We start from the raw sequence: 57,671 nt of genomic DNA, 5'->3' as shown, positions 1-57,671 counted from the left end.
CCGCAGAATTCCTTTGAGCATCAGTATGCCGGCAAGAGCGGCAAGGCAGCCCTGGTCATTCAGGGGAACACCGCAGATCAGGGCGACAGATATCAGAACAACGGCATTTCCTATCTAAATGGTCGTATGGTCCGTGGCATTTCCAATCCTGGCGACCTCTATAGGCAGCTCGTGGGACAGGTTGCAGTCCCGGTGGCGCCTTCGCCACAGCCGGTTACCCAAAATTTAGAAGCCAGTATTATCGATAGTAGTCTCACAGATCTCAGTCAATTGAGGGCAAAACTAGGGCGTAGTGACCAGCAGAGACTAGACGATTTTTTGGCAGGACTTCGGGAACTAGAGCTAAAGTACCGCGACCCTGGCTCATCAGGCGGCGGCGCGTCATCGGGAAATAGCAGCGCCACTTGTCGTCCACCGACGAATCAGGCCAATTTAGATTCCGGAGCCGCAGCGGGAGATGGCAGCCTATACCTGGCTCGCATGCGGATGTTTAACGATCTCATCACAATAGCATTCGCTTGTGATCTCGTGCGGTCAGTAAGCGTTATGTTGGATGTCGAAACTGGGTCTCGGTCATTGCCAGCAGCGCCGCGCGAGCTTGTATATCAGGGTGCTGATATTGCCGGATGGAACAATCACTTAGTGTCGCATTTTGGTCATTTCAGCGGTGGCGATTTCTCACATGCGACGCCCGATGGCATACCGCGTTGTATCACGCGTGATCGCTTTTACTTTTCAGTAGTGGCTGACCTCATACAAAAGCTGAAAGCTGCCAAGGATAGTAGTGGTAGCGTCATCCTCGACAACTCCATTGTTCTTGCCGGGTTTGGCGTACGCGACGGGATGCACTATATGCATCTTTCGCAGGGTGCGCCGATGATCGTGGGCGGCGGACGAAATTTCATGACGCCGGGACAAAGTCTCGATATGTCTCAATTTGATGTGGCCGACATGTTCTTTACGTTTAATAAACATCTCGACATGGGGCTAAGCGACTTCCAGGGCGCAAGCCGCTTCTTGAGTCTTTAACTAGACCCAAAACGCAAATGATTTCTCGAGTCTAAATCACTGGTTATAAGAGTCTAGCGAGTCACTCCGTTTACAAAGTAAACGTATCAGCAGGAAAAGGCTCAAAATAAATAAACAAAAATCCGATATGATGAGGGTGGGAGGCACAAAATGCAGAGACCTCAACTTCATCTTTTCGAATCAATTGGCGCCTATCTCACAGCTATGGCTGAGTATCGGCGATCGGTCGATCCCAGCTTCTCGGTGGCCAAGGCATGCCGTGGAGAGTATCGGTGTTCACCTGCTCTCGTGTCTTTGGTCCTAGCTGGCAAAAGGCCTCTTACTCTAGATCGTCTTAATAACTTCTGCCATATATTTGGATTGAATGTTCAGGAACGCTTACAGCTTAAATTGATGCTGGAGGACGGTAGTAAGCCAGTTGCGGAGCCTCATGAAGAGCCGCGCAAGACCCTCGGACGCCGCCGCCGGGTATCCTCAGCGATTCTAAAAGATTGGTTGAATCCGTATGTAAAGGATGCCATTCGACTTGAGTCTGTGCGCCGAAGCGGTGTGCGAGGTTTGTTTTCTGAGCTGGTTCATATTGCCAACGAACACCGCATCGAAAAAGCGGTTAAATTTCTGCGCCATCACGGATACATCAAAGTTAACGAAAGCGGCCAGCTCGTCGAATCCGAGCCGCTCGCTGTGGTGCCGGATGCTCAATTTGATGCTCATGTTCGCAAGTTTCATGCGAATGCGTTGAAAATAGCCCAGTTGGGACTAACTCATGCGAATGCGGATGAGCGCCTTGCTCAAGCGATGATTCTGCCATTAGATGCCAAACGCTACGTCGAGCTGGTGGGGATCATTCGGCGCTTTTCCGAGGAACTGCAGAGCTTCACGGAGCATCATGCTGATGCTGATAAGCGTCTCTATCAATTGATTTTGCATTTAACACCTACCGGTGGCTTCAACTTTAACGCAGCTCCGACTAACAAAAAGGACCATCGCAAATGAACCGGTGCATTTTGTCCCTGGCAATATTGCTATGGTCAGGTTCGGGCTATTCATCAACATTTATCGGCAATGGTGGCAATATGTTGGATCCATCGTTGCGCCTCACTTTATCGCGCATTGCCGCAGCGATTGCGCATGCAAAAGAGTATCCAGATGATGTCTGTACCTGTCGTGGAACTTCCGAGCAATGCGCGTTTATTTCTGAAAGTTCAGAGATCCAGGCACATTTCTGCGCCAAATTTATTGCTGATCATGCAGCCGAATTTCTTGAACTCGTTAAGCCAAATGGAGGAATTTCCTTTGTATGGTCGGATAAAACTATGACTGACCACAAAGAGCATCGATCCTCCGACGCGATCGCGCAGCGAGAGAAAAAGAGAGTTATTTTGAATGAACTGCGTTTTCGTGATCTGAGCGATGCTGGTCGTGTTCAGCTTGTGGCACATGAATTAGGGCATTTTCTGTCCCATGATGGGCAAGAGATCGGTGACAGGGGGGCACTTGGACCATACAAAGGGGCTGATGGTAGTCGCACATTCCTTGATACGATCGGTGCTGCTATTGCTATCGAGGCGAGGCGCGCCGAAGTACTCACACTCGATGACGATGGCTTTAGTGCGCCGTTCTATAAATGGCGCATCAGTTACTTCTCAGAGTCGTACAATTTAGATCCGACCTTTACAAAGGCCTCTTTTGTACCAAGTAGCGGTGCACGCGAGGCTCTGGCCTTGAGCTACTATAGGCGAGCGACGAGTAATATCGGATTTGCATATCGCTACACGAGTACTGAGCTAAGAGGCTCTAACGAGCGTCGTACCGGCGTTAATGGCGAACTAAGGCTAGTGACGAATTATCTGGGACTGGAGTGGCGCGGCATACTGCTCTCTGGTGCCAGCGGACCATGGGCGTCCTATTTGCACTACGCCGTCTTTATCGGTGGTGGTGTGGGTTCGGTGAGTCAACGAATTTATGACTCGTTCAATTCTGAGACTCAGTCAAAAAATCTGGTCGGAGCGAAAACGGATGTGAATCTCTACCTGCCGCTTTACTACGGTTTTCTTGCTAGTTTGGGCATGGGCTACGATTATGCCCCCTATAAGCTCGAACAGCTCAGCGTGACGCAAAAAGACGCAACATTCTCCTTCTCTGTTGGAGTCAGCTATGGAATTTAATCTTAGGCCTACCCTCGCAACCGGTATGATTTGTATTCTAGGTTTCGTCGCAGCTGCGTGTGGAGGCTCCGGGTCAGGTGGCGGCTCCTCAAGCAGTGGCGGTGTGGTTGGGGCCGTTATCAACACCACACCTAATTCCAGCGCATCAAATGCCTGGCGTTTCTTTACCGCTGGTGGCGAGCGGGTGTTTTACGGTTACGACTCTTACGTTAAGCGGATTAACCGCATTAGCTCTAACGCGACGACGGTGCAACAGTCCTCTCAACTATCGGTCCCAGCACAGACCGATTCCTGGTTCGCCGGACCGGAGGGGAAAGTCTTTTTCACGATCGACGACAAAGCCTTATCCACATTGAATACTGAATCAGGTGTCAGTACTCCGGTGAAAACCTTTGCCGGTCGCGTGATCTCGGTGGCAGCTGATGCGACGCAAGGCTACTACGCCTTTGTTGACCAGTATTTTGCGGTGACACTCCTCACTATGGGGCAGAATGGTAGCGTGGAAAGCCAGTGGACAGGTGGCCCCCTACTAGGAGACGGCGTCACCATTAGTGCGGGCGATATTTTGCCCGGTGGCAAACTGCTGATAGCTGGTCCTGGTGGCGCCTTGGCTTTGGTTGATATCAGGGAGTCAATCACCAAGAATTCCTGGCAATTCCAAAAAATTCAGCTCACTGATTCCACTGGTCTGAATTTCGTCGCTCCAGTAGTCGGTCGCTCCGATAGAGCCATCGTCGGCAGTACAAAGAGTATGAGCCTACTCAACGTCGACTCTGGTGCCGTGCTCGACAATGAGGTCATTGGACTTTATGCCTCTAGTCAGAAGACGGGGCGTGTCCATGTTAGGTACCTAGATTCTGCCACAGACAAGTGGAAGTTTATCACTGCAGGCGACGGTGATTCGTTTGCGCGATTTGAACTCCCAAACTCTGATAATCTTAAGTTAGCAACCTATGTCGAGCAAACATATCTTACGGATAAAAATCTAAACGCGGTTATGAAGGCACTTCCTGGCATCAGCCGCCGGGTATTTACAGTTAGACTCTCGGATGCGCTCGTTGAGCGTTCCATCGATATTGGCAACGAGACCACAATCGGTCTTGGTGACGATGAGTTTTCGGCGATGGAGCCAAGTGCCCTCGGAGTGCTATCGATTTATAATCTACGCACCGGTGTCGCTAAATCGTTTAAGGGTTACAATAGAAAATTACTACAACGTGATTGAATGGGGCGCACTCACGGAGCCGTTGTATTGTACGTGATTTCCGAAGTAGCGCTGACGGTCGTGCCCACAGAAGTTTTGCCGATTACCGTGAGGCTATTGATACTCGGCTTTCCGACCTCGCCCGCCAGTTCAAAAGGTTCGGTTGTCCAGTAGTAACGGTTGATCGCAGTTTTACTCGGCTCCAGTCTTTCGATGCCGACCTTGACCGTGCCAGTCGGCGTGGTCAGCTCTGCCGTCATATCTCCTTTCTTGATATCAACGGTTGGCTGGCCAAGTGCCGCCGCAGCCTGCACTAATTCTTGTGCATTGGCAGTGACACGTACGAGTTTAGGGTCACCAGTGATCTGCTCTAAGTAGCCCTGAGGATTGTTAGCCTTACTGCCGTTGTAGCCAACAAATAGTGCAAACAGAGTTACATCCGGAATTTGTCTGAGGGCCTGAGCTGCTTGCAGGCCGGCGCTGCGTGGATCGTTAGAACCTGCCGTAGGTGAACCGTCAGAAATGAAATACACTAGCTTTTTACCGGGGAGTTTGGAGAGCACTGACGATGCCTCAGAGAATGCGGCTTGGTAGTTAGTGGATCCCAAGAAGTCAGAACCGCAGAACACATTTGACGTTAACGGTAGCTGGGCGATCGGGGCCATACCAGCAGCGGTACGCGCCTGGGTCGCAAAGGTGACTACACCGGATTTTATTGTGGTATCAGTCATAGCCTTGAACTTCTCCGTCAAGACCTGAGCCGCGCGTAAACGGCCGCAGGATCCACCAGAGGTCTTGTCGTTTGGGCCTTCGTTACCCGCGCCCTCCATCGATCCGGAACGATCGATCACGAACAACACATTTAAATCACCGCTAAGTTTGACTTGGGGGCAGAGTTCTCCCGCGACACGAACCTTCGATCCTTCTTTAGCAAAAAACTCTGATTTCATTGGGTTCTGATTCTGATTTTGATCGACACAAGGGAGCCATAATACTCCCGATGCGTCGCTGAAGAGACTGCCGTTCGGGCCTGGGTTGGCTAGACTGCTATCGTTTCCACCGTTACCGCCAACACTCATGCCATCGGAGTTTGAGCCTCCTTGGTTTTTGCCGCCTAGAGGACTGCCGCCCAATGTTGGGTTGCCTCCTCCGGCGAATAAACTGTCGATGAGGGATTTTAAGGGCTGGCCTTCAACCCAACCTGGCTTTTTGGCGTCATTGGTGGCAGGGGTGCCGTAGGCGTTGGCATCGACGTTTGGAACGGCGCCATTAGAGCGAGCGCGATTGTCGGCGCCCTTAGTGCGGGGACTACTCCCCTGGGAGCTGGCGTCTTTCCCACCAAATTGGGCCTGACCACAGCCTAGTAATGACGTTCCAAGAACGGTAGTTGAGGTGATGAGCATTAGCCGAATCGTGCTATGGCGTAGCATCTTGTGCCCCTTCTCTTGGTTTCGACGACCCTTTGTGAGACCGCTTTGTGCAAGAAGCGTGCTACTTTTCGAGCTACCTAAATTCAGGAGGTTAGCTCGCTACAATGTTACGGCTGTCAACTCCCTGGGCAGTAGAGCCGAAAATGCTAGGCGATTTAATCGCTGCTTCGTCACCCATTACAGAGATTGTCGGCTAATGACTCAGGATTTTATCAAGAAATTCTCTGGCACGCGGAGATCTTTGGGCCGCGTTCTTGAAAAACTCGTCACTCCCGCAGTCCTCGATAATAGCACCTTGGTCCATAAAAATTACGCGGTTACTAACGCGGCGAGCAAATCCCATTTCATGGGTCACGCATAGCATTGTCATGCCCTCTGCTGCCAGCTTCGTCATGACATCAAGAACCTCGCCAACCATTTCAGGATCCAAAGCGGAGGTTGGTTCATCGAACAACATGACTACGGGGTCCATGCACAGAGCTCGTGCAATGGCGACTCTTTGCTGCTGACCGCCAGAGAGTTGTGCGGGGAATTTGTCGCGGTGCGCTTTCATCCCGACACGTTCCAGGTACCTATGGCCGCGTTCCGTGGCATCATCAAGCGTCCGACCCAAAACTTTCATTTGGGCGAGTGTGAGATTCTCGGTAACTGACAAATGCGGAAATAACTCAAAGTTTTGAAATACCATGCCCACATGCGAGCGTAATGCTCGCAGATCAGTTTTGGGATCGTGGACGGCTTTGTCGCCAATCCATATCTCTCCGCTGTGAATTGGTTCTAGAGCGTTGATAGTCTTGATGAGGGTTGATTTTCCAGACCCAGATGGCCCACAGATGACAACCACGTCACCTTTGTTGATTTGGGTGGTGCAGTCTTGCAGTACTTGAAAGCTGCCATACCATTTCGATACCTTGGTCATCTTGATCATGTAGCTTCTCCGTTCATAACTCACTGCTCACAGCCAACCGGGTCTTAAGGTTGAATACAAGCCGTGATAGCGCATAGCAGACAGCAAAATAGCATGCGGCAGCTAGTAAGTAAGTCTCGATCGGGCGTCCGAAGTTTTTTCCCGCGATCTCGAAACCTTTGAGCCAGTCGTAGGCACCAATTGCATAAACTAAGGATGTGTCCTGAAAGAGGACGATGACTTGAGTAAGTAGAATCGGCGTTGTGTGGCGGAAGGCCTGTGGCAGAATCACATAACGTAATGTTTGGCGGTAGCTCATACCTAGAGCTAGGCCGGCCATGGATTGTCCTCGGGGAAGCGCCTGAATTCCCGATCGAATAATTTCGGCAAAAAAGGCCGACTCAAACAGCGAAAAGGTGAAGTATGCTGCCATTTCAGCGCCGATGGGGCGACCTATAAAAAGCGGAACTAGTAGGTAGAACCAGAGAATCAGCATGACGAGAGGCACTGCCCGCATCGTATTGATATAGGCCGAAGCTAGGCGTCTTAGCGTGTCGATCTTGCTTATGCGCGCTATGGCTAAACAAACACCGAGTAAGGTACCTAATAATGTGGCACAAGCGGTGAGTTTCAGGCTGAATGCGAGCCCGCGCGCCAGATAATTGGTCACGAGTTGCCAGGAGTAAAAGCTGGTATCTAGATTCATTGGGGTCCTGCTTTCACAAGGGGAACCTCAGTGTGATTATGATTGGTGCCTGGTATTTTCGCTTTTGCCTCCATGTAGGTCATTACGCGATTGACCACGAGGGCACTGAGCACATAGATGAGCGTTACTGCGGCATAGATCTCAATGCCGCGGGCAGTCTCCTCCTGAGCTTGCATCGCAAACATGGTGAGCTCTGGGACAGATACGGCAAAGGCCACGGCAGAATTTTTGATTATGTTCATGGCCTCCGACGTGAGTGGGGGGATGATTGTACGTAGCGCGACCGGCAAAAGCACGTAACGGTAACTTTGGAGCGTTGTTAAACCCAGGGCTTTAGCGGCTTGAAACTGTCCTTTGGGAATAGCAAGTATCCCCGCCCGCACCTGCTCGGAGACCCGCGCGGCAGTGAAAAGGCCGAGGGCTAAGGACACGACTAAATAAGCTGGCAGTGATTTAAATGAAGCCAGGAGACTTGGGACGACAAAATACCAAATGAATACTTGCACCAAGATGGGGATATTGCGGAATACTTCGACAAAAGCGCTAAGGGCACCGGCTAGCCAGCGGTTCCTTACTATAGTCCTTAGGGCTCCCACGGGTAGACCGATGCTTAAAGCCACCAGGAAGCCAATGCCTGCGACGACCAAAGTCCATCTCCAGGCACTCAGTAGCCAGTGTAGGTACGTGGTGTCACCGCCAAAGTCGTCTTTGCTTAGACAGTTGGGTATCGATTGACCCGTGACAATGCCACGGCAGAAAATCCCCAAGTCGAGTCCCTGGTGCGTGGACGACGGAGTTTCTATATGGAAGCGCCGATATTCTTCGGCAGGTCTGTCATTAGGCGATTCCCAGGCCGCTTTTGTGGCCTCCGAAAGGGCCAAACCCATGACGCGACCGCTCGGAGGTATCGGTTTAAGAAACCATTTATCCCAAAGAGCAGGTAAAGCGCCCTGCGTCATAAGCTGGTCCAAACTGTGATCGACAAGTTCCTTAAATGTAGGATCGTCTCGTCTGAGCATGATAGCGATCGGCTCCAAACTGAGAGGCTCACCGACAATGACGAACGCCCGCGGATCACGAGCGTTGGCAATGTTTCCAGCGAGTATGGAGGCATCCATCACAAAGGCGTCGGCACGACCTGATTCTAATAGGAGAAAGCTATCAGCGTGATCCTTCCCGTAGATACCATTGAAGTTGATATTTTGTCTGCGGGCCTGCGCCCGCAGTATTTGTACTGGTTGGGATCCCGTGGTCGAGACTACTGTCTTACCGCGTAGGTCGGCGATGGAAGATATGCCTGAGCCGCGTTTGACAGCGATCCGGACTTCCTCGATAAACGCCGTATGGGCAAACGCCACATCGCGTTGGCGCGCCAAAGTATTTGTAGTGGAGCCGCACTCAAGGTCTATAGTGCCGTTTTGTACGAGGGAAATCCGGTTCTGTGAGGATACGGCGATATATTTGGTCGTTAGTTTGCGCAGTCCTAGCTTAACTTGGATATCCGAGGCAATGTGACGGCAGATCTCTACATGATATCCATCGTACTGACCGTACCCTTGAGTAAAAGAGAGTGCACCCGAGGAGTCACGCACACCTAGGGTTATCGTTCCTGTTTCCCTGATTTTATTTAGGGTCGGGGACTCTGTCTGAGCCGCGTAACTCAATTGTGCGAGGCAAAAAAATAGACTGACCATGATTATGGTGCGCATCTTTAATTGACCCCGTATGAACCATATTCGTCAAAAACGATAGGCGAAACTCAGAGAACCCGAGCCCCTATCAGATGGCGGCACGTAGCCAATATCGATGGTACTGCGGACGGGGCGCCTGCCAAATAAATGTTCTTTAAGCTCAGGATTCGGGGTAACCCAGGCATCCACCGTTTCCCAAACGCGGAAGCTGATGAAAGAAAGCTGACCGAGGATCAGTCCAGGTTTATTGCACTTGGCAAGACGCTGTGCAATGTCGATCCTCTCAACTTTGAATAAGTCGTCGCGACAGGGGGCGAGACTTGCTAATACAGCGCCAAAAGACACGACCTCGCCTGCAGTAAATATCCAGCCATCTTTCCAATAACGGCCTTGAACGACGTGGCCAGTGCCGAATCCCAGGACTGTCGACGTCAGGCCGCCTAGCAGATACTCGCGTCGCTCCATGCCAACAAGCGTGTAGGTATAGGTTCGCTGATCTGGTTCGCCCTGGGGCTTTGCTTGGTTAGAGGTTGATACTTCCGTATTAGTGGGAGATGCCGCCACAAATGTGGGAAAAAAACTCATGGCGTAGAGACATACAAGAGCAATACGAATCACGAACGCTTCTCCCTTTTGTTGGTTTGCTTTCCCTGCGGGTAGCTGACTATGAGTCCCATGGTGGCTTGTCTGACGATCACTTTGGTCTGGAGATGCTGAAAGGCACTGGCTTCAATAGCCAGTCTAGTTTTACCACCGAAATAGGCCCCGAGGGACCCTCCAAACATACTGTAGGTTCCACCGTCGGCAGTGGTGCGAAAGATACTCCGCGGCGTGAATCCTAGGTCCATATTCTTAAAAGCGTGGTAGGTCATATATACGGGAATGTTGAGGTCGATTAGTGCTAGATTAGTGTTTTGGTCCTCTAGCGGCACGGATAAACCCAAATAACTGATACCGATACCTGAGCTAAGTGCAAAGGTGCTCGATTTTAGGATTTGAAACTTGGCATCTGCCGTGTATGAGGGAGGACCAGGTTCGAGAATAATTTTGGCTCCGATGTCGGCATCTTCAGTGACACCGAGTCTGCCACCGAATTCGTAAAATATGATGCCATTAGCACCGACGCTGCTGGTCTCGGCGATGGGCGTGTCTTTGGTCGCAACGAGTGACTGACCGGAGATCGCCATATAGGCCGACGTTTGCCCTGGGCTTAAAGTCTCTGCGGACTGCATAGTGGAATAGGAGACGCATGCCGATAGAGGAAACAGCATCAGCATACTGGTTAAATAACACCGCATACCTGGCATCCAATCTGGCTATGGTTGCGATTGCAATGCCTACCATGATTACAAAGTCTATCTGGTCTGTCTAGCGATCACTTGGTGCTTTGTTGATACAAGTACTTGACGAGGTTTGATGCCAAAGATTTGACCGCATCACGTACTTTGGCGGCTTGGCCTTTATCGTCTGCAGTAATTTTCGCGATCACCAGCTGATAGCCGGTACCGTCGATATCAAACACAGCATTTAGCGTTTGATAGCCTTTGACTGTCTCAAGCGAGCTCTTTAGTTGAGATGTGTATAAGTAGCCAGCATCATCAAATTTAAAATGATCGATTTGATAGTTGTAGCGAAGCTTGACGGTAACGGATGGAAAGCCTGCGGTCTTTAGCGATGAGTTGGAGTCAACGGTCCAGCCACGTACCCAGTCTTTATCGTCCTTGCTGGATACAGGCACTACTTTGACGTCAGCACCAGGAGTGCCTCCTTGTGACTGGATTTTTCCTTTTTCTGTTGCGACATCTCCGTCTGCTGGAGCAATCCGCTGAAAGTGTTCAGCGGCAGTAACTGGCATTTTTACCGCAACGGCAAAAAAGGCACTTACTGTTTTGTTTGTGTTTTCGATGGGCTTGATCGCAAAAAGTTGAGGCTCTCCCGATCCCTTGTAAGCATTCGGGACTAGAGTATTGAGCATCAACTGCGTTGGCGATCCATCTTTGCAAATCGTCGCCAAATGCTCCGCCAGATCTTGGCCAGCAGTGCGCGTGGCAGCAGCTGAAGTACACCAGGAGGCCGGTTCCTCTGCAACAGGACCCGTGATAGGGCGGTTATCGATTGGAACTTGGCAGATGTCGTCTGGACATTTCTGTACTTGCTGTGCGTCAAGATCCCGCGGCGTGGTAGATCCATCGCGCGTGCTAGTCGCGTTGCCATAGCGGTTGGATTTCGTAGACGGCTCGCTGCTACAGCTGATGATTGTCGATAATCCGATCGCGGCAGTGAGGTAGGCAAGGTAATTACGGCAATTTAGGAATGTAAATATGTTAAGGATTCCTGGATTCATCTCTAAAGTTCCTATCTTTAGCTGCCACACCGACACCTAACTCATTGTGGATTCGGCTTGGGTCTAAAAAAACTTTAGAACTATGGCCCATATATCAATGAAGTTGGGGTGTTGCGGCATTTGGTTTTGTCCGACGTGGGACTCGGTTTTGACTTGCGAGTTTGTATTATGTCGCATTTTTACGTGGTCGCTTCCTGGTAGCTCTACTATGAGGCGGCTATAATAGAGTGTCACGTGTTCCCAAACAGAAGGAACCTCCTATGGATGTTAGTCCCGTACATGTTGCGCCACTTATGCTGCGGCTCATGATAGGCATGCTGTCGATAGGATTTTCAGCCTGCGGCGTGGTGGAGAAGGTCACAAAAAAAGGCGGCTCAAAGGCTGCTGAGATATCAGACTCATCGACTATGCCGCTACCGAACGATGGCATCTTAATCGATGCCATCGATCTTGCAGTAGCGCCTGGGTTCGTACTTGAGCCCTATACGCAGGCCCAACTGCTCTATGAATTGAATACCAGCAGTGAATTTTATAACGTGCAGCCCGAACCCGAGACCAAGAGTGACTTCATCAAGTGCATCGAAGATAAATTCAAGGATTCGGCTGCGGTAGCCAATAAAAAATCCGTGGTCATTAAACTAGAGAGCGATGTCTCTGAGTGTCTGAGGATCGTGCTGACGAGCCCGGACTATGTGTTAAAGAGTGTCCAGGGAAAAAACCGACACTATTATTATGCAGTCTGCGAGGGTGCTGATGTTTCAGCTATGAACGGATTCAAGTGGGCTAGCGGCGCCAAAAGCGACGTAAAATGTCCGAAGATAACGGAAATGACACAGACGATCACCGATTCGGTGGTCGAATACGAAGTCGATGGCGTGGTAATAAAAAAGACCCAACGTGCGATGACCCATGCAGGCAATAAAAACTTGGGTGGATGTACAGTGCTTGAGACCGGCGACATAAAAACTCTGGGTGATGATTGTCTAAAAATAATTAAAAATGAGACTATCACCACTACCTCACTGGACACTGCGCGCAGTCTGCCCGTGCGTAAGTATAAGTGGACAAAAATTAGTTATAAGGGCGTCACTGCTAACTCATCGTCAAAGGATCATGTTTGGTACAGTAGCGGATCTGTGACTCTCGATATGAGTGGGTGGGTAGGTACGATCAAGTACACCGACAGTAAAATACCTCCCACCTATTCGATGCTGAACGCCGTATCCGGTGGCGCCACTGACGGGTCATTGATCGCTATGCCATCCGAGTTATGACTGGCGCCATGCTTTCGGGAAAGTCATTTGACATCAATTGTGACTTTTTGCGACTGGCCGTTGCGACGCAGCTCGATATCAATGTGTTCCGTGCCTTTGAGTGATTTCAGTAGGCTGATCGAGGCGGAAACATTATTGAGCTCGGTACCGTTAATATTCGTGACTACGTCTCCGTCCTGGAGTCCCGCCTTGGCGTAAATACTGCCCTCGTCAATTTGCGACATTTTGAAGCCTGCGATGAGCCCGTTCTCCATGAAAGGCTCAGCTGTCGCTTGCATCAGGATTTTGGCCAGATCTTCCTTGACGAGCTTGTCGCGGTAAGATGCGCTGACGCTAATCGTACCGCCCCGCCTTTCGAATCCCTCTTCGCGGTAGCGGTCCTGCGTTTGCGTGCGAGCACCCTGGCTCGCTGTTTTGGTGCCATCGTCCATAAATTTGCCGTGGTAAATGAGATAGGTTTTTCCCTCTCGGTCTATGGCGTGGATGGAGTTTTGATAAACGGACAAAACTTTGTATTTATCTAGTATGATGAAATCCCGTTTAACGGCTTTAACCGCTCCGGAATCCTCTTTAATGAGTGCCACATTACTCTCACTGTTTTTTTGTACGATAGCGCCGACGATAGCGAATCCGAGCTCGGTATCCTCTTTTTTGACTAATTCCCCAGAGCTGGCAGACATTGCTGCCAAACCTGCTATCATTGGTGGGAAGAGACGACGCATGTAATAACCCATACTCGGTGGCAACGGCACCCTGCTCTCAGGTCATCGGCATGCTTTGACTCAAGTTTAGCTCTGATGTGAGGCTGTTGATTTAGCGTGGTTGTAGTAGGCAGCGTCATAAAGTTGCATATGTTTATAAAATTTGAAATATTATAAATAGTTATGAGTTTTTGTGGCATAGCCCGAAGTGAGCTCACTATGGTCCTCAAGCAAAAGCGCGTAAGAAAAGTTTTAACAAGTAAGATTAGGCAGTTATATGATATTGTGGCTGATATCGATGGCCTGCTAACAGAGATGGAGACGGAGTTCTACCGTGTCTGTATTTTTGGTTCGGCCCGCATCAGCTCGGATAGCGCCATATACCAGCAAGTAGAGAAGTTGGCGGAGGGTCTATCTCGTCTGGGCGTTGATATCGTGACTGGTGGTGGCCCCGGACTGATGGAGGCTGCCAATAAGGGGGCCAAGGCTGGAAGTAAAGGCGCATGGTCCATAGGGCTGCCGATTGAGCTGCCGTTTGAGTCGGATGCGAACTCCCATCTCGATGTGAAGAGCCAGCACCGCCGTTTCTCAAGTCGCTTGGATGAATTTATGCGGCTTTCGCACGCTGTGATCATGGTCCCCGGTGGAATTGGCACATTGCTCGAGCTGTTTTATACCTGGCAACTCATGCAAGTGAATCACATTAAGCCCCGGCCGCTGGTGCTACTTGCCGATGACGAATCGTGGCAGCAGTTGATGGAGTGGCTGAGGAAATTCCCCTTGGCCAATAAACTCATGTCGGAACGTGATTTCTCGATGCTAAAATTAGCCCATTCTGTCGACGAGGTGGTTAAAATACTCGAGGTTGATATCAATAGATTTCGGACCGAAAATAAAGATGGTAACAGAAAGAGAAAAAGTGCGGATCAGAGTAGTGATGAGTAATCTCGATTTTTCATGGTGATTTATGCCGTCAAAAATGCAGCGCAAGGTGTCAGTTTCGAAGATTTTCCAGACAATCATTCACTGTGCTTTGATCAGCGCGACCAGCATGGCTAAGCGGACGCGGATGTCGGAAATCCGCTTTTTTGTCGACCTCTACGCTGGATTCCTACTTATGGGTACGGCCAACGAGCAGGTTGTTATTCAGTCAGTCCAAATTATGCGGATTCTCGAGCAATTGGAATCGCAGGGCCTGGTGACCATCACTAAAGATGGAGCGCAAACTTACTACAGCGCCGACGTCAAATGTTTTAAATATCTGTTGTCTGAGTTATTGAATCATGGGCAGCGTAAGCCTATGGAAGAGGTGATCTTCATCAATTACTACACCTCGACGTACCGGGGATTCTTTCTGAAGCAGGCCTCAGCGTTGACGGCTGAAGAGCATGCAGCGATGCTGGAATTATTGACTCCGGGCAAGCTGCTCTTACGTCAGATTGCCATCATGGACGAGCTGATTGCGCGCATCGAGGCGCGTATCGCCGATTACGGTAAGATTCGGACCTTTATGGAGAAGGCTGAGACGAGTAAGTTGTCGGTTGAGGAGAAGATTAAGCAACTACCACTCGGCCCCAACATTCCGCAAACCTATAAGAAATCGCTCCGCGATGTGCTCCTGGACTTGCCCAAGGCACTCAGGGAGCGGGAGCTCACAGTAGGTTTCGAGCATCGGCTAAAGTATTACTACGAGCCCTACTTAAATACCCTAAAAAGCGAGCGTGCGCTCATGGCTGGTCTGCTAACTAAGACCGATGGCAGTCAGTGAACCGCGATTTGCTCAGAATACCTTTGCCGACGAGCCTCCTCCTGCGGTTAAATGCCATGGTGGGGCTGTCCGGAAGCCCCCTAGTTTAGATGAGAGGGGTGGCTGTGCGTCAGTTTATCTTCCAGACTGGGATCGCGGCTTTATATGCGATAATCCTGTGCACCAAACCGGCAGCGGCTGCGCCCATGAATCTTGCAGAGGCACTGCGTTACGCTTTGGAGAACGCCCCCTCCATGCAGCAGGCCCGCAGCACCATTGAGGTGCGTGAGGCTCAAGTCGATCGAGCTAGGGCTCGTTATCTACCCTCGCTCGATCTCACGACGACCCAGGGTCTTATGCGTAGTGGTGTGCAGCAGTTTACCGTGGTCGGTGCCGGAACTGGCGGTGGGGGCGGCAATACAGGCGGCGGGACACTTCAGCCCTTGGCGCGCAGCAGTTCGCCGTGGTTTAGCCAGCTAGGCCTCAGTCTCACCGAGACTGTTTACGATAATGGCCAAAGTTTGATGCAGCATGATATCAGTGAAGCCAACCTGGAGATTGCCAGATTGAACTTCCTGGAGACTAGAGACACGACTCTTCTAGAAGTGTCGCGTGCATACTATGCGTTGTCTCAAGCTGATATCTTACTCAACACCAATCAGCAACAGGCTCAACTTACGGCTAAGCAGCTAAGTAAACTTGAGTCTCTTTATAAGCAAGGACTTAAAACGAAGCGGGAGTATTTTCGTCTCAAGAGCCAGGCCCAAAGAGCAGCGATCGAGGTTGGTAATGCCCAGGTGGCCAAGGCTAATGCCACCATCGAACTGCGACGTGTGATGGGTGTGCCTCCCGGTACTAGCGATGTCACTTTTGTCACGTTAACCGCAGAGGATTTACAGCGCGAAGAGCCAGGTCTGCCGATCAAAGTTCCGACCGTGGAGGCGAGTTATTTGGCTAAAATCGCAGCGCTAGAGGCCGAGGTAGCCACGGTTAATATCGATCTCGCGCGACGACGTAACCTCCCGGTGGTGACAGTAAGCTCTACGCTTAACTACCAGGTGCCCTCCTACTTGGCTTTTGCTCCGGCTGAGGCCAAAGCTAATCAGTGGAACTGGAACGTGCTCCTAGGCGTTAACTACAATATCTGGGATGCTGGGAGTCGGCGACGCGATATCGATCTGAGCGCAAGTCAGCTCACCATCCAAAATCGGGATAACCGCGATAAATTGTACGTGCGTGCAACGGGTATTGCGAAATTGATGGAGACGCTTCGCAACCTAAAAAACAACTTGCAGCTCAACCGGGAGCTGATGCGCCTTGAGCAGGTTAACTTCGCCACGCTTGAGGAAGATTACCGACAGGGCAAAGTGGCCTATCTTGATCTGGTAACGGGTCTTAGTGACCTCCTGTCAGCCCGCGTGAGTTATTATACGAATTATATCAATTTGCTGACCGCAATAGCGCAGTACCGCTACTATGAGGCAACAATTTATGAAACCGCAGCGACTGCTTAAGCTGGCCCTTGGTACTATATGTCTGGCGCTGGTAGCAATTGGCGTATGGCGTTTACCGGCGAGCGGCCGAGAGCGTCAGTTACCTATCGGCACTGTGGCCCAGGGCGATATGATCGTCAAGGTGACCATTTCGGGCACAGTGATGCCGAAAAGATATGCCAACATAGCTGCTCCCTATAATGGCTACGTTCAGCGTCTTTTTGTCAAAGTTGGAGACCGTATTGTTGCGGGTGCTCCGATCGTTAGCGTGGCGCAAGCCATAGGTGGCGGGCAAGAGGAAGTGTTTCCGCTACGCTCACCACTCACAGGTGTGGTCGCACAAGTATGGAAGCGTGAGGGGGAATACGTCACTGGCGGCGGGAGTGGCATGACAGTAGATGGGGCGCTGGTCCGGATTGACGACGTGAGCAAGTTAACCGTCACCTCTAATGTACCAGAGGTGGAGATCAGCAAGCTGAAAGTCGGTTTGCCCGTGTTGATCCGCGCCGTAGCGGTCCCCGATCGGACCTATAACGGCACCATTGGCGAGATAGCGCTCGCAGCTAAAGAACAGACTGGCGGAGATAGAGCGCGCGTCGAATTTCCCCTGAATATTACGATTGCAGAATATGACGATAAAATACGCCCTGGGATGTCAGTCGTGATCGATATCATCGTCAATGAGGTCAAGGGCGCGCTCATGCTGCCACATGAATTCGTGCAGCGTGGGCCCCAAGGATACTTTGTAACTCTGGCTACAGGTGAACGCAGACCTATTCAAGTTGGCATCAGTAACGATGAGTCTTTTGAGATCAAGAGTGGGGTGAGCTTAGGTGACAAAATCAAAATGGTCGATTTTCTCACTATGGGCGGTGAGCTGTGAGCCGCGACCAGATGGAACCGCCGCTCATTAAGGTGGTAGAGCTTGATTTCGCCTATATGCTTGAAGGCCGCTCGATTGAGATTCTGCGACGCGTCAATTTTACGATCAATCATGGCGAATTTGTTGCGATTCAAGGGCCCTCGGGGTCGGGTAAGTCGACGCTATTCTACATTCTAGGCTGCTTGCTCAAGCCTACAGGCGGTCGCGTCTATTTTGATGGAGCCGATATCACCGGTATCGACGGCCCAGAGGCTGCCTACCTCCGCAATCGCAAGGTTGGTTTCGTGTTTCAGCAATTTCATCTGCTGCCACGAGCCACAGTGCTGGACAACATCCTGCTGCCTGCTCGTTACCCCCAAGAACTGCCACCTGAGGGTGGCGATTTACGAGCTAAAGCTATAAGTCTGGCAGAGCGGCTCGGACTGGGTGACCGATTGTTCCACCACCCAAGCCAACTCTCCGGTGGCCAGCAGCAGCGTGTTGCGATCGCGCGAGCCCTGTTGACGGACGCGTCTCTGATACTTGCCGATGAGCCCACAGGTAATTTAGACAGTCGCAGTGCGGCCGAGATCATGCAGATCTTCCGTGAAATACATGCTCAGGGACGCACCATTGTCATGATCACACATGACCACGAAGTAGCGCGCTCCGCCGCGAGAGTGTTGCATGTGCGTGATGGTGTCGTCAGCGAGGGTGGATTGCAGCGTCTTAGCGGTGAGCTGACTACAAGCGAGAACCTTAAGCTACCTGGTGCTTGGAGCGATAACGTCGCGAGGCTAGCGGGCAAAACCCTACCCAGCGCCCTAAAAAATCTGCTCCGCAGTCGGACCAAATCAGTGCTTACGATGTTAGGTATCATTATTGGGATTGCTGCGGTTCAGGCGATGATTTCCCTAGGTGAGTTCACCAAAGCCAGGATCATGGAAGGATTTGAGGCGCTCGGAGTCAATAAACTCGTCGTGCGTGGCTATCCCAACTGGGAGCGACGGGCGAGCGACGAGACCAGACGTGAGTTTGGTGGATTCACAGTCGACAGCGATTTATCAGCTGTGCGGCGCGTATTTCCCGAGATCAGATACCTGTCACCGGTACTATCGTCATGGCAAAATACGGCTACCGCTGGCGGGCGCTCGGTCTCCGAAAACGTCCGGCTACGCGGCGTCAACCACGAGTATGCAGCCATTACCAACATCCAAATGGCCGAGGGGCGCTGGCTCTCCCCTTATCATGTGGAGCAACGTGCTCTCGTTTGCGTCCTAGGTAGCGAGCTTGCCACGCAGTTATTTCCCGGTCAGTCATCGCTCGGGCAAATGATCACTGTAACAGTAGATGCGGATAGATCGGTACCGTGCCGGATCATAGGTGTGGCTAAACCACAAAAATCAAACCAGGAATGGCATCGGCCGAACACGCAAATCAGCATGCCTTACACGGTGTATCAGGCCGTTGGCAGTTACATGTCGAGCCGGATGTATCAGTTTGCTGTACAGGTACGATCAGAATCGGACGTTGAGTTAGTCGCGCGGAAGATTAAGTCTTATTTCGGGCTGCGCTACGGTAAATCGGGCCGATTCATGGTAGATACCGAGGGCACTCTGGTCGCTCAGACTAAACGGTTTCTGACCATTTTCGCAGCATTATTGACAGCGATTGCTTTTTTATCCCTGTTGGTTGGGGGCATCGGCATACATAACATGATGCTGGTGTCGGTGACCGAGCGCATCAAGGAGATTGGTCTCCACAAGGCACTCGGTGCGACCAATCGCAGTATACGCATGCAGGTGCTCATGGAGTCTTTAGTACTGTGCTCCGTGGCTGGGATGATAGGAATTGGTGCCGGATTCGCGGCGACTGAGCTCATGATTTTTGCAGCGACCAAGTTTGTTCCCAAGCTGAAATTTGAGTGGGTATTTGAACCTGTCGCCATCCTTACGGCCGTTGGCAGTATTGTTGCTGTCGGTATGTTTTCTGGTTTATTTCCGGCGCGGCGTGCGGAGCGTCTCCAGGTGATTGAGGCGCTGCGCGCAGAGTGAAAATGAGCTACCATCGTTGGTGGCTGCCTCTATATTAAGGACCTAGACCTATGGCACATGTACTCATACTCGGAGCTACTGGACTTATCGGGCAGGCCCTAGGCCAGGCTTTAGTTAAGCGTGGTGATCAGGTGTCTATTGTTAGCAGAGGCATCAGGAGAGAACAGTTATCGTTTCCGTGTACAGTGTTCCAGTGGGGCCCTGACTGCAAAGAATTACCGGATTGTGCTATTGACGGTATCGATGCAGTCGTTAATTTAGCCGGTGAGAGCATAGCCGAGGGTCGCTGGACAGATGCAAAAAAGGCCCGGCTCATGGCCTCAAGACTAGGTCCTACCGAAGCAATGGTCCAAGCCGTGACGCGGGCGCGTCGCAAGCCGCGGGTCGTCGTGCAGGCATCGGCGATCGGGTATTATCCCGACGCAGGCGACGAGAGCCTGACGGAATCTAGTGCGGCGAGTACTCAGTTTACGGGCCAGCTCTGTGCCCAGTGGGAGGCAGCGACGGATCCGCTTAAACCGCTCGGTGTGCGTGTCGCGCTGTTGCGGATTGGCGTTGTCTTGGCTCACGGTGGCGGTGCCTTACCCAAATTGGCAAAACTCTACCGTTTAGGATTAGGGGCGGCACCCGGTTCTGGCGACCAGTGGTTCAGCTGGATTCACTTGGATGACATGGTCGGGTTGATTCTGACGGCGCTCAGTAACGACAAAGCCGAGGGACCCATTAACGCGACAGCACCGAACCCGTGTCGCTTTGTTGAGCTACATAGGCAGCTAACGGGTCGGGCCAGTGGGCCCGTACTGAAGGCGCCCTCTGCTGTCATGAAGGTGGCTCTTGGCGAGGCGGCACAGATGGTACTGGCAAGCACCAAAGTTATCCCTGTTAAGGCGCTGGAGCTTGGCCACCAATTCAAGTTTCCGACAGTTGCCTCCGCGGTTGATGATCTACTCGGCACGGATGCGTTGCGTGACACCGACTGGTTGAGATCCGCGCAGTGGTTGCCCGCGCCTTTAACTGAGGTGGCTAAGTATTTTTCTGATGAGCGAAATCTTGAAGAGTTAACGCCGCCTTGGCTCAGCTTCAACGTCGTGGGTAAATCGACGTCGGAGATTGAGAATAAGACGCTCATTTACTACAAATTGCGCCTCCATGGCATATCGTTCAAGTGGACGACTGAGATTATCGGGTGGGATCCTCCGCGTGGCTTTGTCGATCAGCAGCTACGTGGACCGTTCGCAGTGTGGCATCACACCCACCAGTTTAGCGAGCTTGGCGGGGGGACCTTGATGGTGGATTTTGTGCGCTACAAACCACCGGTTGGTATTTTGGGTGCTTTGACCGGAGGCTGGATGGTCGATCACGATGTTGCGCGCATCTTCGGGTACCGCCGTGAGACCATCGCCAGACGTTTCCCAGAGCCTGCAGCCTAATGGTTTTTTTAGTGATTTTCGATTCTTAAGGCCGTGTAGTCGGAGGTTGACATTGGTAGTTAATGTCAGCATAACCGAAGACCTTGCTTGGTGTCTCCTAACGCAGTCAAAGACAGGTAACGCTACCAAATGAGCCAAATGAGCCAATCTCCGGCGTCGAACTCGAAAGGGTATCTTTACACTCTCGCTCTGGCAGCTTTGGGTGTGGTCTTTGGCGATATCGGTACCAGTCCGCTTTACGCTCTGCGTGAGGCGTTTCATGGGCCCCACGCATTGCCAGTAATTCATGGCAACGTGCTCGGGATCTTATCACTGATATTCTGGTCTCTGATCATCATGATTTCTCTTTGGTACATCACCTTTGTCATGCGCTGCGATAACAGGGGCGAGGGCGGGATTCTGGCACTGATGTCGCTGGTGGACCCAGGAGCTCAACTGACCAGCCGTGGACGCGGCCGGTGGATCGTCCTGATGGGACTCGCCGGGGCAGCGTTACTTTATGGTGACGGCATTATCACACCAGCCATTTCAGTACTCAGTGCCATCGAGGGTTTGACGGTGGTGACACCGGTGTTTGAACCTTACGTGGTACCACTTTCCATCGTTGTACTGTTCCTCATTTTTTGGCAGCAGCGCCGCGGCACGGCGACGATTGGTGCCATTTTTGGTCCATTGCTCCTCGTGTGGTTCTTTGTGATGGCGGGCCTGGGAGTGGGCGGCATTTTGCGCCATCCCGGTGTGCTGGCTGCTGCGAATCCAGTGCACGCCGTCGTGTTCTTTAAGGCCAATCCGTGGCTCGCATTTGTCTCACTAGGCGTAGTTTTTCTCGTCGTGACGGGTGGTGAAGCGCTCTATGCCGATATGGGACACTTTGGTCCTAAGCCAATTCGGATGGCATGGTTTGGTGTTGTTCTGCCAGCATTGCTTCTCAACTATTTCGGACAAGGCGCGCTACTACTTGAGAATCCTGGAGCGGCCGAAAACCCATTTTTTCTCCTCGCTCCGAGTTGGGCTCTCTATCCTCTCGTGGTGCTGGCAACATTTGCAGCGGCTATTGCCTCGCAGGCGTTGATCTCTGGTGCCTACTCGCTGACGCGTCAAGCTGTTGCGCTTGGCTACCTACCCCGCATGACGATCAATCACACCTCGAAGGAGGAGATCGGTCAGATTTACGTGCCATTCGTCAACTGGGCCTTGTTGACAATGACGATCTTTCTAGTCGTGCTGTTTAAATCGTCGAGTGCGATCGCCGCAGCCTATGGTGTGGCTGTGACCACGACGATGGTGCTGACGACTATTCTAGTTTATTTCGTCGCCAAGAATCAGTGGCACTGGTCCACATGGCTACGAGTGGTTGTGGTCGCACCAGTGTTTGCTATCACATTGGCTTTCTGGGGCGCCTCGATGCTGAAGATTCCCCACGGCGGTTGGTTCGCTCTGGGGGTGGGCTTAGCCATCATTGTCTTGATGACGACGTGGCGTCGTGGCCGGACCATTCTCGCTGACCGTTTACGTTCGCGGGCGATGCCTCTTGATACGTTCATCGCAAATATCAGGCGCGATCCTCCCGCGCGCGTCCCAGGCATGGCTATTTTCATGACCAGTGCTTTGGACGGTGTGCCGCCGGCACTTCTTCATAATCTCAGGCACAATAAAGTGTTGCACGATCAGGTCGTACTCATGACCGTCCAGACGCGGGAAGTTCCCTACGTTTCACGCGAGGAGCGGTATAAAGTCCGGATGGTTTGCCCTGGACTGTTCACGATGGTGGTTTACTACGGTTTCATGGACACTCCGAATGTACCGGCAGTGCTCCTGCGCTGTGACGCTGAAAATATAAAATTTGATGCGTCCGAGGTGGCTTACTTCCTCGGCAGAGAGACCGTCCTAGCAACGTCGCGTCCCGGGATGGCGATCTGGCGTGAACGTCTCTTCTCCTTCATGTCGCAGAATGCCCAACGCGCCACTACCTATTTCCAGATTCCGCCGACTCAGGTAGTCGAGATTGGTCTGCAAGTTGAGTTGTGAGTGCGGTAAGTCTCTGATTTCCGGTTAGAATACAAATTATTTCTAAAGTTTAGTGACCATAATGCCGATAAGCCGCCTCGTTGGTAGGGAGATTCCTACCACTTTAGAGGATTAAACATCATGGCAGTTCGGTGGGCATTGGCTCTCAGGGGAGCTATTGTTGCTATCTCATGCCTCAGCCTGTGGCTTGGTGGCAGTCAGCCGGCGTTTGGCAACGCTGCCAATGCACGCAGCCTCTGTGCGGCTGCACCTGATGCTCCTGGGTGTGGCACCGGTCAGGCCTCGTGTACGACGTGTCATACCGGAGCCCCGTCTCTAAATCCTTACGGGCGTTGTCTTAAAGATGCGCTTGCTCGCTCCCGGACTATAGAAGCTGCCGCTAAAGCAGTCATGAATCAGGACTGTGACGGCGACGGCATCGTCAATCTGGAAGAATTTGCCTCTGGGACCGAACCCGGTGTGGCCGACCAAGGGCAAAATACGCGAGCCAAAGACGAGCGTAACTGTGATGCTCGGGGTGCAGGGAGTGGCTACAATCTATGTGGTTACGATCCTGACTACGCCTTTAAGAAGGTGAATGCAGATTTCTGCGGCAACTCACCGACCTTCGAGGCATACCAAGAATTTAAAGAACTACCTCTAACCGAGAAAGAGCAGCGCATTGCCGCAACCGTTGACTCCTGCATGAAGTCAAACTTCTGGCGCGGCAAGGGCGGCATACTTTGGGATATGGCTGGCGTCAAGGTACGTCCCTTAACCGTGGTCAAGGCAGGTGACGATGGCGGCGAGATTCCACTGGCTGACTACTATGACGACTATAACCTTTATATCTATCACCACATCGATGATGCGGACGCGCGTGGTGTACTAACCGCAAACTACTATGTCACCCGCCGTGATGGAGGCACTACCGCCTACACACCCACCGAGAACGTTGCGCTCAATGGTAAGAAGCCTGGTGTCCTCGCGGTGACAGGCAGTTTTTACAACAATATGCAGCAGTTTGTGCCGAAGGACAAACGAGCTGGTGTACTCAGCACATCCTGGGCGCAAAATGGGCTCACCATGTTTGCCTCGATCCCGAGGTCTACTGCAGCTCATTTTTACCGTGTTTACCTCGGTCTTGATATCAGCAAAAACCAAGGTCTAGTCGAACCAGGTAGTAACTTTCGCCTAGTCGACTATGACAACAAAGACGTCACGCGCCCTGCCTGTGCCGCCTGTCACCGTTCGCTGGATGCTCTCACCTACCCATTTACCAAATACAATGGGCTGACGTTTCAAATTCTTGGTCGCGACATCAACACAGCCGGCGGTTTTGTTGGTGGTGCCGTTGGCGGTAGCGTCATGCTCCCTCCGTTTCTAGCTGGGATCGTGCAGAGCGGCAGTTCTCTGGTCGGTGGCGACTTATTGCTGCTTGGTGAGTACAACGAGAACCGCATGCGGATTCTCGCCAAAATGAATGCAACAACTGAGCCCAATCTGGCGGCAACACCCTCGTCCGGTTTCATACTAGGCCAAGCTGTTAACTCCCTACCGGAGTGGGGGCGTGTGGCTGCAAACTCAAAAGAATACGCCCGCCAAATCGTCCTTGATTATTGGCGCTATTTGATTGGCGAAGAACCAAATGCTGAAACAGAAGACGAATTTGAGTCGCTAGTCGAGAACCTAAAGACCAAGCATAATTACCGTGTGCGCAACTTATTACTCGATTTAGTGACGAGGGATGCTTATGGCGCACCATAAGGCAAAAGCACTTGTAATCATCGGCATGCTCGTTTTTATGGACGGCTGCTCATGGTTTAAGAAGAAAGGTCGCGGCGGGCCGAGCGCTCCTCGAAAACCGAAGTCGGCCGATATACGGTCGGGCGATGATGGTGAGCCGGGACTCTCCCACCGTGCCAACGTGCGGTTTAAAAAAATCTACCTCCTACGCAATGACTATGCGCGTGCCTTGCAGTTGCCTCCGAATCAGTTGTGCATCGAATCGGGAAAAGACTGTCTGACGCATTACAACATCGTCCTCGGTGGCGTCGACGCCAATCTCATGCTGTACGAGCGAGCCGAAAAACCGGTGCCAACGAGCCCGATTGCTATCGAACGCGTAGCTCTGCAGGCCTGCGCGCGGCGCGTCGATTTGGATTTTGGTGGTAGTAGCCCGCTAATTTTTGCCGGTATCCCATCGGGTGGCACCAATTTTACCGAGGCCCATAAAAACGCTGTTCAGCGTCTGTACCGTAATTTTCTACAGCGTGATCCTACTGATGGCGATTACGCCGGGCATGAAAAGCTTCTAGATTCTGTGGGGTCGATGGTGTCTGGCAACGAGGTCGGCAAAACTTGGGCAAAGTCCGCGTGCTGGATGGTTGCCACGCAGCTGGAGTCAGTCCTTTATTAGGACGGGGGTAATTATGAGTCGCCATAAAAGAAGTGCAGCAAGTCGTAAGCAGCAGGGTCTCAACCGCCGCGATGTTGTGACTCAAGGACTCTTGCTTGCTATGGGCCCCCTACTCTGGTCGCCACGTCGGCTCCTTGCCGCGGAGACATCAAGTGACGATCGGCGATTTCTGATCGTGATGCACGGATCGGGTGGTGCCTCCATTATTGACTCATTTATGGCGCTCTCAAGTAACGAGGTGCGCGCGGCAGGTGGTGATGCCAATGCACTCAACTGCTACGAGACGTCTCAGCTCATCAGTTTACCCGACTCACCACTGCGGGCCGTGAACTATCAAGGAACTATTGCGGTACTCGGTAATCTCAAAGTTCAGGGTGCTCAAGAGGCATTTTTACGCAAACATAAACAAGACATGATGGTAGTGACCACTGAGAGCACCTCGGTGACCCATACCACAGCGCAAAAACGAGCCATCACCGGCAATGAGGCCTGGTCTGGGCGCACCCTGCAAGAGGTGATCGCTGCTACTTACGGCAAAGGCTTGCCTTTAGCTAATTTGCTTCTAGGACAAGGTGGATACGTCGAACACGGTATCGACGGCAGTTTGCCCGGCTACGCTAAGGGCACATTGGTCAACGAGCCAGCAACTTGGTCTAAGGGACTTTCTAGTGCCTATGGCATTGATGAGGCTCCTTCAGAAGAGGTGATGGCCGTCGCACGTGAGATCCGCGATCAAATGCTCGATGCGCCCTCGGCATTTTACCGGACCTTTAAAGAGTCGCCCGTCATGCGTGACTGGGTACGTGCGCGTAGTGATACGCGCGATCTCTTTGAACGCGGCAAACTGGCGGCAGGCCTGGATATCTCACCGAGCAACAGCAATGCCGTGGAGCTGATGCGGATTTTCCCGGATTACACGTGGGATCCCTACGAGGCCCAGGCGATCCTCGCATGTATGGCCATAACGCAAGGTACGACCTGCACCGTGACCCTTGGTCCATCTTTCACGGTAGTTAGTAAAGGTGGCCTTTCGGAGACGCGAAACCCGCCCATAGGCTTTGACTTCTCGCACGCCAGCCACCGCGGTGTCCAGGCGCTTATGTGGAGTCGGATGCTGTCGATAACGGATCGTATGATCGGGTTTTTGAAGGCAAAAGAATATCCTCGTGGCGGGAGTTACTGGGACCGTTCAGTTGTTTACTTTGCGACCGATTTTGGCCGCAGTAAAATCAGACCAGGCGGAGCCGATGTTTTTGCCTCGGGTCACCATCTAAACAATGGTGTTTTAGTTATGTCCCCGCTAGCCAACGGCAATAAAGTTCTTGGCGGCATCGATGCTAAGTCGGCACTAACTTACGGTTTCGATCCCGCTTCCGGGCGTCCCGATACAGGGCGGAAGACTGAAGAAAAGGACTTATTCGCAGGTCTATTGCAAATGATGAATGTCGATACAAGTGCCGTGCACGGGGCACCTGATATGCGGGCTATGCGTCGTCGTTGAGGCCGGATCTAGGACGACGACCCGCTGGGAATCTGTTCGGGAATCTGTTCGGCATCTAGCCTCGGGAACCGGTCAGATCGGTATATCGACCATGACATGGTTAAAAAAGACGGCTATAATAGCCTTGTATGGCTTATTTATACGGTAAGAATCAGAGCGACGCTTATGTACCGACAATTCCAGGATTTTTTAACTAGCCGCAGCAAACGGTCCAAACAGACGCCGTTAATCGTTCGTGGTGCCCGTCAAACCGGCAAAAGCCACAGCATCCGGCAATATGGGATGATCTCATTCCCTCATCTGGCTGAGATCAATCTCGAATTAGCACCATCCATGAAGGCGTGCTTCTCCTCTTTAAACGCGATTACGATGAGTCGCGAGTTAGAGGCATTACTCAAGACGCGGCTTATTGACGGCCAGTCATTGCTATTCATCGATGAGATTCAGGAGTCACCGGAGGCTATTTTAGCGCTTCGTGCGTTCAAAGAACAACGGCCTGGCCTCGAGGTCATAGCCGCAGGCTCATTGCTAGAGTTTGCCTTAGATGATGAAAAAATTCGATCGTTCCCGGTAGGGCGCGTAGGTTTCGCGTGGATGCATCCCATGTCATTTCGCGAATTTCTTCTCGCTCTCGCCGAGGACGGTCTGGTCGAATGTATAAGTAAAGCGACGCCAGATGTGCCGGTTTCTGAGGCAGTGCATCATCGGCTGCTAGAACTTGTGCGAGAGTATTTTGTCATCGGCGGATTACCCGAGGTAGTGGATACCTTTCGTGAGAGCAAAAGCTACTTAGAAGCAAAAATTGTGCAGTCGCGGCTATCTCTCGGTTACGTTGCTGATTTTGTTAAGTATGGCAAGCGCTATGACTATCGCAAATTACAAACAATACTCAGAGCCGTACCTCGTTTGGTAGGAAGACCATTTAAATTCTCACATGTTGACTCAGATGCACGAGCTCGAGATTTTAAACAGCCACTACTGGATCTCGAAAAATCAGGATTAGTGCGTTTGATTCGGGCTACTCATGCCAACGGCACACCGTTAGCAGCAGGAGAAAGAGACGGTGTGTTCAAAGTTCAGCTTCTGGATATAGGCATCATGCTAAACATGTTGGGGATCGACCTTGGTCCTAAATCAATTGTCGATGCGCTTTTTGTTAACGAAGGTGCGCTTGCCGAACAATTTGTTGGACAAGAGCTGTTGGCAAATACACCAGCCGATACAAGTCCAAGCCTGCATTACTGGCATCGGGAAGCCAAGGGCTCCGAGGCGGAGGTGGATTACCTAATAACGCATCATGACAAAATTATGCCCATGGAAGTTAAGGCTGGGAGTACTGGCAGCTTGAGGTCAGCCCGATTGTTCATCCGCGAGAAGAATGCTGCATTTGCGATCCGCATCTCACAACATCCATTGTCATTCCATGACGGAATCCTCTCGGTACCTTTTTACATGTGCGGAGAACTAACCCGAATTTTGGATCGGATGGTTAGTTAACCCAGAAGGAACGGCTGGCTTCTGTGCTTTTCAGGTAAACAACCCGAAACGTCGAAAGTGACTCAGCGAAGTGGCGTAATTGCGCTGTGGCGCCGTGATTTTTTAGTTGGTAAAGTCAAATAGTTGCGCGAATCTTTGCTTTTTTCTCAAGTCCGCACGTCGGAATACCGACACGGACGTATGCTACCGCTAGAGGTACTACTGACACGAAAGGGTTCCCCCATGAACCAAGGTCTGTACCTCAAAAGCCTCGGGATGCAACTTGTGAACACGCTAGCGATAGCGGCAGTCGGGTGCTCGTCGAGTAATTTTGACTCATCAACGGGAAGCCAGAAGGCTGCGCCGCTTGTGCAGACAACGGATACGGTAACACCTGTGAAATCGATCGCAACCGACAATCTCGCTGATGCTTCGAAGGCAATTGCACCTGACGGCGGCGGCACGGACGGATTCTTTGCCGACGGATCAGCGGTTAAGGCACCGCGATTTGCCCTCTTGGTCAACGATCTCAAGTGTGGCATGTGCCACACCCATATAAACGGTGATGTCGCGTCAACGGCAGAGGTCCTTGACTGGTCCTCTGGTCACGTCCCCCTATCTGGCGAACGCGTATCGGGAGGGTGGTATGCAGCGAAATCATGGACTGACATGACACCGGATGGAAAAAAATACGTCATCACCGTAGCAGAAGGAGTCAAGCAGAACTACACGGGCAACAAAGTCCCGAACGATCCGATAACTGGTAGGCCGGCCTTCCCAAAGATTGACTTTAACGGTGCAACGTTGCGCATGAAGGGCTCAATTAGCGGCGTCGACGCGGCTGGCAAAGCCGTAACGGTTAATGGGATTCACACAGGCAATTTGGTTCTCATTGGCACTAAAGCCGCGCCGATTAAGATTGACGGTAGTGTCATGGTCCAAGGCGAGCTAGTGATCAAAGGTGTCTACCAGGGCGTCGGCACGATTTATACCACGGGCAATGTATACATACCGGCCAACCTGACTTCGGCTGCCAAGGGAGTATTCCCGTTCCCTGCTAACCCCGCTCAGGCGGCGGCGAAAGGCCAAGCTCTGGTCGAGGCGAAAACCGGTGACGCTCTCGGCATTGCGACCGATAAATCCATCCTGATCGCTGACTTGAATTCCGGCATTTACGACAACGCTCTGACACCACCGTCACAAAGGCGGGCAGCGCTTGGCATCGAAAATCTCTACGGCTGGTTCCCCGGTGGTAAGCCTGGCTACGCAGCCTTGTACGAGAATGCTGTCAACTGCGATACGGGTGCGCTCGATAGCGCAAGCGGGTTTAACCTGATCGAGGCCTATTTATATGCGGCGCAGTCAATCGGCGGCCGGTCCAAACGCAGCTCATGGGCGATCAACGGTGGCGTCATTACCGACGTATTCCACGTACTCGGAGGCGTCTCGCGCGGTGGAGGACAGACCAAAGACTGTCCAACGACCGCTAGTCCGGTACACGGCTACCCGCAAAACGGTAACTACGTAAACTACGATTACCGTATGCAGGCGGGGCTAAGGATCCTCGGCGAATTGGCTCCGTACTTCAACTAATCGCTAGCACCGACACTCATCGTGCAGCGGCTAACACCGCTGACGGTGGTGTTGCGTTCACAAGCGATATCAGACGCCCCTACTAGATTGACGCCGAGCAAATCGGTAGGCCGGCTTGCCCCATGTGCGCGGAGCACCTGGTAAAGGGTTGCGGCTGGTGTGGTCGGTACCACTTTCAGCTCACCCTGAAGCATGAGCGTACAGCTCGGAATTGGGGCGGGAACTACCGGCGCTGAACAGCTGACCACCTCAGCTTGCAACTTAAGCGCGCCAAGGCGACCGCTCGGATCTCTAACACCGGACTGAAATAGGGCGGAGATGAAAAGTTCGGCTTCGTCACCGACGATGGTTAACGTCTTCTGGTCTTCGCTTTTCGTGACCGATGGCGCCATCGCGAGACTGCCGCAGGCGTTAATTAGTAGGGGGAAGGCTAACAGGATTAGGGTAGGTGAACATTTCATGACGTGGCTCCTTTTCTAGATGGGCCTACGGCAGCTCTACGTAAAATCCCTAGCATGCTCAAGTTTAATATGGGCGTTGGCACCTGTCCGGTGGTGGGTCTAAGGCTTAAATATCTCGTGCTTACAGGCACTTGTGTTGATTCTTGGCGCTGGGGGCGGCGCCCACGTCTGGACCGCCCCAGGACCACCCCTTGACCACCCCAGAATCGTAACTTACAGGTATGGGGACAAATTTCATTTTGAGGAGGTCCCTAGGCCTATGGAAGCCGGACACATTTCTATTCATGCTGAGAATATCCTTCCGATCATCAAACGCTGGCTTTACTCGGAAAAAGAGATTTACATCCGTGAGCTCGTGTCCAACGCGGCCGACGCCATACTTAAATTGCAGAAGATTTCTCTGCTAGGAGACGTGAAGACCGAAGTCCCCGAGGCGGCGATCACGCTGACTATCGACAAACCTGGAAAAAAGCTGATCATCAGCGATACCGGTCTTGGTATGACGGCCGATGAGATCAAGAAATACATCAACCAGGTGGCCTTCTCGGGGCTGCATGACTTTCTCGACAAGTATAAAGATAAGGATGATAGCCAGCAGGTGATCGGGCATTTCGGACTAGGTTTTTACTCGGCCTTCATGGTCGCCAGCAAAGTCGAAATCGATACGCTCTCCTACAAGGAGGGTGCCGTCGCAGCGCATTGGAGCTGCGAGGGATCAACGGCATTTGAAATGACGGCTTCCGAACGTAAAACCGTCGGCACCTCGATCACGCTCCACATCGGTGACGACTCGTCGGAGATGCTCGAGGAGTCGACTATTAGGGGGCTCATCGAGCGTTACTGTGCCTTTATCCGCTACCCCATTTACCTCGAGGGTAACGCTGAAGTTCTCAACGACACGCGGCCACTGTGGACGCGCTCCCCGACAGAGCTTAGCGATAAGGACTACGTCGACTTTTTTCATAAGCTCTTCCCAGGAAGCCCGGATCCGCTCTTTTGGATCCACCTTAATGTCGACTACCCGTTCAATCTCAAAGGTGTGCTTTATTTCCCCAAGCTCAAACACGAGCTCGATGCCTCGCAGGGTGAGGTTAAGCTTTATTGCAACCAAGTTTATGTGGCAGACAATACCAAGGAGCTTATCCCAGAATTCTTGACCCTACTCAAAGGGGTGATTGACTGCCCGGATCTACCACTCAACGTGTCGCGTAGTTATCTGCAAACCGATCCAACGGTGCGCAAGATCTCAGAGCACATCACGAAGAAAGTGGCCGATAAGCTAAGCGGCATGGCCAAAACTGATCGCGACAGCTACGCCAAGTTTTGGGACGATATTAACCCATTCATCAAATTTGGCATGCTGCGCGATCATAAGTTTTTTGAGCGCATGCAGGAATATGTACTGTTTAAATCGGCTGCGGGCGAGCACCTGACCCTCGAGCAGTACAAAGAAAAAGTACAAGGCAAGGTGGAGGACGGCACGGTCTTCTACTCAAGTGATGCAACGGCCCAAGCGGCTTACTTGCGTCTATTTGGAGACGAAGGCCTCGAGGTGGTGATCGCCGATACCATGATCGATCAGCACTTCCTGCCCTATTTCGAGATGCAAACTGGTCGGAAATGGAAATTCAAGCGTATCGACTCCGATGTCACCAGTCACCTGCTCGAGGGCGCCAAACCTGACCTCGTGGTCGATGCCAAGGACAAGGCCACCGTGAGCGAAAAGATCGACAAGATCTTCCGTGACAATCTGACGCAAGAAAAGGTCAAGATCCGCGTCGAGGCCTTCAAATCTGACAAAGTGCCCGCCATGCTGGTGGTCGATGAGAATACGCGCCGCATGAAAGAGATGATCCGTAACAACGGAGCCATGGCAGCCTTTGCCGCTGGTGTGCCCGAGGAACGGACCCTGGTGGTCAATCAAAACAGCCCGGCGATCAAGAATCTCATCAAGCTGTCGCAGACTTTCAACCGCCAAGAGGAGGTGAAACTCGTGGTGAATCAGATTTTTGATCTTGCCTGGTTGCAACAAGGCGAGTTTTCGGCTGAAATGATGCAATCATTTATAGATCGCAGCACCGCAATTCTAGGGCGTCTCGGATCGACGGATACTTTGCTCGCTAACTAAGTGGGGGCGCGAAAGTCGCATGCAGCAAGCTCGTATTGATTTAGTGAAAAAACTGTTCAAGCAAACCTTGCCGGCTGTCGACTTTGCCAGCATCCGTTACCACAATGATCGTGACGATCAGGTTGCCGTCAGGCAGGGGGTCTTAGAACCCCTGCGGACGGGGCAGGACGAGGGCGTCATGGTCACGGTCCATCATCGCGGCGGCGTCGGTTACGCGGCAACCTCGGAACTAACGGAAAGCGGTGTCAGGACCGCCTTTGAGCGGGCTGTGGCCTGGGCCGAGCGGCTCGGTAAGGCTGCGGTGACTAACTTTTCCCGGATCGATATGCCCCACCACCGTGGTGAGTTTAAAAGCCCCGTGCGCAAGCCCTGGGAGTCGATGACGCTCAAGGCAAAAGTGGATCTCCTTACCGATGCTTGCAACCGCCTCAAACGCGGCAGCGAGATAGTCGACTGGGCAGCTGAGCTGTGGCATATGCGCACGGACCGCCTCTACCTGACTAACGGCGGTGGTGAGATTTTTCAGTCCTTCGACCGCATGGTGCCATCATTGGTTGTCACGGCCAACCGCGGGCCTGAGACGGTAACCAGAACCTTTGGCCGGATGGCCTTATGCCGCCAGCAGGGGTTTGAGATCCTCATTGAGTCGGGATTCAACGCGGCGAGCGAGCGGATTGCTGATGAAGCCTTGGAGCTACTCGCAGCGCCGAACTGCCCCGAGGGCAAGATGGATCTCCTGCTGGCTCCCGACCAAATGGTCCTACAGATTCATGAGTCAATCGGCCATCCGCTGGAACTGGACCGTATTCTTGGCGACGAACGTAACTATGCTGGCACCAGTTTCGTCACGATGGATATGTTTGGTAAATATCAATACGGCTCGCCGCTCCTCAACGTGACCTTTGATCCATCGCGGCCTGAACAGGCCGCAAGCTACGCGTTTGACGACGAGGGACGTCCGGCAGAGCGACAGTTCATCATCAAGGACGGGATCCTGCTCCGCCCCCTCGGTGCTACGGTCTCTGAAACACGTGCCGACTACGACGGCGTTGCCAGTGCAAGAGCCGATAGCTGGCGGCGACCGGCGATTGATCGGATGTCTAATCTGAACGTCGAGCCGGGCAAAGAATTCTTTGACGACATGGTCGAGAGCGTGGAACACGGCGTCTACATGCAAACCAACTGCTCTTGGTCTATTGACGATTCACGCAACAAGTTTCAGTTTGGTTGTGAACGGGCGCAGCTGATCGAGAACGGTAAACTGACCAAGGTCGTCAAGAAACCAAACTACCGTGGCATCTCGTCCAGCTTTTGGCGCAGCCTCAAGGCCGTTGGCAATGGCTCCACACTTGAGGTCTTAGGTACACCCAACTGTGGCAAAGGTGAACCGAATCAGGCGATCACAGTGGGTCACGCGAGTCCGCCGTGTTTATTTGCTAATGTAGACGTATTCGGAGGCGAATAAGCATGCGCCAATATTTTTTTGACACGGCTGACTACCTGAAATCGCTCCTCGTTGGGGATGAAGTCTACACGGCTTACCTGAGTGGTGAGGACTCCGACTTCTGCCGCTTCAACGGCGGCCGCATCCGGCAAGCCGGCAGCGTTAAACAAAATCAACTAACGCTGCGGCTCATCAACGGGGCGCGCCACGCTGCCGCCACTGTCTCTTTGGCCGGAAGCAAGTCCAGCGATCAGGCCGCGTTAACCAGTATCGTGGCTGAATTGCGCGAGCAGTTGGCCGAGCTGCCGGATGACCCCTATTTGATGTACGCCACTGAGGTGCAGTCAAGCGATTCAGTGAGGGCCAGCGAGCTACCAGACAGCCGCGATACGGTGGCGCAGCTGGTGACCAAGTCCAAGGGGCTCGACATGGTCGGTATTTTCGCGTCTGGATCGATTTACCGAGGATTTGCCAACTCGCTCGGACAGCGTAATTGGTATGCTTGTCACCCCTTCAATTTCGACTTCAGTCTTTATCTGCGGGCCGACAAAGCAGTGAAATCAGGCTACGCCGGCTTTCACTGGCAAGACCAGGCATGTGACAGCAAGCTTCACGCCGCCCGCGAGCAGCTGGAGATCCTAAAACTCACGCCCAAAACCATCAAACCAGGGAAGTACCGCGTTTACTTATCCCCTGCGGCCTTGAACGAGGTCACAGACATGCTGGCCTGGAACGGCTTCGGGCTTAAATCCCATAAGACTAAACAGACCTCGCTTTTACGCATGGTCGATGCGGGTGCCAGCATGCACGAAAGTGTCACCATGCTCGAACACACGGCGGCAGGGTTGTCTCCGGATTTTAGCAGTGCGGGATTTAAACGGCCTGCTCATGTGCACCTTATTGAGCGTGGTCAGTACAAGGACTGCTTGGTGTCGCCGAGGTCAGCCAAAGAGTTTGGCGTCAGCACCAACGGTGCTAGCGAGGGCGAATCCCCCGAGTCACTGGAAATGGCGCCGGGATCTATCGACCTCGCACAAGTGCCAGAGGTCTTAGGTGACGGAGTTTATATCAACAACCTCTGGTACCTGAATTACTCCGACCAAAGTGCTTGTCGGATGACAGGGCTGACCCGCTTTGCCTCATTTTGGGTCGAAGGTGGGAAGATTGAACAACCACTCAACGTCATGCGTTTTGATGAATCAGCATTGCGGATGTTTGGTGACCATCTCATCGGTTTGACCAAAGAGCGCGAGATGATCATGAGTAGCCACACCTACGGCCAACGCTCAGTCAGTAGCGTGCACTTGCCGGGGGCGTTGGTGAAGGATTTCAGTTTCACGCTGTGAAGCCTCAACGAGCCAAAAGTGATATCACTTGCTTCATCACTTCGAGGTCCCCAGGGATTTGGCTGTGAGCGGCTAGATCACCTGGCGTGTACCGACGCTTAACGTTGGTAGCTCCAGTTAATTGTCCGGAATGCAGAATCGTTGCATCGGTCTGGTAGATGTTCAGCCAGGTCTTGGCACGTTGTTTTATTGCCGCAAGTTTAGTGGCGTCAAAATCAGCTGGGGCCCTTGTGCAACTGGCATTGGGCTGTCCATCCAGAATACTGTTCAGCACAGCTGGTGGGGTGCACTGAGCACGGCTGATTGGGTCGAGTGTGATGAGCGCATCGACTGGGAATTTGGTCTTTACTTGATCGATGAGCGATAGACTTAACCAACCACCGTAGGAGTGACCAGCTATGCTCACGGATGCATTGGGGGAGTTATAAACTGATGCCTCAAATGCGCTGAAGAGCTGAGCAATGGAATCCTCTCTCACCTCAGTAGGTTTGTCAGACGTCACAAAAATCACTTTAGCGACGTCAAACTTGAAGCAGCTCATGATGTATTTTACCTCTGGCGAACCAGTTGTTTTAAGACTCTGCTGCACCTCGGTGACATAGGTCTGCATCCAAGTGTCTTTGAATGGGGAGTTGGCATCACCGCTGCAGCTCATGTAGCCACCAAAAATGCCAAGTAAGCGTGAACCACGCGCATTTGCTTGATTTGGGCCCGTGTTCTGCGCGTCGCCTGCTCCTGGTTGCTGATCTGATGGGCCCCTAGGTAGTCCCATAGATGGTTCCAGAACTTTCTGGTCGCCCGGTGAACGCTCGGGAGCGGCTGGTGTCACTGGCGCACCATGCGAGCTGTCTTTGTCCGAGCCGCAAGCTGCCACTACCGCCAGGCCTACGGAAATCGTAATAAAGCGAAGTCTATGCCTGAATCTGTACATCTAAATTACTCGCCTTTCTTGCTAATCCGAATAATTTATCGGTATATTCTTATTAAAACTTTAGATAGTTTCTAAAGATATAGAAATATCAATATGTTGCATGATTGATGTCTTTATCGACCTGGGTCTTCCTGTAAAAAAACCCAATATTTTGGATGTTTATTGTTGGTTTTAGAAAATAGACTAAACTCAACAACGCAAGGTGCCGACAAGCATACATGGCACCTGATGGACATCTCCTCTCCGCGTCTTAGTGTGCATTGGGGGAGGTTCGGCCATGCAAGCTATCAAGTCAGTGGTAGTTCTAACGGGAATCACCGCAGTCAGCTTTTTCAGCTGGCAGCTGCGGCACGAGCGGCACACCCGTGCGGCTCAGGCCATGGCAGAGCAGGAGATTCGCCTTGCTAGCTTGCAGGTAGAATTAGCGCGTCAGCATGCCAACCGAGAGGCTTATGTCGTAAAAGAAAAGATCAGGCTAGACGACATGGAGCAGAAACTTGCGGACGCCAAAGGCTTACTTGCCAGACTAATGGACCAATGGACTGACGCGCGCGACCAGGTGGTTGCTAATGGACGTCTACCAGACCCCAATGAGGACCTAAGGGGAGAGCAGGCACGTGTTGCCACCATGCGTAAGCAACTCGAAGGACTCCAGCAACGACTTGCTTCATTAGACTCCGAGAGGGCTAAGCAGCTCGGCGGAATCGAGAAGCAGCAGCGCGCGACGGAGGAGGAGTACGCTTGGCAGGTGGAGACACTGAAGCAGGAGATTGACACGTGGCAGATGCGGCAAGCCGAGTTTGCAGCGGCCCGCGGCGTAAGCGCGGCAGATCGCAAGCTCGTGGAGCAGCAACTAGCTGCATTAGGGATGAGCGAAGCCTCGCTGCAGGAGCAGCAGTATATGCTAAGCCAGTCGCAGGCGGCGCTGGTGCGTCAGGTGACGAATAGCTACGCGACGCAGAAGGCGGACCTGACGAGCCAGAAAGAGCGACTGCAAGCACAGATCGCTGCCAGCTTATCCCACGCCGAGGATTTAAAAGTTGAGATCGCTGTGCACAATAAAAGGGTTGATGCCGATAAGGCCACCGCTCGTCTGTTGCAGGACAAAGTCAAAACTCAGGAGGATTTAGTAGCGCAATTGACTAGCGACCTGGTTACGGTGCAACAGCGCATTAAGGGTGCGAGCGCGGCTCCCAAGTGAAAAAGTCGCGGCAGAAGTGACTGTCACGGGGTCTCGCTCGCCTCACGTGTCCCCCATTAATTGCGATGCAAGCCAGACGTGAATCAGCTAGACTCGCGGGGCTTTATTTTTCGTTTTAACGTATCCGATGAGTTCAGGGCTGTGATGCGCAAAGGTGGGTCGTATCTGCGGGAGTTTGGGTGGTTGCTGGTGCTGATCCTGGCGGTGTTCGCCCCGTTTTTTTGGCAGCTGCCGCTGCCGACCACGGGCGACCAAAAGACTTACATGGCCCAAGCCATGGAAATGGCAGCGGCCGGCACCTGGCTGAAGCAGACTTTATTCGGCATGCCCAACTACTATAAGGGCCCGCTACTGTTTGTTCTGCTGCGGATTGGTTTTCTAGTTTTTGGTCCCTTGTCACCGGCGGCGCTGATATATGCCAATATCATCGGCTACGGGGTTGCGGCTTGGGCGATCCTCAAGCTTATGGCGCGTTATTTACCGGAACGGCGGGATCTTGGGCTCTTGGCGGCAGGAGCCACGGTGCTCAGCACTGGGGCCTTTGCGCACGGGTTGGCGGCGCAGATGGAGGCTTTGCTGGTCGTGGTGTATGCCGTCTTTACGGCAGCGCTGGGACTCGCAGACCGGGGTGAGCAAGGGACGTCGTGGCGGCGCCTAGCCTGGGTCATGGCTGGTACGGCGGGTCTACTTAAGTCGCCCCTGCATAGCGTCCTCCTTGGTAGCAGTGCACTCATTTACTGGACTTGGACGCGGCAGTGGACCAGTCTCGTCAGACGCCCGGCCGAGTGGCTAAGTCTCTTCTTGGGTATCCTGGTCGGAGCCTTGCCCTATGTGGTGCTTCTCTCAATAGACCACGAGGCGTTCTACGCCACCTATATCGAGCGCGAGCACCTGACGCGGGGCACGAATCAAAATGACCTGCTAGGTGCGGTAGGGCCTTTTATCGGCGGCCAATTACAGCCTTTTATCTTGTTACTTTTGTTTGGTCTGGCGGCCGGACGTCGGCGTCGACCACTCAACGCCGATTTGTCACTCATGCGACCGCAGTTGATGCGCCTCATTATCTCAGTCGGTATACCAACGACGCTCTTCTTTGCTTGGCATCACTTTCATAGTGACATCTATTTTTTGCCACTGCTCGCGCCTCTTAGTATCTTGACCGCTCTCGTCGTGGGAAATCTGGCCGATGTTTATCCACGCCTTTGGTTTGCGGCTAAGGTGAGTACGGCGGTAGTGCTAGCTGCCGTCGCCATGCTGCTCGATCTTATCGTAGCTCGGTTTTACCCGTTTCCGGATTGGTGGGCTGGCTATCGGACGCCCGTTATCACGATCGCACTGGTAGTCTCTATCCTCAGCTTGGTGTTGTTTGTAATACGAAAGGATCAGTTGCGATCCGTCTATGCCCTACTTGTGGCCCTAGTGTCTCTTTACATTGGCACCGGCCAGTTGTTGCTAGGTTTAGAGGCTCATGAGCGCGCAGCCTTGGTCAGTACTACATCAGATTTGGCAGCCAGGCCGTGGTCGCGTCTCAATCTGACCGAGAATCTCTGGGCAGACCAAGGTCTCCTCAGTGTGCTTTTGCAGCGTCCGATTGGTGTCGTCATTTCCAGGGCAGCACTGAGCCAGTCATTGACATCTGGCTCCGTCCTGTTTGTGATTGATGAGGCTCAGTTGGCCATCGTCAAGGACGAGGCCCAGAGTTTAGGGCGCAACGATTTAATAATACGCCCCTACCACACATGGAGGGTGCATGGCCGTGCGGCCAATGGGCAACCGGCCTGGCGCGTAGCCTGGGATGAACGCTCGATGTTACCGCTTGAGCAGACCGAGTTTGCGGTGTTTTTGCCCTAGAACTGCCGTAGTTCTGCCGTAATTCTGTCGTAGTTCTGGAACTCTCCTGAAGCTTTTGGTCATTAAAATACGGCTCAGCTTATTTTGTTTACCGTAAACCAGTGGTATGATTTAGGTAAGTGATAAAATCTCGATTTTAGTGGCTCACCCCCCCGGGACTATCATGAGACTGCTCCTAAACAAATTGCGTCTGGTGCTAACGGCCGATGTGCGGCCGGAGGATCACGCGCAGCGTATTGAGCAGGCTTTGCTGCGGGGCGATAAGTCACTCGAGAAGCTGATCACCGAGGGTCGCTCGCAACGGATTTACTTCACCAAGATGCTTGATTGGGCGACCCAACGTGCTGCTAGGTTTCATCAGCGACTGCGCGTCGTGGTCGCCATCGGCATTCCGCACACCACCCATATTAGGGTGCACAAACGCACATTGATGGACCGTTTTCGCGGTCTGGCGTGTCGCATCACAATCGAGCCGGGTAGTGTCATTGCCGATACGCGTCTCACGCTCGCGGTCTGTGCCATGATTGCCGATGCGACCGGTCTGGAGCTAGAAGATATTGATGACGAGGACGTTTATGAAGCTCTGAAACGTGCACGTGTCTCTCGTTATCCCGAGACGAGTCTCATCGGGTTGTACCGGATACGGGATTGGCAACCTTGGCTAGAGATCTCTGAGGGCGCTGTGATCAGACGGGCCAAGACGGGGGAACTTGCCCTCTACGTTGACGAGCCAGAGAGTTTTTCCGATACTCCCGAGCTGATGGCTAAGGCTGAAGCCACACTTATGACTAGGCTCATGGAACCAACCTCTGGCTTACCTTTGACCGATATCGCGACGATCATGGGGCGCTTTGGCTCTCTCGTGAGACGCATGCCGCAGTATTCGCGTCACCGGCGTAACGGTCCTGGTGGACGGTGGGTGATTTGGCACCAGGCCGATGTCGGCGGGCGCAGCGGGCGTAGTAAGTCCGTGCCAAGGACCGTAGAGGTTCATGCTGAACTGGCGGCCGATCGGATGCAGGCCTTCCTGAGCGTCAAGCCTCTGGTCTCGCGCGGCGCTAAAATCACGCGCGAAGAACTCCGTGCCCTGCTCCGGCTAGAGGGCGTGGTTGATCCCTTCATGGATGAGCTCGACCGTATTCAGGAGGAGGTAGCCAAGGGCAAGGCCGTGGTAGCTCGCTTGGTTGCGGCAGGCTCGATTCCAAGAGCTCCCGAGCAGCCAACCTTGCGGATTGCACTCGTAGCTGAGGATAAAACTCCGGTAGTGCTCAGAGATTTACTGGAGCAACCTAGCTTTGATATTCGTAGTATTCAGCCAAAGCGCTTTGTCGCTGCGGGCAGTTTAGTCGCCGTCGTCGACTTTGCGGTACCCGGGGAAAATGGCCGGGATGTGCTCGGTCAAGAGTTACCGTTTAGGACCGACGAGAGTGTCGACTTTGTGGCTGGTAAAGGAGTTGAGCAGCGCGGTCTTCTGTTTTTTGCGCTCGAGGCCGGCGTCGGCAAAATCAACGGCAAAGAAGTGACGGTCGATGCAGCCCTCGAAATTACCGGCAACGTCGACCTTAATACGGGCGATGTTGAGGCACCTGGACCACTTTCGATCGCAGGTAGTGTGGAGACTGGTGCTTCGGTCGTTGCCAAGGGGGCCATCAGTATCGGCCAAGCTTTTGCCGGTAAGTATTTACGCGCATCTGGAGGGCTCACCGTTCAGGGTGGTGTGCAGTGTGTGCGCGGCGGCATCCTGATGGTCACGGGCGATACCCAAATTAAGTTCATGCAAGCGGGCATTTTGCGCTGTCGTGGCAATGTGGTGATTGAATCCAATATGACAGGTGGCATCATTGAGGCCACGGGCAGCGTGACAGTGGTTGATCCCCAGGGTGGTATCTTTGGCGGTCAAGTAATCGCCGGACAGGATATTAAAGCCGGCAACATCGGTCGGGATGGTGGTCAGCAGGTGCAGCTCTGGTTTGGCTCCTCAGTTGAGAGCGTCCGGCGCCGTGGTAATTTGGCGCGTCGTCGTTCCCTCCTGAATGCACGCCTGGAGACGCTCGAGCGCTCTGGTTTGGGTGGTGCCGCCAAGGGCAGCGAGAAGCTTAGTCGTCGCGATGAGCGTCGCCTCGTTAGGGAATCTATCGAGAGGCTTACCGCTATGATCGCCAAAATTGACGATACGATAGAACAGCTCAATGCCACGCTAAAAACATCAGCAGCGGGTGCTCTTGAGGTTAAATCCTTACTTGCTCGTGGCTCAGTACTATCACGCGATGCCCAGACCCTCATCGTCGACTCATCAGTGATGGGTGTGAAGGTCGTCGCTACCAATTCTGGTCTAGTGCTTTCGGCACTTGAGGAAAAGAAGAAAGAGGAGTGAGGACAAAAGACTCATTCATAGTTCACAGGGAGTGCCTTTTTCTCAGGCGCGGTCGCCAGCGCCGTAGTTCGCGAAGTAACTGCGCTCGCTCCGGGATAGTCCGTGGGTTGGCGGCGTAAAGGTCCTCGTGAAGAGCACGATCAACCAGATTTAATTGCGATGCATCCTCTATCGCTTGGGAGGCTCGCTGATGGAAGGCGCTAAAACTTTCGCCCGTGCGGCGCTTTAAGCCTAGTTTTCCGACGCTCCTGGTAAACAATAAGTAGTATGATGGCACGGCCAATGCACCATGGCGCATACCACGACTGCGAAGGAATATGTAAATCAAAACGCAGACTAGGCCGGCTCCGCCCATCAGCATATAACGGGGTGGGATAGAACCAAACTCTGGGGTGAGATCGGATGTTTTGTGGCCGAAGTTCCTTAGCTCTTGCCATAGTTCTTTCTGCGTCGCTTGATCGTAGTCTATGACGTAGCGATGTAGCCAAAAGTTTAGACTATTGGTCAACATCTGCCAGCGCGTCCGGTACAGTGATGTTGGATCATCAGTTGTGGGCGTGGGGTCAAACGGGACCCATCCATGATCAGGGCTAAATACTTCTACCCAGGCGTGCGCATCCTCGTCACGCACATCTAAGGTCCCCAGCATAGTATTGTAGAGTCCACCGCGGTATCCAACGACGAGTCTGGCCGGAAACCCAAATGCGCGGAGGGCGAGCACAGTGGCCGTGGCGAAATATTCACAGTGACCTCGTCTATCGATCACTAAGAATGCTTCGAGTGCATTTGTGCCAGAAAAGCTGTTAGCTAGGGTCGAGCGATAATGGCGTCGGAAAAGATCCTCGATCCGAATCGTTAGCTGCTCGAGTTGGGTGTACTCACCGCCAGTGCCAACTTCAGTCAGCCAATCTTTGAAAAATTTAGCGTCTTTGATGGCGGCCGGGATCGTTAGATATCTGGCTCTGTCTTCGTCGGAAATGACGACTTGATGACTTTTCCGTCGTGTCTGGTCAGCGATTGATGCTGCGGGAATAAACTGCACTTCATAGCTCAGCCTATCCACTGCGTGGGGATCGCGGATGACCTGGCCGTGACTACTGCTGAGAAAGTGCACGTTTGGTGTATCGACACTACGGATCGATAGCAATGTGCCTGGGTAAAAAATAGTGTTCAAAATACTAGGTTCAAGATGAATCCTAGCTTTTTTGATAGTCGCTGATTGGCCGCTGTCTAGCTCGCTGTCAGTCGTTCGATGCGCTGCTTTAAAAGTAGCCATAGTGTTATGCCACCTGACACCATCAAAACTATCCAAAGAATCGCCGCGCATGAGAAGTGAACTGGCGGATGATTTTAGCCAGTCTTCGTCTTGAGATTCAACCATCAGATTGAGCGCGTGAGATAATTGTAATTCTCCATCAGCGCTCAGGTTTACCAGACCCGTGTAGCCGGTGTAATTATCGCCACGTCCCCGTGTAATACTCCAGCTAAAACTTTGCACGCGGGGAAAGAAAAGAAAGATGACGATACCTGCAAGAATTCCCACTGGGATCACATAAACAAATTGACGGAAGTAGCCCCGTGGCAGCGCGTCGCGCCGTCCCTGTGTTTCGAGGGCGCTGAAATAGAGATTGGCGGCATTGAGGTTAAGCATCATGAGAGTAATGAAGATGAGAAAGCCAAGATAAATGAGACTCGTTGAGCCCGCCGTCATTGCCCCGATGGTGATCACCGTGGTGTTGAGGATAGCGAGCCAATAAGAGCGGTAGCGATCATGACTTATGAGCAGCCAAGGTAGCGATCCAGAGATGATTTCTATGAGAATGCTGACAAAGCCCTCGGTGTTCGTGATGCTAAGCGCTTGCTGGCTAACGAGGATCAAAAGGGAACCACCGATCGCCAGTCCCAGGGCGCGACGGTGTCGGAGCCACTGGTGAGCGGGTTGAGAGATCATCAACGTAGCGAGGAGAAAGTAGCCAGCCAGCACCATGGGTCGTGCTACCTGTGATGCTACGCCCAAAATACAACTAGTCAGCAGCAGTAGCTGCCAAGTTAATCGGTAATACTGATTAATTTGAAAACTGTGAGTTTTCATGGAGGTGCCGTCCAAACTTGCTTAACGCCTCCCAGTTCAAAGCTGATGCCGTCCTCAGTCAACGTGATGCGTTGTGTATGGTTAGAGCCAGGCAGTGTTGCGGTCGTCACTTGCATGAACCCAGCGTGACGTCGGTCAAACGGCGGTAGGCGCGCTGTTAGCACGCGGCAGGGATTCAGCCCGCGAGCCACCGGGCCGCGGCCGAGGTCTAAGTAGTAATCTTTGCCGGCGTCGTCCAATACCTTCATCAAGGTGCGTAATCTCACCAGCATCATCTCGTAAGAGGCTTCAGTGCTCGCACCTTTTAGGAGATCTGGCGATACCATGATCGTAACGGTGTCGTCAGCGCCGTGGGACCTATACTGTTTACTGACCCATTGCCCTTGCGCCTTTCCGGCACTACGCTTCAAGTCTAGTGGACGTAAACCGTCGCTTGGGACATAGGGCCTATGGCCACAAAAATCACGCTCATCAGCGGGCTTCAGGAAGCTACTATTGAGCTGCTTTTGCATAGCGATACCAAGAGCCTGATCCACCGCTGGCGCCACTAAAATCCCAGTCTCTAGCCGATCTAGCTTAAATTTTTCCAGTATCCCGAAGGGGAAGGTTGTGACCTGCACCGTCTTCAAGAGGTCGTAAGACCCACGAGGAAAACCCTGTACAGCAACTGTATTCGTATGTGCATGGCGAGGACTAAGCGAACTAAGATTGCTAATGCCTGCAGCTCGGAACGGTTTTGCGATTAACTGGAATCGCGGCTCCTGCAGAAAAAAGTAACTACGCATTTGAAATATCGAGAACCAGGTGCTGCTGTTTTTGATGCGAAAGCTGATTTGAAAGGGAGTATTGGCATCGGTCAGCACCCCGCCGATGGTCTCGATTCGGTAATGTTTCATGGCGAGCTCAGAAAGTAAACCTGACACGATAAAGCCGCCGAGGCCGGCGCTAAGAAAGACGTAAAGCGCATTGATGCCAGTGCTGATGGCGATTAAGCCGACCAGGAGAATGAGACAGAATGCATAGATTCCTGGCTTGGTAAATGAGATGCCGCGATTTACCTTGGGATAGTACATAAACTAAACGATATCGACTTCGTTGAGGAGTGTCGTAATCACAGTATCCGCCTTAGCCTCGGTATGAGTCATAATTCGATGTGCCAAACAGGGTATAGCCAGACTCTGGAGATCGTCGGGAGTGACGAATGACCTGCCTCCGAGCATGGCTAGAGCCTTGGCCATGCGCAGCCACAACACTCCTCCCCTCGTCGATATGCCGAGGCGGATTTTGGGATGGGCGCGGGATGCATCGACGACGCGTTTTACATACTGCGCTATGGCTACGGCTACGTGAATTTGTTCGAGCGATCGATGCAGCTCCTGGAGCGCTGCCGGACTGATTAAATTGTCAGGTACGTCAACCAATGGGTCTTTGGCGGCAGCTTGCAGGATCTCGAGTTCGCGTTTGGCGCTGGGGTAACCCATGTGTAGTTTGGCGGCAAAACGGTCGAGTTGTGAATCAGGTAGATCGTAGGTGCCGATGCTATGGACTGGGTTTTGCGTCGCAAACACCATAAAAGGTCGCGGCAGTTCGTGGCTCTGGTGATCAATGGTCACCGAGCCCTCGCTCATGGCTTCAAGTAGAGCTGATTGCGTGCGCGGTGAGGCGCGATTTAGTTCATCGGCCAAAAGTATATGGGTAAAAATCGGACCGCGATGAAAAACAAAATGATGTTTATTTTGATCGTAAACCTCAACGCCGAGGATATCGGCTGGGAGCAGATCGCTGGTGAATTGGACACGTGCAAAGGAGAAGCCGAGCATCTTGCCCAGAGCCTTAATAAAAGTCGTTTTGCCCACTCCCGGCACGTCCTCGAGTAAAAGATGGCCACCGGCCAAGAGAGCGCATAGAGTCACGTTTGTGACTTCACCCTTGTCGTCGATGAGCCCTGCCAAGGCCCGTCGTAATGCGTTCAGTTGCGCGCTTGCGTCACTTACTATGGGCTGCGTCATTTGATTTTTAAGTCGAGCGTCCATACCTTAGGGTATCGACACCCCGTGGCTATACTTGACCCCAAGGCAAGGTAAGGCCATGCCTGTGCAGGGGGAGGGACGCAGGTCTTTGTTCCAAAACTGTAAATTTAGGCGGTCATATTGCCAGGCTAGTGAGGCGCTAGCCCGAGGGTAAGGTGGCAGATTCGTTCACTTGAAATATTTACCGTAAAGTAACTGCAGCCTGGCCTTAGTCGCTGCCGGTATCTGATCCTGACGCGTCATGACCGCATTCTTAGCCGCGCTTAGCATGGGGCTCTCAGATGTGACCGGAAGGATTTCAGCCACCCTTTTAACGATACGATTGGCCAGCTCACTGTTAGCTCTTAGAACCTCGAGCACCATGGCGACAGTGACGGAAGCATGGGTGTCATGCCAACAGTCATAGTCCGTAGCAAGCGCCAGCATGCCGTAACAAAGCTCGGCCTCGCGGGCCAATTTAGCCTCGGGAATGGCCGTCATACCGATCACGGCTGGTGCTAGAGTTTTACGGTAATATTCGGATTCTGCCCGTGTCGAGAAGGCCGGTCCCTCCATGCAGACATAGGTGCCGCGGGCATGAACTCTTGCCCCCTCCGCTTTGGCTGCGTCAATAATGCAGCCACGCATTTCCGGGCAAAAAGGCTCGGCGAAGGTCACGTGACCGACGATCCCATCGCCAAAAAAAGTCGACTCACGCACGCCTTTGGTGCGGTCGTAAATTTGATCCGGTACCACCATATCGCCCGGCACGATGTCAGCCCGCATGATGCCGCAGGCGCTGACCGCTAGAAGATGGGTCACGCCCAACTGCTTTATGGCGTGAATGTTGGCGCGGTAGGGGACCTCGGAGGGAGTCAATCGATGGCCTATCCCGTGGCGGGGCAGAAAATAGACCGAGCGACCTGCAACTTCAGCTTCTACTATAGCATCGGAAGGTGCGCCGAAAGGCGTCTCCATCCGATGCTCACGCCGCGGCGTGATGCCGGCGATCTGGTAGAGTCCAGACCCGCCGATGACGCCAAGTTTCACTGCCTGTGCCATTGCTGGTCCCGTCACTTGCGGCCAAATTTGCTAAGCAAATCGTCCATAGTGAAGCTCTTCTCCGGCTTCGACGCCGGACGCTGCCCGCCACCGCGATGCTGCTGGGAGCCCGATCCCTGGTGGTAACCGCCACGCTGCCCACCTTGGCGTTGCGCTTGGCCTCCGCCCTGGTGTGCTTGTTGGCCCTGCTGTCCTTGGCGCGGCTGCCCTTGAGGGCGCTCGGCCGACGGTGTCTTGCAGCTAAGACTGATGCGTTTACGTTGCACGTCAACGTCTAGCACGCGCACCGAGAGTACCGTCCCGACAGACACCACCTCGGCCGGATCTTTGACGAAGTTGTCGGACAGCTCGCTGATGTGGACGAGGCCATCTTGGTGCACACCAATGTCAACAAAGGCGCCAAACGCGGTGACGTTGGTGACGGTGCCCTTAAGGACCATCCCCTGCTTGAGATCGCTGAGCTCGGCCACTTCATCGGAGAACATGAGGCGCGCTCCGTCCTCCCGAGGGTCACGGCCCGGCTTCAGAAGCTCGGCAGCAATATCCTGCAAGGTTGGCATACCGAGTGACTGGGATACGTATTTCTCCCACTGGATGCCGTTAATGATGTCGCGTTGCCCAATGATCTCGCGGACCGGCTTTTTCAAATCGTCAGCAATCATCGTCACGATGTCGTAGCGCTCAGGGTGGACCGCCGAGTTGTCGAGCGGATTATCTGAATCCGGCACTCGCAAGAAGCCTGCAGCTTGCTGGTAAGCTTTGGGTCCGAGGCCTGTCACCTTACTGAGCTCAGCGCGGCTGCCAAAGCGGCCGTGCTGGTTGCGGTACGAGACGATGCACTTGGCTAATGTGGGGCCCACACCCGACACGTAGCCCAGTAACTTGTACGAGGCTGTGTTGAGGTTGACGCCAACTTTGTTTACGCAGGATTCGACCACTTCCTCAAGGCTGCGGCCTAGCTTGGTCGGATTGACGTCGTGCTGATACTGACCGACACCGATGGAACGTGGGTTAATCTTCACGAGCTCGGCGAGCGGATCTTGGAGACGACGGGCAATACTGACGGTACTGCGGATCGTTGGATCCAGGTCAGGAAATTCCTCGCGCGCAATGTCCTCAGTTGAGTAAACGGAGGCGCCGGCCTCGTTGACCACGAGACGCTTGACGTCTTTCACGCCAAATTCTTTGATGACACTCGTGATAAAGCGGTCGATCTCGCGGCTACCGGTACCGTTACCAACAGCGATGCATTTGACTTTGAACTTGTCGATAAAGCCGGCGATCACCGTTTTGGCTTCCGTGTTCTTCGGTGCATCTTCACGACGGTAGTCGGGATAGACTACTGCTGACGCAAGTAATTTGCCCGTCTCATCAACAACTGCCAGTTTAGAACCGGTACGTAGTCCTGGGTCGACGCCCATGACGGTTTTGTTGGGGATGGGTGGGAGTAGCAGCAGGTTTTCCAAATTCTTCGAGAACACGTTAATAGCACCGTCCTCAGCCGTGTTTTTCAGCTGCAGGCGTAGCTCGGTCTCGATCGATGGTCCCATGAGACGCTTGTAGCTGTCGTCGACGACCGAGGTTAGCCACGTCTTAACGGTGTCAGTCGCCACCTGTGGGCCCAAGACCGCAGTCCGCAGATCGCCGAGGATACGGTCCTCATCGACTTCGACGCTCACGCGCAGGACTTTTTCAGCCTCACCGCGCCGCACTGCCATCACGCGATGTGACGGCGCCGCTTTAAGGGGCTCGCGGTAGTCGAAGTAATTTTCGTATTTCGAGGCGTCAGTCTTCTTGCTGCGGCCTTTTTCCTCGGCTTCGTCTTCACCGTCGCCGGCTGCTTTACCAGCCGATGGCTTGGTAGCCTCTTTGTCCTCAATCTTTTTCGAAACGAGCTGACCACTCTCCTGGCTGATGCTCCGGACGATGGCGCGGTAATCAGCGGTCTCGTTGATTCGCTCGGCCAGAATATCGGCCGCTCCCGCTAAAGCTGCTGCGGTGTCCGGTACGCGCAACTCGGTGGGGACGTCCTTGTCGGCGGGAGTAACAAAGGGCGCCGCCGCTGCCTGCAGATCAGTGAGCGACTGGCGCGCGCTGAGAATCAGCTCTAACAGGGGCTCTAGGCCTTTTTCTCTGGCGATCATCGCCCGCGTCCGCCGCTTCGGCTTGAACGGTAAGTAAAGGTCCTCAAGCTCTTGACGCGTTGTGCACGCCTCGAAGCGCTTTTTCAGCTCGTCAAATTTGCCTTGGAAGGCGGGATTCTTCTGGCAGTGTTCTTCCACCACCTTCAGGTACTTGATCTTACTAGACTCAAGCTCGGTCAAGTACTGATAACGGTCACGGATGTCGCGCAGCTGGACTTCGTCCAAGCTACCAGTCATCTCCTTGCGGTACCGTGCGACGAAGGGAATCGTGCACTCCTCCTCAAAAAGGAGCTTGATAGCACTGTGGACTTGGGCAGGCTTGATATTCATCTCGCCCGCGACTTTCTGCATCAAGTTAATCGACATGAGCCGTTCACCTTGCTGAAGTATGGTGGTCAAAATTGCGCTTAAAAAATCCTGGAGTGTTAGCCCACTTCCGTCGCTGCGAAGAAGTAGTTCACCTCGGTGCGTGCGTTCTCTGGGCTGTCAGAGCCATGCACGGTGTTCTCGCCAATCGACTTGGCAAAGTCCTTACGGATCGTGCCCGCAGCGGCTTTAGCTGGATCCGTGGCGCCCATGAGCTCACGGTTGCGAACGACGGCGTTCTCGCCCTCGAGGACCATGAGGACGACGGGGCCCGAGGTCATCATCTGCACCAGCTCACCAAAGAAGGGGCGGTCCTTGTGGACAGCGTAAAAGCCTTTGGCCTCATGGTCGGAGAGGCGCTTGCGCTTCATCGCTACAACCTTGAGTCCGGCCTCCTCAAAACGGCTGACAATCTTGCCTACCAGGTTGCGCTCGGTGCCATCGGGCTTGATAATGGAAAGGGTTTGCTGAATCACGGGTAACTCCTATCGGCCGGCCGCACATGGCCAGCTGCGTTGATTACATATCCCAAAAGCCACTGATAACACTAGATATTTATCCAGCGTGTGCAGAAGCAAAGTGCGTGGAAACCAGGCGGGGATTCTACTACTTGCGACAAAATGTGCAAGCAGCGCCTGCAGGTAGAGTTCGGTCGGTCGATTTCTCTAAAGTTTCAGGGGCATTTTGCCGAATCAAATAAGAGTACACCGGAGGTTTGGCCATGAAAAACCCGACCAATGCAGTGCCCGAGCTCACAGCTCCCGAGATCATAACGACCTGGGAGGCGCTTGTGGACGAGCTCAGCCGACTCCTGGCTACGAGTGGCGGTCAGCTCGGGAAGCAGTGCAACCTCACCGTTTATGCATCCCACGCTGGCGGACCCACAGACCAGAGCCAGTTTAAGGCGCTGGCGGCGCCGCTGCTCCACTGCATCATCCAGCACGGCGTCGAGCGCCCTCTCCAAAGGCGTGCGGCCAAGAAATCTACTGTGGCACAGGTGGCCATTTCGGTCGACTGCGTGAATGATTGGTTCTTCGTCCGTGTCAGCGACGACGGGGCTCAGGTGCGTAACGACGTGGTTTATGCGGTGGGTGGTGAGCTCAGCGCCGAAGTCAGCCGGCTCCTAGCGACCGGCGGGCACTTCGCCGTGGAGAGGTCTAATGCGCGCGGTATGAGCTACACGTTCTCGTGGGAGCGGCGCGATGTGCAGCTGGTGGCTCTGCCAGACCACGAAGTGCAGGGAAACTCCGAGTCGGCGGCCTGAGTCCGCTCCTAGTAATCGCGTAGTTATCGTCGCAGTCTGCAGGAGCAGAACATGGCCGAGTTGGACGAGGTGCTCAAGGATTTCGAGCAACGACTGAGCAGCGTGGAAGCCGAATTACGTAAACTCCGCGGCATAGCTCCAGCCGCCGAGGCTGAGCCACGTCTCACGCCGTCTACGGAGACGCCGCATGCTCTACCAGCACACTACGAGCCGCGGGCTGTAGAGAGAGCAGGTGCGGCCAATGCACCCATCGCATCGGTAGACTCCTCGACAGTTCTGGCAATTATTGGTGTCGTCTTTGTGATTCTGGCCGGTGCCTTTTTCATCAAAATGAGCGTGGATTCTGGGTTTTTGACGCCCATACGCCAGGTGATCCTAGCGACGGTAGTCGGCGTGGGCTTCTTTTTGGCACCCCAGTTTCTCGCACAACACGCTAAAGCCTACGGGGCGATTCTCGCTGGTGCCGGAACCACCATCCTCCACCTCACCTGGGTCGGTGCCTTTGTAGTTCACCAGTTAGTGCCAGCAACCGTGGCCCTGTTGTGTGCAGGCGCTGTTGGTATCGGCTCGGTGGTCGCCAATTTTGCCGATGGTAGTCGGATCTACCTTCTGGTCGCCATGGCCGGAACGTATCTGGCGCTGCCCATCGTTGGCTACAACAGTCCCGACTGGATTGCTATGAACACGTTTTTGGTGATCTGGAACGTGTCGTTTTCCCTAACCGCATTGGTTCAGAAGCGACGCGATGTTCTCTTCGTCGCTTGTTATTTTGCCCTGTTTACATTGCTACTCATGACAAATCTGGCGCACACCGAGGACCAACGCACAACGCTGCTTGTCGTGCAGCTACTTCAGCTCGTCGTATTTGGAGCAGCGATGCTCACCTATTCGGTTAAACATCATGAGCCGCTCACGTCCGGTGAGAGTGTGGCCTTGTTGATAGTGCTGCTATTATTCTACTGGTCATCGGATCATCTGGTATCACAAATCACACCATCATTGGCGCCGTTGTTTGGTCTCGCGATCGGAAGCTTTGTCATGGTTGTTTACTATATGGCGCGGCGGTACCTTGGTAGGGAATTAAAGAGTGATCAGGCGCTCATTACGTTCACGACAATCACCTGGGTACACTGTCTTTACTTTCAGTTGCTCAGTGAGCCCCTACAACCGATCGTAGCTCTTGTGCTCGCAATGGGGGCTTTACTCGTGTGGCACCGCTCACCACAAGAGCTCCGCATCCGCCTGCAATGGCCACTCCTTATCACGGGGTCGACCGTGATTTACGGTGCGATCTTGACCTTTTTTGCGGTCGATACCGTGACAAATTTGCACCTTTATAACCTCGCTTATGGTTTAACAGCCGTCGTTACCTTTGGCGTCATGGGAACAAAAAAGCAGCCTGAGTCCAGATTTGTCCGCTATGCTGAGGTCCTTCTGGGGTTCGGCCATCTCGAAGTTTTGCTCGGACTTTATCGTTTATCACTGGATCTCTCTTGGTCAGGCGCCCTGTTTGTTAGCATGACCTGGGGACTTTACGCCGTGCTCATCCTGGCTGCCGCCAACTGGTGGCGTGACCGAACTTTAGGGCACTCGGCGCTGCTCATTCTTCTGGCTGTTGGTCTCAAGGCCGTCTTTTACGACCTTGTAAGCACCACAAATCTAGTGCGTGTCGGCTGCTTACTCGGCGGCGGTCTGCTGCTGTATGGGTGTGGCTGGGTTTTAAAAAAGATGCGCACCTGGGAGGATCGTTGAAAAGTCTTGCTGTAGCGGAATTTATGGCGTAATGCACGAATTAGACTCTGCTTAATCCGGTAGATTTGAGTAAATATGTCGCTGCTTCGTTTCATGAAAATTAGTGCCGATGAGGTCGATCTTGCTGTGCATGCCTATGTCGACCAAATCACTGCAGTCAGCATGCCGACGGCCATCTACGTTTTTGGCTCGATGGCAAGTGGACAGGCCAGTGTTGAGTCCGACATTGATTTGCTGGTCATTTACCCGGACGAAGCCACGGCTAGGGCGGCTCAAACAGCTGTGTTGCGACTCAAGTGCCCTTGTTCCGTGGCTGCCGATATTATTTTTATCGACGTTGCTGCATGGTGGCAAAGGCGTCGTTATAGTCCCTTAATCGAGACTGTCCAAACAGAGGGAAAGCTCGTATACGGAGCCGCACCGCTACGGAGAGAAGCTACCCAATGACTCCATCTAAAGTTCGCAAGTACAAAAAAGAATACGCCGAAGAACTTTTGCGAATCGCACAGTCTGACCTCGATGCTGGTCACGCCATCCAAGCTGCACGTAGTGGTCGCGCGGAGAATCTCGCTTATTTTGCCGAGCAAGTGGTAGAGAAATCTCTAAAAGCTGTGCTTTGCATCAGAGAGATCGCTTTTCCTGCGACACATGATTTACGCCAACTGATAGATTTGATGGGACCGAGCGACGTTCCGCCGCATGGCGATGCTCTCGGAGAACTCACCATTTACGGCGCAGTCCGTCGTTATGAAGAAGGGCCTTGGAGTCTTAGTTGGGAGGAGGCCGATCTGGCTTTAAGCGCAGCCAAAGATGTGCTCGCCTGGGCCTTGGCTTGCAAAGGTTGATTGATACCTTACCTGATCTGCCGTTTGCTGTGAGCGAATAACTCACTAATTTATCAGATATTTTTGGTTGAGCTAAAGTTTTTCCCCAACCGGCCGATGATGGCATCACTGAATGCGCCCAGGATCAGCCTAGCGCATGCGTCTAGTGGACACGCCACGTGGATCCATGCAGGTCCATTGCGTGAATGCGCAAAGCGGCGAAAAGCCGCAGGGGAGGAATTCTATGGCCAGGTTTGTTATGACACGCACCAAAGCGTCGCTGGTGATACATGCGGCCCTCATCGCAGCGGTAGGGGCGATGGGGTGTGCTAAAAAGAGTTCTACGGCCGATCCCGAACCAGAAGTAGCTGACGACTCCGGTGGTGGTGGGGGAGGCGGTGGCGGTAGCACCAGTAGTGTAACGCCAGATGCGCAAGCGGTCATCGCTGCGCTAGTTGCGGCGATCGGACCGAGCACGGCTCTGCTCGGCGCTGACGATCAATTGACGGCCGATCAAGCCGATCAGGTCGGCAACGCAGCCGAGCGTGCAGTACTATCTGCTGGTCACGGGAGCTCGTCAGACTATACGGAAATCATGGGTGACATCATGGGTGGCGCCGAGGGCAGCCTAGACACTGTGGGAGTTACTGACCCTGATCAAGTGACCGGGCTGAGTGGCAAGATGGCTGGTAGCCTCTTTAAATCTTTGAGTGAGGCGGACGACGAAAACCTACCTGACGATGCAGCTGCCGAAGGCCAAACAGCTAAGGGTACGGCCATTGCCGCGATCGGCCAAGCTGCTATGGCCAATCTGACGGCCGCTGGGGTCCCCGACGCGGATGTGCCCGAGACTTCTGAGGCCATGTCGAGTGCGATCGTCGCACGTGTGGGTGCCGCTGGATCCGGCGAAGACGACATTATTGAAGGCGAGCTGCCGGCGCTGTCGGCAGGGCTGACTGCGGGTATCTCAACGCTGCCACCTACCTCGATATCTGCCGACGCCGCACTGAGCGCCGTATCGACAGGATCGACCAAAGGTCTTGCGAGTTTGGCTACAAAATTGCCGTCATCAGGTAGTGCCGAACGAGCACTGACGGGAATCACTGCGGCAATGACGCAGCAGTTGAGTAAGTTTTCGACTGACGCCCAGTTGTTACCCGACTTGGCGGCAAAAATTTCCAGCGGTGCCACGGCCGGTCTCGGGCCTGTGGTGACGGCATTCAGTATGAGCACGACGGCGCAGACTGACCTTGTGGCGGCCACTACCGCTGGGCCGACCCAGGCACTACCTACACTGGCCAGTAAAGTCCCTGCGATGGCTACCTCGGATCGCCTTGCAGCGATGCTCGACAAAATCACTGCAGCGCCGGCCAGCGGTCTATCGAAGGCCGGATTTCCAGCCTCGCAAGTACCAGATCTACTGAGCGGTATGGCCTACGGTGCCTCGGCTAATCTTGGGGTACTAACGGCGATCAGTGGGATTTCTCAGACCAATACCAGCGCTTTTCTGGGCAAAATTTCGCAAAGTGCTAATGCGGCTGTTGCTGCGGTGGATGTCCCGAGTTTTGCGCCCAGTACAAATTTGGTGAAAACTATAACGACGAAAGTGTCCACGCAGGCCACAGCCGCAATAAACCGGATCGCGGCGGCTGACCCTAACTTCAGCAGTAGTCACGCCAAAGATGGGCTGCTAGCCATCAGTAATGGTGCGACGGCGGGACTTGGGAGTCTGGCGCAGCTAAATAAAATCAGTGGCGGTGACCTCGGTGCCATCGCGTTGGAAGCTAGCAAAGGTGTCATGACCAGTCTTGGTAGCTTGAATGTCCCCGGTATGTCGAGTTTATCGACATCGACGATTGCGAACGATCTCAAATCAACGATGACATCCGCATTCAACAATATGAACTCAATCAGCGGATTCAACCCTAGTACTGCTGGCACACAACTCAATCAAGACTGGAGCCAACTACAGAGCTCGACATTCAGTCAGGTTTCGATCCCAACGTTTGACATTACAGCTATGAAGACAGAGTGCACCAACAAAAAAGGTACTTGGGATAATGCACGAAACCTCTGTGTCTTCGCATCCTACCCGTCAATGACGATGTAGGATTGATCGGGGGTTAATAACAGCGTAGTTCACCCATAATCTTCACAACTCTAGTGCCACCAATCTTGTAACAACGATTGATGGCCTTTTTATATTCAATCGCTTCGTCCTCATTGAGAGGGGACGATCCATTTTCATTGCCGGCGACACTGGTTTGACAGGCGCTGAGTCCTAGCGTGGTAAGGCACAAAAGTAGGCTCACGATACGTAGAATGGTTGTAGCCATGACCGTCCTCGCTAAACTCAGTAACATAGTAGGTAATATGTCCCTTAATTATAGCAGTGGCGGCTTTAGAATGTATAGAAGCGCGGCAGCTTAGGTGCCGCAACGCGGCGCCGTGATGCTATAATTGCCGGTAAACAAATATAAAATATGAAATTCTTGAATCCTCAAATCCTCAAATCATTGCATCTTTGGGATGGTATCATGCGTAGTCGTTCAAATAGCGTTTTGAGTGAATTGCAAAAAATGATGGTTTTGACTATTGCCTTGGCATTCTTGGGTTGTCGCGCCAAGCACGACGGTGCTACGTCAGATCTGACTTCGAGTTGGCTCCTAAGTGGTTTGCAGTTGCCGGTAGAGCCTTATCCCTTTAACAGCCTGCCGCTCAGCCGGCTGGAGGAAGATGCTGCGGGACCTCTGCACGGTCAGCCCTTACCACCTGTCGTCCCCGTCAAGCATCTTAAGCAGCTGCCAGAGCATGGTATTCGCTACCTACAGACGAATCGCGCGATTGCAGAGTACGTGCGACCGGGCGACATTTTTGTCGAATTCCAGACAATGGGGGCTGAGGACCCCGATCCGATGATGCTGATACAAAAGGGGATGTATCACGCAGGCATTGTCATCGCTAACCAAAGCGGTGAGCGCAGTCTCTTTTTTCCCAACGCTGAGGGCGATGCCTTTCTCTGTCACATCGACACCACTGGCGGCTACGATCCATCAGGGTGTGGATTTGTCAGCCCCACGCATTTCTTTCGTGTTACTGATGCTGACCCCGCGCAGGTTCAAGATGCTGCGATGCGGCTATTTCGTAACTGGCGCTACGACTACATGTTCAAGCTGGCAGTTGATTCGCAGAGCGATATCGATGACTTCAAGAAATCGCTCAACGGCAGCGACAAGACGCCTCTTTATTGCAGTGAGTTGCCTTTTATGGTTCATGCGGTGGCAAGCGGTCGGTTCCCCGTGAAACCCGTACCCATTGCACAAATTTTGGCCGAATTTAACGACTTTCGCGCCGCAAATCAGAGTCTATATCGTGCCGACTTAAATGATGATGTCGTCACAAAGTCCATTGTCAGATATTTCTCGTCGTTTCTCCCCAGTGGCGTGGACTCACTCGTCGATAATCCCGTAGCAAGGCGGTACGTCAAATCAGCATTAAACAAGCGCCCCGAACCTAGCGACGACGCCAAGGGCATAGCGGGGCGTCGCCTGGTCCCACCGTGGATTTTTATGGATGCGAGTAAAAGCGGCGCTAGTCCCGTCCGCTACATTGGTACTTATTATCCAGTTGAATACAAAACTGTGGCCATCCCTGTGGATAGCATGAAGCGTATCGCTTCCATTAAGGGGCTGATCGATAGCACGCAGCGCAGTATCAGTGCCGCTAGCTCCCATCTAGCCCTCGCCAATTTCAGCGAACAAGTGAAGCTCCCGCAGACTGGTCACCACCCGAAGAACGTAAGGTTCGTCCAGTGGGTGCGACGTAAACCAGAGGAGCGCAATGCCGTCACAGATTTTAAGTCTATGAATATAGCGCGCAAGGCAACCGCGGCGTATTTAGTTGAGCAACTCAACAAAGTGGAGAAAGAGCAAAATCTGGAATATCAGGCATTTATCGATATCTGTGATACGTTTCTCTACAGCAACGACGCTCTCACCAACGCCAGGAATACCCTCGTTCAAGGGATGAAGAAACTTAAGAATGATCCTGAAAGCATCACGTCTATCGAGACGAACGGTAGTGCCGACGATATGAGACTCAGGCAGCAGTGGGAAGACTTCGGTTGCCCGATGGCTTCCCGCAGTGCCTTCGAAACACTCACTCAAGGAACTTAAGTATGAAAGTCAAATCATAGGCGCTTAACTCAGTGTTGGCGAAATCTGGGGCTGACTACAGCTAGCCAAATCCTCACCTAAATATGCCCATTCAATAGCTTACGCCCTCCCTGCCGATAGGACGCAGGGAGGTATCGCCTATGTATTTGTCAATAGGTCAAGCGAGTCGGGCACTTGGCACCTCAGTATCAACGCTGCGCCGGTGGGAGCA

The 57,671-nt window shown here is 53.0% G+C and carries 45 protein-coding genes and 1 pseudogene (1 of these 46 running past the window's edge); 29 read left to right on the top strand and 17 right to left on the bottom strand.

Translation table 11 applies throughout. The annotated features are described in order from the left end of the window. The 4 genes from FJ146_09290 to FJ146_09275 all read left to right on the top strand — a co-directional run. Positions 1–1,029, top strand: the 3' portion of a protein-coding gene (locus FJ146_09290) for a DUF1552 domain-containing protein (protein MBM4252151.1). It extends 369 nt beyond the left edge of the window; 1,029 of the gene's 1,398 nt are visible here — the last part of the coding sequence; its start codon lies beyond the left edge, outside the window; it ends in the stop codon at positions 1,027–1,029. Between the two features lie 150 nt (positions 1,030–1,179). Further along, positions 1,180–2,025 carry a TIGR02147 family protein gene (locus FJ146_09285; GenBank protein MBM4252150.1) on the top strand — a complete coding sequence of 282 codons (846 nt, stop codon included), beginning with the start codon at positions 1,180–1,182 and terminating at the stop codon, positions 2,023–2,025. Next, the gene (locus FJ146_09280) at positions 2,022–3,197 is read left to right on the top strand and encodes a hypothetical protein (protein ID MBM4252149.1); all 1,176 of its coding nucleotides are present in this window, start codon (positions 2,022–2,024) and stop codon (positions 3,195–3,197) included. Before FJ146_09285 ends, FJ146_09280 begins: the two co-directional genes overlap by 4 nt. Beyond that, positions 3,187–4,422 (top strand): hypothetical protein, encoded by a 1,236-nt coding sequence (locus tag FJ146_09275; protein ID MBM4252148.1) that lies wholly within the window; start codon positions 3,187–3,189, stop codon positions 4,420–4,422. The genes FJ146_09280 and FJ146_09275 overlap by 11 nt, the downstream gene beginning before the upstream one ends. Positions 4,423–4,433: 11 nt before the next feature. Here FJ146_09275 and FJ146_09270 read toward each other — a convergent pair whose 3' ends face one another. The 7 genes and pseudogenes from FJ146_09270 to FJ146_09240 all read right to left on the bottom strand — a co-directional run bounded on the left by FJ146_09270 (position 4,434) and on the right by FJ146_09240 (position 11,479). Further along, positions 4,434–5,831, bottom strand: coding sequence for a VWA domain-containing protein (locus FJ146_09270; GenBank protein MBM4252147.1), 1,398 nt, complete (start codon positions 5,829–5,831; stop codon positions 4,434–4,436). 193 nt (positions 5,832–6,024) lie between these two features. After that, positions 6,025–6,759 (bottom strand): amino acid ABC transporter ATP-binding protein, encoded by a 735-nt coding sequence (locus FJ146_09265; GenBank protein ID MBM4252146.1) that lies wholly within the window; start codon positions 6,757–6,759, stop codon positions 6,025–6,027. A gap of 13 nt (positions 6,760–6,772) precedes the next feature. Continuing rightward, on the bottom strand, positions 6,773–7,444 hold the full coding sequence (locus tag FJ146_09260) for an amino acid ABC transporter permease (protein ID MBM4252145.1): 672 nt from the start codon (positions 7,442–7,444) through the stop codon (positions 6,773–6,775). Between the two features lie 815 nt (positions 7,445–8,259). After that, a pseudogene (locus tag FJ146_09255) lies at positions 8,260–9,153 on the bottom strand (amino acid ABC transporter substrate-binding protein). Between the two features lie 30 nt (positions 9,154–9,183). After that, positions 9,184–9,753, bottom strand: a complete 570-nt coding sequence (locus FJ146_09250; GenBank protein MBM4252144.1) for a hypothetical protein — start codon at positions 9,751–9,753, stop codon at positions 9,184–9,186. Beyond that, positions 9,750–10,433, bottom strand: a complete 684-nt coding sequence (locus FJ146_09245; GenBank protein MBM4252143.1) for a hypothetical protein — start codon at positions 10,431–10,433, stop codon at positions 9,750–9,752. Before FJ146_09245 ends, FJ146_09250 begins: the two co-directional genes overlap by 4 nt. 77 nt (positions 10,434–10,510) lie before the next feature. Continuing rightward, positions 10,511–11,479: a hypothetical protein gene (locus tag FJ146_09240; GenBank protein MBM4252142.1), complete on the bottom strand. Its 969-nt coding sequence runs from the start codon at positions 11,477–11,479 to the stop codon at positions 10,511–10,513. A gap of 260 nt (positions 11,480–11,739) precedes the next feature. Here FJ146_09240 and FJ146_09235 point away from each other — a divergent pair, with 260 nt between their 5' ends. Then, a complete protein-coding gene (locus tag FJ146_09235; GenBank protein MBM4252141.1) occupies positions 11,740–12,753 on the top strand; it encodes a hypothetical protein in 1,014 nt (337 codons plus the stop codon). Positions 12,754–12,776: 23 nt separating this feature from the next. Here the strand turns inward: FJ146_09235 and FJ146_09230 are convergent, their stop codons facing one another. Next, positions 12,777–13,505, bottom strand: a complete 729-nt coding sequence (locus FJ146_09230) for a PDZ domain-containing protein (protein MBM4252140.1) — start codon at positions 13,503–13,505, stop codon at positions 12,777–12,779. A gap of 132 nt (positions 13,506–13,637) precedes the next feature. Between FJ146_09230 and FJ146_09225 the strand changes: the two genes are divergently transcribed. The 12 genes from FJ146_09225 to FJ146_09170 all read left to right on the top strand — a co-directional run bounded on the left by FJ146_09225 (position 13,638) and on the right by FJ146_09170 (position 30,036). Beyond that, positions 13,638–14,399 carry an LOG family protein gene (locus FJ146_09225; protein ID MBM4252139.1) on the top strand — a complete coding sequence of 254 codons (762 nt, stop codon included), beginning with the start codon at positions 13,638–13,640 and terminating at the stop codon, positions 14,397–14,399. 106 nt (positions 14,400–14,505) lie between these two features. Further along, positions 14,506–15,222 carry a hypothetical protein gene (locus tag FJ146_09220; protein ID MBM4252138.1) on the top strand — a complete coding sequence of 239 codons (717 nt, stop codon included), beginning with the start codon at positions 14,506–14,508 and terminating at the stop codon, positions 15,220–15,222. Between the two features lie 89 nt (positions 15,223–15,311). After that, positions 15,312–16,715 carry a TolC family protein gene (locus FJ146_09215; GenBank protein ID MBM4252137.1) on the top strand — a complete coding sequence of 468 codons (1,404 nt, stop codon included), beginning with the start codon at positions 15,312–15,314 and terminating at the stop codon, positions 16,713–16,715. Continuing rightward, on the top strand, positions 16,678–17,577 hold the full coding sequence (locus FJ146_09210) for an HlyD family efflux transporter periplasmic adaptor subunit (GenBank protein MBM4252136.1): 900 nt from the start codon (positions 16,678–16,680) through the stop codon (positions 17,575–17,577). Before FJ146_09215 ends, FJ146_09210 begins: the two co-directional genes overlap by 38 nt. Beyond that, on the top strand, positions 17,574–19,610 hold the full coding sequence (locus FJ146_09205) for an ATP-binding cassette domain-containing protein (GenBank protein ID MBM4252135.1): 2,037 nt from the start codon (positions 17,574–17,576) through the stop codon (positions 19,608–19,610). Before FJ146_09210 ends, FJ146_09205 begins: the two co-directional genes overlap by 4 nt. Positions 19,611–19,660: 50 nt before the next feature. After that, positions 19,661–21,040, top strand: coding sequence for a TIGR01777 family protein (locus tag FJ146_09200; protein ID MBM4252134.1), 1,380 nt, complete (start codon positions 19,661–19,663; stop codon positions 21,038–21,040). A gap of 138 nt (positions 21,041–21,178) precedes the next feature. Then, complete coding sequence (locus tag FJ146_09195) at positions 21,179–23,068, top strand: potassium transporter Kup (protein MBM4252133.1); 1,890 nt, start codon at positions 21,179–21,181, stop codon at positions 23,066–23,068. Positions 23,069–23,188: 120 nt separating this feature from the next. Continuing rightward, entirely contained in the window at positions 23,189–24,814 is a 1,626-nt protein-coding gene (locus tag FJ146_09190; GenBank protein MBM4252132.1) for a hypothetical protein, read from the top strand. Beyond that, positions 24,801–25,466, top strand: coding sequence for a hypothetical protein (locus FJ146_09185; protein ID MBM4252131.1), 666 nt, complete (start codon positions 24,801–24,803; stop codon positions 25,464–25,466). The genes FJ146_09190 and FJ146_09185 overlap by 14 nt, the downstream gene beginning before the upstream one ends. A gap of 13 nt (positions 25,467–25,479) precedes the next feature. Next, on the top strand, positions 25,480–26,967 hold the full coding sequence (locus FJ146_09180) for a hypothetical protein (protein MBM4252130.1): 1,488 nt from the start codon (positions 25,480–25,482) through the stop codon (positions 26,965–26,967). Positions 26,968–27,063: 96 nt separating this feature from the next. Continuing rightward, positions 27,064–28,464 carry an ATP-binding protein gene (locus FJ146_09175; protein ID MBM4252129.1) on the top strand — a complete coding sequence of 467 codons (1,401 nt, stop codon included), beginning with the start codon at positions 27,064–27,066 and terminating at the stop codon, positions 28,462–28,464. 222 nt (positions 28,465–28,686) lie between these two features. After that, positions 28,687–30,036, top strand: coding sequence for a hypothetical protein (locus FJ146_09170; GenBank protein MBM4252128.1), 1,350 nt, complete (start codon positions 28,687–28,689; stop codon positions 30,034–30,036). Here the strand turns inward: FJ146_09170 and FJ146_09165 are convergent. Further along, positions 30,033–30,497 (bottom strand): hypothetical protein, encoded by a 465-nt coding sequence (locus FJ146_09165; GenBank protein ID MBM4252127.1) that lies wholly within the window; start codon positions 30,495–30,497, stop codon positions 30,033–30,035. The genes FJ146_09170 and FJ146_09165 overlap by 4 nt on opposite strands. Before the next feature lie 259 nt (positions 30,498–30,756). On the opposite strand from FJ146_09165, the gene htpG reads away from it, so the two are divergent. The 3 genes from htpG to FJ146_09150 are packed head-to-tail and all read left to right on the top strand — an operon-like array spanning position 30,757 to position 35,415. Continuing rightward, a complete protein-coding gene (gene htpG / locus FJ146_09160) occupies positions 30,757–32,625 on the top strand; it encodes a molecular chaperone HtpG (protein ID MBM4252126.1) in 1,869 nt (622 codons plus the stop codon). Positions 32,626–32,644: 19 nt separating this feature from the next. After that, entirely contained in the window at positions 32,645–34,090 is a 1,446-nt protein-coding gene (locus FJ146_09155; protein MBM4252125.1) for a TldD/PmbA family protein, read from the top strand. A gap of 2 nt (positions 34,091–34,092) precedes the next feature. Beyond that, positions 34,093–35,415: a TldE/PmbA family protein gene (locus tag FJ146_09150; protein MBM4252124.1), complete on the top strand. Its 1,323-nt coding sequence runs from the start codon at positions 34,093–34,095 to the stop codon at positions 35,413–35,415. Between the two features lie 4 nt (positions 35,416–35,419). On the opposite strand, the gene FJ146_09145 is transcribed toward FJ146_09150, so the two are convergent. Then, positions 35,420–36,346, bottom strand: a complete 927-nt coding sequence (locus tag FJ146_09145; GenBank protein MBM4252123.1) for a hypothetical protein — start codon at positions 36,344–36,346, stop codon at positions 35,420–35,422. A gap of 277 nt (positions 36,347–36,623) precedes the next feature. On the opposite strand from FJ146_09145, the gene FJ146_09140 reads away from it, so the two are divergent. The 3 genes from FJ146_09140 to FJ146_09130 all read left to right on the top strand — a co-directional run bounded on the left by FJ146_09140 (position 36,624) and on the right by FJ146_09130 (position 41,772). Next, positions 36,624–37,547 (top strand): hypothetical protein, encoded by a 924-nt coding sequence (locus tag FJ146_09140; protein ID MBM4252122.1) that lies wholly within the window; start codon positions 36,624–36,626, stop codon positions 37,545–37,547. 141 nt (positions 37,548–37,688) lie between these two features. Continuing rightward, the gene (locus FJ146_09135) at positions 37,689–39,398 is read left to right on the top strand and encodes a hypothetical protein (protein MBM4252121.1); all 1,710 of its coding nucleotides are present in this window, start codon (positions 37,689–37,691) and stop codon (positions 39,396–39,398) included. 163 nt (positions 39,399–39,561) lie between these two features. Next, positions 39,562–41,772 carry a DUF342 domain-containing protein gene (locus FJ146_09130; GenBank protein MBM4252120.1) on the top strand — a complete coding sequence of 737 codons (2,211 nt, stop codon included), beginning with the start codon at positions 39,562–39,564 and terminating at the stop codon, positions 41,770–41,772. A 22-nt stretch (positions 41,773–41,794) separates the two neighbouring features. On the opposite strand, the gene FJ146_09125 is transcribed toward FJ146_09130, so the two are convergent. The 6 genes from FJ146_09125 to FJ146_09100 all read right to left on the bottom strand — a co-directional run bounded on the left by FJ146_09125 (position 41,795) and on the right by FJ146_09100 (position 49,921). Then, positions 41,795–43,864, bottom strand: a complete 2,070-nt coding sequence (locus FJ146_09125) for a DUF3488 domain-containing protein (GenBank protein ID MBM4252119.1) — start codon at positions 43,862–43,864, stop codon at positions 41,795–41,797. Beyond that, complete coding sequence (locus FJ146_09120; GenBank protein MBM4252118.1) at positions 43,861–44,937, bottom strand: hypothetical protein; 1,077 nt, start codon at positions 44,935–44,937, stop codon at positions 43,861–43,863. Before FJ146_09120 ends, FJ146_09125 begins: the two co-directional genes overlap by 4 nt. Before the next feature lie 3 nt (positions 44,938–44,940). Next, positions 44,941–45,897, bottom strand: coding sequence for an AAA family ATPase (locus FJ146_09115; protein ID MBM4252117.1), 957 nt, complete (start codon positions 45,895–45,897; stop codon positions 44,941–44,943). A 165-nt stretch (positions 45,898–46,062) separates the two neighbouring features. Next, positions 46,063–46,935, bottom strand: a complete 873-nt coding sequence (gene mtnP / locus FJ146_09110) for an S-methyl-5'-thioadenosine phosphorylase (protein ID MBM4252116.1) — start codon at positions 46,933–46,935, stop codon at positions 46,063–46,065. 11 nt (positions 46,936–46,946) lie between these two features. Continuing rightward, entirely contained in the window at positions 46,947–49,445 is a 2,499-nt protein-coding gene (locus FJ146_09105) for an RNA-binding transcriptional accessory protein (GenBank protein ID MBM4252115.1), read from the bottom strand. Between the two features lie 59 nt (positions 49,446–49,504). Beyond that, a complete protein-coding gene (locus tag FJ146_09100) occupies positions 49,505–49,921 on the bottom strand; it encodes a nucleoside-diphosphate kinase (protein ID MBM4252114.1) in 417 nt (138 codons plus the stop codon). Positions 49,922–50,166: 245 nt separating this feature from the next. Between FJ146_09100 and FJ146_09095 the strand changes: the two genes are divergently transcribed. The 5 genes from FJ146_09095 (at position 50,167) to FJ146_09075 (ending at position 55,395) form a co-directional block, all read left to right on the top strand. Next, a complete protein-coding gene (locus tag FJ146_09095) occupies positions 50,167–50,709 on the top strand; it encodes a hypothetical protein (GenBank protein MBM4252113.1) in 543 nt (180 codons plus the stop codon). 51 nt (positions 50,710–50,760) lie between these two features. Continuing rightward, positions 50,761–52,461, top strand: coding sequence for a DUF2339 domain-containing protein (locus FJ146_09090; GenBank protein MBM4252112.1), 1,701 nt, complete (start codon positions 50,761–50,763; stop codon positions 52,459–52,461). A 75-nt stretch (positions 52,462–52,536) separates the two neighbouring features. Beyond that, entirely contained in the window at positions 52,537–52,908 is a 372-nt protein-coding gene (locus FJ146_09085) for a nucleotidyltransferase domain-containing protein (GenBank protein ID MBM4252111.1), read from the top strand. Further along, a complete protein-coding gene (locus tag FJ146_09080) occupies positions 52,905–53,306 on the top strand; it encodes a HEPN domain-containing protein (GenBank protein ID MBM4252110.1) in 402 nt (133 codons plus the stop codon). The genes FJ146_09085 and FJ146_09080 overlap by 4 nt, the downstream gene beginning before the upstream one ends. A 223-nt stretch (positions 53,307–53,529) precedes the next feature. Next, on the top strand, positions 53,530–55,395 hold the full coding sequence (locus FJ146_09075) for a hypothetical protein (GenBank protein MBM4252109.1): 1,866 nt from the start codon (positions 53,530–53,532) through the stop codon (positions 55,393–55,395). 13 nt (positions 55,396–55,408) lie between these two features. Here FJ146_09075 and FJ146_09070 read toward each other — a convergent pair whose 3' ends face one another. Next, positions 55,409–55,621 (bottom strand): hypothetical protein, encoded by a 213-nt coding sequence (locus FJ146_09070; GenBank protein ID MBM4252108.1) that lies wholly within the window; start codon positions 55,619–55,621, stop codon positions 55,409–55,411. Between the two features lie 201 nt (positions 55,622–55,822). Here FJ146_09070 and FJ146_09065 point away from each other — a divergent pair, with 201 nt between their 5' ends. Beyond that, on the top strand, positions 55,823–57,460 hold the full coding sequence (locus FJ146_09065) for a hypothetical protein (protein MBM4252107.1): 1,638 nt from the start codon (positions 55,823–55,825) through the stop codon (positions 57,458–57,460). Positions 57,461–57,671: the final 211 nt, after the last annotated feature.

This window comes from Deltaproteobacteria bacterium, from assembly GCA_016874735.1.
In the GTDB taxonomy this organism is placed as follows: Bacteria; Bdellovibrionota_B; Oligoflexia; order Oligoflexales; family CAIYRB01; genus CAIYRB01.
This window is presented reverse-complemented; position numbering and strand designations above follow the sequence as displayed.

Coding starts and splice junctions, on each gene's coding strand:
- FJ146_09285 (MBM4252150.1), top strand. CDS start 1,180: ATGCAGAGACCTCAACTTCATCTTTTCGAATCAATTGGCGCCTATCTC.
- FJ146_09280 (MBM4252149.1), top strand. CDS start 2,022: ATGAACCGGTGCATTTTGTCCCTGGCAATATTGCTATGGTCAGGTTCG.
- FJ146_09275 (MBM4252148.1), top strand. CDS start 3,187: ATGGAATTTAATCTTAGGCCTACCCTCGCAACCGGTATGATTTGTATT.
- FJ146_09270 (MBM4252147.1), bottom strand. CDS start 5,831: ATGCTACGCCATAGCACGATTCGGCTAATGCTCATCACCTCAACTACC.
- FJ146_09265 (MBM4252146.1), bottom strand. CDS start 6,759: ATGATCAAGATGACCAAGGTATCGAAATGGTATGGCAGCTTTCAAGTA.
- FJ146_09260 (MBM4252145.1), bottom strand. CDS start 7,444: ATGAATCTAGATACCAGCTTTTACTCCTGGCAACTCGTGACCAATTAT.
- FJ146_09245 (MBM4252143.1), bottom strand. CDS start 10,433: ATGCGGTGTTATTTAACCAGTATGCTGATGCTGTTTCCTCTATCGGCA.
- FJ146_09240 (MBM4252142.1), bottom strand. CDS start 11,479: ATGAATCCAGGAATCCTTAACATATTTACATTCCTAAATTGCCGTAAT.
- FJ146_09235 (MBM4252141.1), top strand. CDS start 11,740: ATGGATGTTAGTCCCGTACATGTTGCGCCACTTATGCTGCGGCTCATG.
- FJ146_09225 (MBM4252139.1), top strand. CDS start 13,638: ATGAGTTTTTGTGGCATAGCCCGAAGTGAGCTCACTATGGTCCTCAAG.
- FJ146_09220 (MBM4252138.1), top strand. CDS start 14,506: ATGGCTAAGCGGACGCGGATGTCGGAAATCCGCTTTTTTGTCGACCTC.
- FJ146_09215 (MBM4252137.1), top strand. CDS start 15,312: ATGAGAGGGGTGGCTGTGCGTCAGTTTATCTTCCAGACTGGGATCGCG.
- FJ146_09210 (MBM4252136.1), top strand. CDS start 16,678: ATGAGGCAACAATTTATGAAACCGCAGCGACTGCTTAAGCTGGCCCTT.
- FJ146_09200 (MBM4252134.1), top strand. CDS start 19,661: ATGGCACATGTACTCATACTCGGAGCTACTGGACTTATCGGGCAGGCC.
- FJ146_09195 (MBM4252133.1), top strand. CDS start 21,179: ATGAGCCAATCTCCGGCGTCGAACTCGAAAGGGTATCTTTACACTCTC.
- FJ146_09190 (MBM4252132.1), top strand. CDS start 23,189: ATGGCAGTTCGGTGGGCATTGGCTCTCAGGGGAGCTATTGTTGCTATC.
- FJ146_09185 (MBM4252131.1), top strand. CDS start 24,801: ATGGCGCACCATAAGGCAAAAGCACTTGTAATCATCGGCATGCTCGTT.
- FJ146_09180 (MBM4252130.1), top strand. CDS start 25,480: ATGAGTCGCCATAAAAGAAGTGCAGCAAGTCGTAAGCAGCAGGGTCTC.
- FJ146_09175 (MBM4252129.1), top strand. CDS start 27,064: ATGGTTAAAAAAGACGGCTATAATAGCCTTGTATGGCTTATTTATACG.
- FJ146_09170 (MBM4252128.1), top strand. CDS start 28,687: ATGAACCAAGGTCTGTACCTCAAAAGCCTCGGGATGCAACTTGTGAAC.
- FJ146_09165 (MBM4252127.1), bottom strand. CDS start 30,497: ATGAAATGTTCACCTACCCTAATCCTGTTAGCCTTCCCCCTACTAATT.
- htpG (MBM4252126.1), top strand. CDS start 30,757: ATGGAAGCCGGACACATTTCTATTCATGCTGAGAATATCCTTCCGATC.
- FJ146_09155 (MBM4252125.1), top strand. CDS start 32,645: ATGCAGCAAGCTCGTATTGATTTAGTGAAAAAACTGTTCAAGCAAACC.
- FJ146_09150 (MBM4252124.1), top strand. CDS start 34,093: ATGCGCCAATATTTTTTTGACACGGCTGACTACCTGAAATCGCTCCTC.
- FJ146_09145 (MBM4252123.1), bottom strand. CDS start 36,346: ATGTACAGATTCAGGCATAGACTTCGCTTTATTACGATTTCCGTAGGC.
- FJ146_09140 (MBM4252122.1), top strand. CDS start 36,624: ATGCAAGCTATCAAGTCAGTGGTAGTTCTAACGGGAATCACCGCAGTC.
- FJ146_09130 (MBM4252120.1), top strand. CDS start 39,562: ATGAGACTGCTCCTAAACAAATTGCGTCTGGTGCTAACGGCCGATGTG.
- FJ146_09125 (MBM4252119.1), bottom strand. CDS start 43,864: ATGAAAACTCACAGTTTTCAAATTAATCAGTATTACCGATTAACTTGG.
- FJ146_09120 (MBM4252118.1), bottom strand. CDS start 44,937: ATGTACTATCCCAAGGTAAATCGCGGCATCTCATTTACCAAGCCAGGA.
- FJ146_09115 (MBM4252117.1), bottom strand. CDS start 45,897: ATGGACGCTCGACTTAAAAATCAAATGACGCAGCCCATAGTAAGTGAC.
- mtnP (MBM4252116.1), bottom strand. CDS start 46,935: ATGGCACAGGCAGTGAAACTTGGCGTCATCGGCGGGTCTGGACTCTAC.
- FJ146_09105 (MBM4252115.1), bottom strand. CDS start 49,445: ATGTCGATTAACTTGATGCAGAAAGTCGCGGGCGAGATGAATATCAAG.
- FJ146_09095 (MBM4252113.1), top strand. CDS start 50,167: ATGAAAAACCCGACCAATGCAGTGCCCGAGCTCACAGCTCCCGAGATC.
- FJ146_09090 (MBM4252112.1), top strand. CDS start 50,761: ATGGCCGAGTTGGACGAGGTGCTCAAGGATTTCGAGCAACGACTGAGC.
- FJ146_09085 (MBM4252111.1), top strand. CDS start 52,537: ATGTCGCTGCTTCGTTTCATGAAAATTAGTGCCGATGAGGTCGATCTT.
- FJ146_09080 (MBM4252110.1), top strand. CDS start 52,905: ATGACTCCATCTAAAGTTCGCAAGTACAAAAAAGAATACGCCGAAGAA.
- FJ146_09075 (MBM4252109.1), top strand. CDS start 53,530: ATGGCCAGGTTTGTTATGACACGCACCAAAGCGTCGCTGGTGATACAT.
- FJ146_09070 (MBM4252108.1), bottom strand. CDS start 55,621: ATGGCTACAACCATTCTACGTATCGTGAGCCTACTTTTGTGCCTTACC.
- FJ146_09065 (MBM4252107.1), top strand. CDS start 55,823: ATGCGTAGTCGTTCAAATAGCGTTTTGAGTGAATTGCAAAAAATGATG.